The following is a 54,937-nucleotide window of genomic DNA, read 5'->3' as shown; positions in this document are numbered from 1 at the left end:
TCCGGCAAGAAGAATCTAAATGTAGTGGAAAAGTTATCCACAGCACCAATTTGGCCGCGTGAGGCCTGCGCTGTCTAACGCATTGATTACTAACGATAAAGACCGCATCTGGCGAGGTTGGTATCCTTCGAGATATTTTCTGCTCGCGCCAACTAACCCCAAGGCTTTGTTGGATATTTAGGTGATCTTAGTCCAATTGAGGCGATGATTCTGGAAGATTTTGGCTGAGCGACAAGAGTAGTTTGCCGACCATTGGCGCCTACAAAAGGCCGAGACGCTCTGCCCGCTCCAGCAGCATTCTGACTGAGGAAGGCTGCCAGCTGGTGCGACCGCGAGGGGTGCGCTCACGCATGGATTCCAGTCGGTCGCAGATTGCCTGCAAGGTGATCTCGGGGTCAGCACCTTTGATTGCGGCGACAATCGCAGGCAGGCGATCGTCGGTTTCGCGACGTCCAGCGCGTCCAAGCACTTCAGCAGGCAGGAATCCGTCCGCCACGTATGCCTTCACGGCACGGAGCAGTCGGCTTTGTGTCCAATGGCGATCTGGGGGCAGGGGGCCATTGATGATCCGCAGGACGTCCTCCCAAGCCATATCGGGGCGCAAACGGCGCACATTGGGCACCCAATCCTGCGCAGTTTCGTTCAAGCGCTCCATGTAGCCGTCCTGTCGCGCCTGCCGCACCTTGCGCAGCGCAGCGGGATCCTTGGCGCGCAGCCCAGGATTGCCACCAACGCGCCCTTTGGCGCGCGCAGAGGCAAGCCCGGCTTTGGTACGCTCACGTATTAGCGCGCGCTCGAACTCAGCCGCAGCGCCCAGAACCTGCAACGTGAACTTGCCCTGGGGCGAGGCAGTGTCGATCGGGTCCTGGAGCGAGCGGAAGAACGCCCCCTTGCCCTCCAGTCTTTCGATCACCTCAAGCAAGTGCGACAGAGACCGCGCAAGCCGGTCGATCCGCACGACGACCAGCGTGTCGCCCTTGCCAATCCGCTCCAGCACACGTGCAAGCACCGGCCGCGCCCGATTGCCACCTGAGGCGTGCTCTTCAAAGATCTCTGCGCAACCCGCAGATTGAAGGGCCTCGGACTGGGGCAGGGGGGTTTGATCCTCTGTGGATACGCGCGCATAGCCTATCAGGGGCATGGAAAAGAGCCGTTTGCAATTTAAGATATCGCTAATAAACGACCGTTTGTAAACGAATGCAAGTAAGTGCTCTCTCGTCGTGCTCGTCCAAAAACCCTTGGTTTCCTTGTGCTGAGCCCGATCTGAGAGGTTCCGCCGACAGCCGCGCACGCGTACCATATAAAGAGCGTGGGCAACTGCATCAAAATCACTTGGGTAATGTGCAAAAACACAGTATTTTGCACATATGAGACCACAGGCCTCTACTTTGAATGATGATTTTGACGACCCCCTCATCACAATCGAAGGGGAGGAAGAGGCTCGCGAGGATGATCTCTGGTTCCTGCCTGGGCCACTCGAAGAAGAGCCGGATGATTTGCCTCCCGGGCCGCGGGCAGAACCGCCCGACACTGCTGTCATCGAAGACTGGACAAGGGCAGAGGGGCTTCACGCTGCGCGGCTGGCCCGCGTGGCTGGACGCCTGGGGGCTCTGGATGACCGGCTGCTGCGAGGCCCGGAAGGTTGGCGGCATCGGCTCGCGTTGATCGAGGCGGCGGACCTCAGTTGGTTTGCAGGGGATCGGGTGAGTTTTGATCGTCTGGCGCTCTGGGTATCGATGCGGCTGTCAGGTGCACAGGATGACCCAAATGCGCTGGCACGCGCCCACTGGGCTGTTCGACGCCTGACAGGCGGTCCCGGACCGGAGGCCGATTTGGCCGCCTTCCTGGATCGCCGCGACCCCGAGAATATTGAAGACAGCGCTGAGCGTTTCGGGGATCGCGCAGGCGGATGGCTGGACGTCATGGCCGCTGCGGGCGACTTGCATCCAATCACGCGGGCTTGCATGGGTTTTCATCTCTGGGGCTTGGCGGGCCTCGGTGGGCACGACGACCTGATGGAAGCCGCCGTCACCGCGTCCAGGATCGCGGCCAGCGACGGAAGCGGCGCCATCTTCGCACCGCTCGCCATGGGCGGGGCAGGGGGGCTGCGTGTCTCGGGCTTGCCACCCGAACGCCTGGCCCACTGGCTGGATGGGATGAACAGCGCAATTCTAACGGCGACGCGAACACTTGACGATATCGAAGCGTGGACCGCGCGCGCAGAGACCATCATGGCGCAATTGTCTGGCCGCACGCCGGTCGCCTTGCGAAACACTTTCTCTCAATGGCCCTTGGTCTCCGCCCCAATGGCTGAGTCCATGACCGGAGCCAGCCGCGCCGCCGTTCAGCGCAATCTGGCGTGGATGGAGGCAAAGGGTTTGACCCGCGAAGTGACTGGGCAGGGGCGATATCGGATGTGGCGCATCGATACCGAGGGTATGCGCACAGGTCGCAATGCCTGACCCACAAGACCGCACCAGGCGGCCGACTAGGAGAACCGCGGCTTTCTGGACGCAGTTTTACAGATTTACAGATTGACAATCTTGGTGCTTTTGTCCACTTTCGGCCTTCATGCAAAGGCAGAACGGGTCGATGGCCGAACTGGAATCAACAATATTGGACGCAGCACTGCATGTCTTTTCGCGTTACGGCGTGAAGCGCACCAGCATGAGCGACCTGTGCGAACTAGCGAGCGTGTCGCGTCAGACGCTCTACAATCATTTTCGCAACAAGGACGATATCCTGCGCGGATTGATCAAACGATACACGGACCTTGCCCTTGCAGAGATCCACGCAGACTTGCAGGCGGCGAATTCATTGGGGGCCAGGCTTGACCTGATCTTCGACCGAATGGTGGTCCGTGGGTACGACACGATACAGACAATGCCGAATGCGCAGGATTTCATCGACGGGGTCAATGCCGTCAGCGAAGAGGCTCTGCAGCAGTCGGCCGAACGTTTTCGCGCGGTAATCTTCGACACGCTTGTACCGCATGCGCAGGTTTTTTCGAAAAGGGGTCTGGACGTGGCCGAGCTGTCGGACTTCGTGCAGCGTGCGGCCAAAACCGCCGGCATGACCGCACGGGATCGCGCAGACCTGATTCAGCAACTCGTAACGCTTCGGCAGCTTTGCACCACGGCTGCCTCGCAACCCGAGGCAGACCCTACAGAGAACAAGGAAGGCTAAGCATGGTCAAAGCTTATGAGATTGCCCATCGGGCGATGCGATTCACTTGCCGTTTTGGCGGTATGCTGGGCATTGCGTTGGGAGTGATCGTCACGGCGGCCCACGCGGACGACGCTCCTTTCGTGAAGCTTGCGCCAGTCACCGCGGGCGCGTCCCAATTAGAGCGCGTTTTCTTTGGCAAGGTTGTTGCACGGGCTACCGTTGATCTGGCGTTTCAAGTCAGTGGACAGATCGTCGAATTGTCGCTGGACGAGGGGGCGGCGGTCTCCAAGGGCAGCGCGTTGGCTCGGATGGATCTGGAGCCTTTTGAGCTGGCGCTGGAACAAGCGCAAGCGAACGAAGATCAGGCACGGCGCACTGTGGAACGGTTTGAAAAGCTGGCCGGGTCTTCGGTCGCGGAAACCAACCTTGAGGATGCGCGGACAACTATGACAATCGCCGATGTTGCTCTGCGTGACGCACAGCGGAACCTGGAACATGCCACGCTGGTTGCGCCCTTTGACGGTATTGTCGCCTCGCGTCTGGTGCCGAATTTCTCAACGGTAACCGCTGGCACGCCGATTGTGCGGCTGCACGATCTGTCCGAACTGCGGATCGAGATCGACGTACCCGAAACGCTATTTCAGCGCGCGGGCCAAGATCCCAACGTGGTGTTCACGGCCCAATTTCCGGCAAGCGATCGCAGCTTCCCGCTTGAGGTGCGTGAATACAATGCCGAGACGGCGGAGATCGGGCAGACCTACTCCATCACGCTTGGCATGCCCTTGCCCGAAGATCTGATCGTTCTTCCGGGGTCCTCCGTCGAAGTCACAGCGGTCTTGCAAACCGGCGGTCAAAGTCTTGAGGTGCCAACCTCAGCCGTCGTGATTGGGAATGACAATGAGACCTATGTCATGGTCTTTGGCCCGACCGGAGCCAGCAGGGGCACTGTGACCAGAACCCCAATCACAATAGAGCCGACCAATCGCGGCACTGCTCAAGTCGTTGAGGGTCTGAGCGACGGTCAAGAGATTGTCGTCAGCGGCGCGAGCGCGCTGGCCGATGGCACTGCCGTGCGCCGCTTTATTGGCTTCGGAGACTAACACCATGGATGTTGCGCGCGGATCCATCGACCGCCCGATCTACACTTGGATCATCATGTTGATCTGCCTGCTGGGTGGTATCTGGGGCTTTGCGAACCTCGGCCGACTGGAAGACCCTGCCTTTACTATCAAGACCGCTGTGGTTGTCACCCAGTATCCCGGCGCTTCTGCCGAAGAAGTGTCGCGTGAGGTAACTGAACCGCTGGAATCCGCGATTCAGAAGATGGGCGAGGTCAAGGACATTGAGTCCATGAACCAGCCTGGCCTGTCTTGGATCACTGTGAACATGCAGGATACCTATGACGGCTCCGAGTTACCCGAAATCTGGACCAAGCTGCGCAATCGCGTGGCCGAGGCGGCGTTGCCCAGCGGGGCGACGCCGCCCTTTGTGAACGATAGCTTTGGAGATGTGTACGGGCTCTACTATGCAGTCACAGCGCCGGGCTTCTCCGATGCAGAGGTGAATGATCTATCTTCCTTCCTCAGGCGGGAGTTGCTGCTGGTGGATGGCGTGTCAGATGTTGTGCTCTCAGGCGTGCCTAACGAAGTGATCTACATCGAGCCGCACCTTGCGCTTACTGCGACGCTGGGTATTCCGCCCGCCGCTGTTGCCGGCGCCGTGAACAGCGCCAACGAGATTGTTGACGGTGGCATGTTGTGGGGACCGGATGGGCGAACTCTGCTCCAACGGCCCGAAGGATCCGATAGCGTATCCGAAATCGCAGCCCTTTCTGTCGGCGCGGGTGGACAGGTCCTCAACCTTTTTGATTTTACCGATATCTTTCGTGGGCGCGAAGCCAACCCCAGTCTGATTACCCGTCATAACGGGCAGGAGGCCTTCACACTTGGCGTTGCGGGCCTTGCAACAGAGAATATCGTCGAAGTCGGGAAGCGGGTCGATGCCCAGCTGGACAAGTTGCGCGCGGAGTTGCCGCTCGGCATCTCGATCCAGTCGATCTATCGCCAACATGTTGTGGTCGAAGAGGCCTCGAACGCCTTTCTCGTCAACCTTGCCATGTCGGTTGGTATTGTGGTCGCGGTTCTGGCGGTTTTCATGGGGTGGCGCGCGGCCATCGTTGTGGGATCCACGCTGCTGCTGACCGTGGTGGGGACGCTGTTTTTCATGGCGCTTGGTGCGATTGAGATGGAGCGTATCTCGCTGGGTGCTTTGATCATCGCAATGGGGATGCTCGTCGACAACGCCATCGTGGTGGCGGAGGGCATGCAGATTTCAATGCGGCATGGCAAATCCTCGCGCGACGCCGCCACAGAGGCCGCAAGCAAGACGCAAATCCCGCTGCTGGGTGCGACCGTGATCGGCATCATGGCCTTTGCCGGAATTGGCCTGTCTCCAGATGCCACGGGGGAATTCTTGTTCTCGCTCTTTGCGGTGATCGCGATTTCGTTGCTGTTGTCCTGGGTGTTGGCCCTGACCGCGACCCCTCTTTTGGGGCATTACTTTTTCAAGAAAGGCGAAGAAGGGACGGCAGATGGGTATGATGGCGCGCTCTTCCGGGGCTATGCCGCCGTGCTGCGCGCCTCTTTGAAACTGCGTTGGCTGGTCATTCTTGCGCTGATCGGCGGCACCGTTGTTTGTTACGCGATGTTCGGCCAAATCAAGCAGCAGTTCTTTCCCGACAGCAATACGCCGCTCTATTTCGTGCATTACAAACTGCCGCAGGGCGCATCAATCCACCAGACCTCTGATGATCTCGCGGTTCTCGAAGACTGGTTGCGCGACCGCGACGCGGTTTCTGCCGTGACAGCCTTTGTCGGGCAAGGGGCGGCGCGGTTCATGCTGACCTACCAGGCTGAGGATCCGAACCCCAGCTACGGTCACCTGATCGTGCGCGTGGACTCGCTCGAAGTGATCGAGCAAGAGATGGACGCGTTGGAAGCCTTTGCAAATGCAAGTCTTCCGCAGGGTGAATTCCGGGTAAAACGGTTGGCCTTTGGCCCCGGCGGAGGTGCGCCAATCGAGGTGCGGTTTTCTGGCCGTGACCCTGATGTATTGCGCGCCTTGGCAGATCGGGCGATTGCCCGGATGCAGGCCGCTTCGGACAACATCATCAGCCCGCGGCAGGACTGGCGCGAACGTGAATTGGTGCTGCGCCCTGTTTACGCTGCGGAGCGCGCACAGAACGCGGGCGTGTCCCGGACTGACATCACAGAGACGCTACAATTCGCCACCGAAGGAAATAGCGCCGGGACCTTCCGCGAAGGAGATCGGCAAATCCCTATCGTGATCCGGGCACCGCAAGATGCGGCGATCGCGCTGACCGATCACATGATTTATTCAGAGAGCGGTGGCACCCTGGTGCCTATGGAACAAGTAATCGAAGGCTTCCGCTTCGTGCCGCAAGACACGCTGCTACAACGTCGAAATCGCGAAGAGGTGATCACCGTCGGGGCTGATATTCCGCGCGGCCTGACAGCGGCAGAGGTGCAAGCCGAGGTCCAAAAAACCATTGAAGAGATGGACATCCCCGAGGGCTATACCATGGAGTGGGGCGGAGAGCTTGAAAGCGCGTCCGAGGCCCAAGCCGCCCTTGGCGCGCAATTGCCATTCAGCGTCATTATCATGGTGTTGATTTCGGTGCTTTTGTTCAACGCGCTGCGCCAGCCAATCATCATCTGGCTTCTGGTGCCAATGGCGGTCAACGGCGTGAGCCTGGCTCTACTGGCGTCAGGTTTGCCGTTTACATTTACCGCGCTTCTGGGGCTATTGTCGCTGTCGGGGATGCTGATCAAGAACGGCATCGTGCTGGTTGAGGAGATCGATCTGATCCGAGCAGCCGATCCGGCTCTGTCTCTGGACGAGGCCATTGTCAGTGCCTCCACCTCGCGTCTGCGGCCGGTGTTTCTGGCCGCGGCGACGACAATTCTTGGGATGTTGCCACTGTTGTCGGATGCGTTTTTTCAGTCGATGGCGGCGACGATCATGGGCGGGCTTGCCTTTGCCTCGATCCTTACGCTGATCGCAGCACCCGTGCTGTACTACGTCTTTTTCAAGTGCGGCGCCGAGCGGGCCACTACGGTCATGAGCGCCGCATAACCGAGGCTGACCAAGCGGTCTGGGCTCTGTGTCACGAGAAAGGGACACAGGCTGGATGAGTTGCGAGGCGTGTCCGGAAGATTGGCAATGTTGTATAGTAATTACTTCGGTTCTCGCAGCGCCGGAGCTGGAAATATCCAGCTTCCGAAGGTCCAAACTTGGGGAGCAGCGCACGTAGATACGGACCTCTACATCAAAACGAGGGAAGTTCAGGGTAGCAGGTCACGCGATCTACGCATTGGTAACGATCGTTTCAGCAACAGGCACTAAGGCACCGGATTGCTGCACGACACGCCCAGCTAGCTCGCAACCCTGCTGAATGCTTGTGTGTAGACTGAGCCCCCTTAACAGGTGTCGCGTAGCCCTTAATTGGGTTCTGCCTCAATCTGTGTGGTGCAACTATCCTGAGCTTGGAGCTTTCAGGAGGGATAGTCGTGATTTCAAAAAAGCACTGGTCGCCCGGGAGCGACGTTTGGGTTCAAGGCGTTAAGCGGCGTGATTCCGGCGAGTGGCTTGTATCGGGCGTTTTGGCACCGAGAGGCATCTGCCCAGATTGTGGTTTGCATTCTCGGCGTCGTCACGGGTGGCGGCAAAGGCGACTGCAGGATTTACCCGCACATGGCGACAAGGTAACAGTCGCACTCTGGGTCTGCAGATGGCGATGTCCCGCTTCCACGTGCCCGCGACGGACGTTTTCAGACTACACCTCGTCAATTGCGCGCCCATTTGCACGTCGAACTTCGCGTGCTGATGACATTGTCGGTCACCTGGGGCATGCCACGGGTGGACGGCCTGCCGAGCGGCTCTTGCGCCGTTTAGGCGTCGGTGTCAGCGATGACACGGTTCTGCGGCACCTGTCGCGTAGCCCTTAATTGTGAGATGGGAAATCCAACGAAATCAACGGCTGAGTTTTGCCCTTAAATATGAGATTTTGCCTTTAATTCTGATATTTTTGCCCTTAAACCTGAGACAGGGTTCACAGACATTTGCGGCAAATATCGATGAATGATGATGGCGAAGACTCCGTTGCCGTTGGTGCTGAAGAGGCGCGCAGGGCCGCGGTGCTGCGCCCTCTTGTTCAGGCATATCTCAATGGGACTGGCAGCCTGGAACGTGGCATCAATGACGCCGTTTGGGAGCTTGGTGTCAGCAGGGCGACGGTCTGGCGCTGGATAAAGCGGCTGGTCGAAGGAGGTGGACGCACCAGTGCCCTGGCTCCGCGGAAACGGGGCCGTCCAGTCGGTACGGCCTTGATATCAAGCAAGGTCGAAGCGGTGATCGAAGAACATCTTCGCCGTTATTTCTTGCGCCGGGAACGTACGAGCCTGTCGCGCGTCGTGACAGAAATCCGCAGTGCGTGCTGGCAACAGGGCTTGCAGGCGCCGACACGGCGGACGGTTCAGCGTCGTCTGGATGCGATGGATGCCCGCGAAGTTGCAAAGGCACGAGAGGGGGCAAAGGCTGCCCGCCAGAAATTTGCGCCGGTCACAGGTGAGAACAAGGCCAGTCAGCCTCTGGAGATCGTGCAAATTGACCATACGCCCGCGGACATCATTCTTGTCGACAGTTTTGAGCGCCAACCAATTGGGCGGCCTTGGGTCACGCTGGCGATCGACATCGCAACGCGGTTGGTAACCGGATATTACACTTCTCTCGAGGCACCTTCGCGTCTTTCAGTGGCGCTTTGCCTGACACAGGCGGTGGCCCCCAAGGCGGAACTTCTGACGGAATTGGCGTGCGATATTCCTTGGCCCGCACAAGGCAAACCGCAGAGCATCCATGTTGACAATGGCCGCGATTTCCGGTCGCGGGCCTTTCGTTCGGCATGCGCGGAATGGGGGATCGATCTGGTCTATCGACCACCGGGAAGCCCTCACTTCGGAGGTCACATCGAACGGTTGATCGGCACCATGATGGGGGCCGTTCACCTGTTGCCGGGAACAACGCAATCCTCGATCGCGGCAAAGGGCGACTATGACGCCGAAAGCAAGGCCACGATGACGTTGAGCGAATTCGATCGCTGGTTTGCTCTGGAAATCTGCCGTTACAACAACAGCATTCATTCAAGTCTTGGCTGCACGCCCGTTGCCAAATGGGAGGCGCTCTCAGAGCAAATGACAGGCGACATCCCCTTCGAGATGGAAGCCTTTCAGGTGAGCTTCCTGCCGAGTGAACTGCGCAAGATCAGGCGTGACGGCATCCATCTGTTCCAGATAAGGTACTGGTCCGATGCCCTTGCAGGCCACATTGGGCGCGGGGATGGAAAGGTGGTCGTTCGCTACGATCCTCGCGATATCTCAATGATCTGGGTCGAACTGGACGATGGCCGGTATGTTGAGGCGCGGTACAGAAACCTGGAAATTCCGCCCGTCTCGCTCTGGGAATATCGCGAAGCGATGAGGAAGGCCCGTGCCCTTGGCAAGTCCGGGTCTAATGAGCTGGTGCTGGCTGAGCTGATCCGACAGCAACGCCAGATCGAAGCTGAAAGCCGGGGCCTGACGAAGGCCGAACGCAGAACCCGTGAAAGAAAAGGGACATTGAAGGGCACGAACTCGGCCGTCTCGACAACCGAAGGGCTGCGCCCGATCGATACGGGTGATACATCGCGCCCATTGTTCAAGGTGGAGAGATGGTGAATTGAGGGCAGGGACAACTGAAGAAGACGGCCGGATCGCCCTCATTCAATCGGATATCTGGATCGGCTTTCCTCGGGCGGAACAGGTGTTGGACCGTTTGCAGGGCATGATCGAAGCGCCACGACAAACCCGTATGCCTGGGCTTCTTGTGCATGGCGCCTCCGGGATCGGAAAGACGATGATTGCCCGAAACCTGTCGCGCAAGTACGCACCAGAATACGATCCGGCGTCGGGCATCACCCGCACACCGCTTCTGCTGTTGCAAGCGCCGCCCGCACCTGATGAACGGCGGTTTTACCTGCACATCCTGGCCGCCGTCGGCGCCCCGGCGACGGCTCTTAGCGCCCGCGCTCAAAATGTGGCTTCCCTCGAAGTCCGTGTCATCGCGCTCTTACGCGACCTTGGCCTGCGGATGATCATGATCGACGAGGTCCACAATCTCTTGGCCGGGACCCACCGCGAACAGCGCCGATTTCTCAATGTCCTGCGGTATCTCAGCAATGAACTCGAGGTGTCACTGGTCTGCCTTGGGGTCAGCGAGGCCGTCGATGCTATTCGCGGTGATATCCAGCTTGCCCGACGGCTGGACGAACATCATCTGCCAAACTGGCGCGACGATGCCGAGTTCTCGGACATGATCCAGACCCTTATTGCTGCCATGCCACTGGAAAAGAAGTCCAACCTGAAGGTCAAATCTCTCAAGCAGGTCTTGGCACTGACCGGTGGGGTGACCTCGCGCATCTTCGCTCTGGTCAAGGATCTTTCCATCGACGCCATTATCACAGGCGAGGAATGCATCACCGATGACGCAATCGCAAAATGGACGCCGGTTTGGTCGCGCCATGCGAACCCCCATCGGCGGCTCCAGAAGTCCCGGGTGTGAAGCCGCACCCGCTGCCCAAGACTGTCGCGCCGCTGCCAGACGAGTTGTTGTCAGGTTGGTTGTCTCGGCTGGCGGCGGCCAACTACTGTGATGATGCGGAACTACTGGCTCATCTCAGAATCGATACCGCGCATGGCACCGCCTTGGACTTCAACGTCGACGCGGCTGCGGCGGCGAAGATTGCCAACGCCGCACGGGTTAACCCAGATGTTGTTCGATCTTTGACCTTTCCGGCAATGACGCCACGAGAAGCCTCACTGACGGCTCAGATGCCATTCCAGCATTGCCTGCGATGCTCCAGAGAGGGTCTTTTGCTCAGGCATTGGAGGCGGGCCTGGGCATTTGACTGCCAAGTTTGCGGGACGAGACTTGTGCAGACCCTTGGCAAACTCCGTGAGGAACAAATATCTGGAAAACTGATATACCGAGCACGCCGCGGGGCAGAGATGCTTGAGTGCGCCGCGCGCTCGCGCGGCCCCAAGCAACTTCGGCGCGCAATGCGCGCAGTCACCTTTGCCATGTCACTCAAAACCTTCCGCGGGGATCCGTCGTTCGCTGTCCAGAACCCCAGATCGGAAGTTAGGCTGTTCTGCCTCGCCGCAATCGCCGCCGCTCGATCTCATCCCTTGGCTAAGGCAGCCATCGTCAGCAAAAGCATCGACGACTATGCAAGGGTTGCTCTCTTGCGCGCCTTCGAGAAGGAGCCTCGATTGCTTGCCGCGGTTGATCACATCGCGCAAAGGTGCGCGAGAAACAGGGGCCCCATGACAGCCGTATCTCACAATTAAGGGCAAAAATTGTCGCCAAACGCGTCGCGTCTCAGATTAAAGGGCAACGCGACAGTTCCATTGCCACATCCTCGAGCACCAGGCGGCCGGGATGATGGGCGTGATCCGCGTCGCATGAGCAGAGGAGCATGCAGATTGAAGTCGATTGAGATTGGATTTCGGCCAAACCGGCGCAAGGTACTCACCGCGGCACTCAGTATCGGCGTCGCTTCGATGTTGCCGAGGTTCGCACTCGCGGCGAGCGATGGTGATCCAGCGGCACTTGCCTTTGATGGTGATACCATCCTGCTGGCGAGAGGAGGGCTGTTCGTCAGTGATAATGGCGGCCGGACTTGGACCGCGGCAGAGACACCCGGAAAAGTGCTCTCGCTGGCGACCCATCGCGACCGGCCCGGACTTGTGGTTGCGGGGCTGGCCGAGGGCGGTGTCAGCATTTCCGAGGACGGGGGCGCTTCGTGGCGCGTCAGTGAAGCTGGGCTGCCTGACGGAGAGATCAATGCCGTTGCCATCGCCTCGCGGAACCCGGACATGATCTATGCCTCGCTTCGCGGCGACGGGTTGTGGAAGAGCGAAGCGGCCGGTGCAACCTGGTCGCTCGCCATGGACCGCCCCTGGCTCGACGACGCAGAGCGCGATCCTCTTGCTCTGGCTTCGATCGAGCTTGAGACCGGCATGGGCGGCATTTGGATCTATGCGGGCACCGAGGTTGGCCTAACACGGGTGCCCGATTGCTTTTGTCGCTGGCAGGACGTGCAGCCAGGCAACGCGATGGACGCATTGGTTGCGGGTGAAGCCCCACCGTCCGAAGCGCCATTGCCAGGCGGTGAACCGATCCTGTCGCTGGCCAGTTCCCCCTCGGCGCCGGAAGTGATGTATGCCGCGCTGCGTTCGGGCCTCTGGGCATCGCAGGACGGCGGAGTCATCTGGCAAAAGCGGGCCAGCATAGCTGCGACCGCCGTTGCGGTTCATCCCAGAGACGAGACCTACATCGCTGCACTGTTGGGCGGCATCTTGAAAATCAGCCGTGACGGCGGCGCAACCTGGATCGAAACAGGAGAACAATGATGGAGAAAATGATGCAGAGAAGAAACGCGCTTGGTCTGATTGGCAGCGGCATTGTCGGAATGGTGGGTCTGACCACATCGGCTTGGGCGCAAGCCACAGGCGATGTGGCGCCCGGTCTGGCGGGCAGCGAAAGGCAGATCACCATCTGGCGCGATCCGGGCTGCGGCTGTTGTGATGCCTATGGGGATTACCTCGAAGAACACGGCTTTACCGTTACGCGTGTGGATGACCGCGACTTCGACAAACGCTCGGTCGAAGTCGGTGTGCCCGCCCAGGGCATCGGCTGCCACTTGGCCGAGATCGACGGCTACTATGTCAGCGGTCTCGTCCCGGTCGACATCATTGATCGGCTGCTGGAAACCCGTCCAGCGATAACGGGTATCACCTTGCCGGGAATGCCCGCGAACGCGCCGGGCATGGCTGCGGTCAAGTCAGGCACGCTCAGGACCTACGCCTTTGGCCCAGAGGGAATTTCAATTTATGCCGATGAATAAAGGGCCGAAAGATCGATCGGCGAAGTGTACGGTCAGGCGGTCAGTGCACCTCGCTGCCCTAGGGTCCGCGCTCGCGACCACCGGCGTTGTGGTGCTGGCCCAATCGGAACCGGTGGACCCGCGTGTCGAGGGACTGACGTTTTTGGGAGAGCCCGTGCTTGCATCCGAGGTCACGGCAGGGCAACAGCTTTATGCGGACAACTGCGCCAGTTGCCATGGTGCCAACCTCGAGGGTCAGCCCGATTGGCGTCGTCGTCTTGACACGGGAAGAATGCCGGCCCCGCCGCATGATGACACAGGCCACACCTGGCACCATTCAGACCGCATGCTTTTTCAGATCACTAAAGGCGGGGTCGGGGCCGTCGTGCCGGGATACGAGAGCGACATGCCGGCCTTCGGAGAGGATCTGACAGACGCAGAGGTCGCGGCGATCCTCGTATACATCAAGAGCACCTGGCCTGAGCGACAACGTGAGTTCCAAGCCGAAGTTTCGGCCAATGACACGGGCGGGTGAAGATCGACAGGGTGTCAGGATAGTATCTTTCGACCAAAACCGATCCACCGGGGGACCCATTCGGAGTATCTGTCATATGCCGCGCCCAGACTGCTGCGCAGCAGGGCTTCTACGGACCTGACCTGGTTGTCCGTCGACCTGACCGCAAGGCAAGCGTGGGCTACTAGGGTCGCGTGCGAGCGTTCACGAAAATTTGCCCTTGAACCTCTAGCCACTAGAAGTTCTATCTAGTCACCGAGAATGTATATCGTTCTTGCCATTGATCGCCGGTGGGAACCGAAAGGGTACGACATGCTGACAAGACGACACTTTATTCAAACGACAACAGCGCTATTTTCTGTGACTGTTGCCAACCCTGTGTTTGCCGATAGCTGGCCCACCGAGGCGCAGAAGGCTGAATGGGACGCGCAAGTCAGCCCGCCCGGCTTCGATCCGGCCACGTCAAACCCTTGGGGACTACACCCACGTTTCTTGCCTCAGCGTGTGGACGCGAAGGACGGCCTCGTGCCGGGAGACATCCATGTCGATGCGGTCGCGCGGTATCTCTACCACATTGAGGAGGGTGGAACCGCGATGCGCTACGGCGTGGCGATCGCGCGGGGCAACCTCTACGAGCCAGGTGTTTATAACATCAAGCGCAAGGTCAGGTGGCCGCACTGGACGCCGACACAGAACATGATCGAGCGGGATCCCGAAAACGCAAGATGGGCCGACGGGATGGAACCCGGCCCTCAAAACGCCTTGGGATCGCGGGCGCTCTATCTCTATGTCGGAGATCGCGACACCTATCTTCGGATACACGGCACACCCTATCCGAGAAGCATCGGAGGGCGCGCGAGTTCGGGTTGCGTACGGATGGTTATGGCACACATCAACGAGCTTTATCCGAACGTCGAGATTGGATCGACAGCACATCTTTATTCGGCTGAGGACAGTGTTACCGCGAGAAGTTGAATGAGGTAATTAGCTTTGAGCGAAATGATGTGACGTGCGGGTCGTCGTCACGCTTCCCGCGCGACGCAGATCGGATTGCCGTTCGCCGTGCGCAGCGGCAGCAAGGCCGTTTCAACGGGGCCGCTGTGTTCGTACCAGTAGCACCCGTCTTCCGGCACCAAGCGCGCGGTTGCAACATCCTGATCCGGGGCAGCCATTGCAATCACAGCTTCGGGAACGTTGCCCGGCTGGTCTGCCGAGTCGCCCGATCCAGTCGGCTGGATTGCGCACCCGGCCGTAAGCGACAGCGCCACTGCAAACATTATTTTTTGCTTCAGCATCAAAACCCGCATCAAGCTTCCTTTCGTGTCTGTTTTTCTTTGCATCGGCTTTTCATGCCTCAAGGCGTGATGGAGCCGGTCGCCGCATCCTCTAGCAATAAAACAAACTGAAATACCACCGTATTTTGCTCTTGAAGCTCTAGCCACTGTAGGGGCTATGTCATGGTAAAGCACCCGAATCCAGAGGTCCATTCATGCCGTCCGACACCCATCGTCACGACCACGATCACGCCGAAGATGCCCAGACAACCGGCGGCAGCTGCTGCGGGGGCGCCGGAACGTGCGGCGACATCGTTCCGACGACGCCCGCGCCAACGGGCGGGCGCAGTTTTCAGGTGTCCGGCCTTGATTGCGCCGAGGAGGTCGCGATCCTGAACAAGGTGGTTGGCCCGAAGATCGGCGGGGCCGAGCATCTCGCGTTCGACGTGATCAATGGACGGATGACTATTCTCGACAGCGCCAAGAGTGTATCGGACGGCGAAATTGCAGAACTGGTCGCAAGCACCGGCATGACCGCCAAGCCCTGGGATGCCGAAAACGCGTCGGTCGACCAGGCGGCCCATCTTGCACGCCAGCGGCTGTATACGGCGCTCAGTGGCGGCTTCTGGGCCGCGGGATTTCTGTGGCACATCATCGAGACCGGCATGGGGGGGGCACTCGGCCTCTTCGCAGGGCACGGCGAAGCGCCGATGCCACGGGTCGAGGCAGGGCTATTCGCGGTTGCGATCCTGTTCGGTGTCTGGCTCGTGGCACCCAAGGCATGGTCGTCCGCACGGAGACTGTCGCCCGACATGAACCTGCTGATGGTGGTCGCGGTGGCCGGTGCCATAGGGCTTGGCGAATTCTTCGAGGCGGCGACGGTTGCGTTCTTTTTCTCGCTCTCGCTCTACCTCGAAAGCTGGAGCGTCGGGCGTGCGAGGAATGCGGTCTCGGCGCTCTTGGACCTTGCACCACCGACGGCGCGCGTGATCCGCGAAGACGGAAGCGAGGCCGACGTTCCGGCGGCCCAAGTCGCCGTAGGCTCAAGCTTCATAGTACGCGGTGGCGACCGTATCCCGCTCGATGGTGAGGTGACGGACGGCGCCGGCGCGGTCGATCAGGCGCCAATCACCGGAGAGAGTGCGCTGGTCCCAAAGGAACGAGGCGACGAAGTCTATGCCGGTACGATCAACGGCGAAGGCACACTGACGGTGCGCGCCACGAAGGCCGCCTCGGACACCGTGTTGGCCAAGATCATCCGCATGGTCGGTGACGCCCATGCCCGCCGCGCGCCCGTGGAGCAGTGGGTGGCGAAATTCGCCCGCATCTACACGCCTATCGTCATGGCTCTCGCCATTGCAATTGCCCTGCTGCCGCCGCTCATTTTCGGGGGGGCCTGGGATTATTGGTTCTACAATGCACTCGTTCTGCTGGTGATCGCCTGCCCGTGTGCTCTGGTCATCTCGACACCGGTCTCCATCGTCGCGGCGCTCACCGCTTCGGCGCGGGCGGGCGTACTCATCAAGGGTGGTGCCTATGTCGAGGCACCGGGTCGGACCACCGCGCTGGCCATGGACAAGACCGGCACAATCACAATGGGCGAGCCCGAAGTGGCGGCTGTGCATCCGCTGGGCGGGGCTTCGGCGCAAGATCTGATGACCCTCGCCGTTGGGCTGGAGGCACGTTCCTCGCATCCCTTGGCGCGCGCCATTCTCGCGCGGGCAGAAGCCGACGGCATCAAGGTATCCGCCGCGGAAGATACCCGAACCGTTCCGGGCAGGGGACTTGAAGGACGCACAGACGGCCGGTCGATCTGGCTGGGGTCGGACCGGTTTGCCGAGGAGAAGGGTTTCGGCGACGCCATTCCGAAGGATTTGCGCGACCGCATCGAAGGGGCTGGCAGCACCCTTGTTGCCGTGGGCGACGACACCGGTGTCACCGGCATCCTGGAATTGCGCGACCGTATCCGCCCGGATGCCAAAGGCATCGTGGCGCAGCTTCACGCGCAGGGTGTGAAGACCATCGTCATGCTGACCGGTGATAACGAGCGGACAGCGCGCGCTGTTGCAGCCGAGGTCGGCATCGACGAGGTCCGTGCCGAGCTTCTGCCCGAAGACAAGGTGACTGCCATCGAAGAACTGGTCGAAACGCATGACATGGTGGCCATGATCGGCGACGGGGTCAACGACGCCCCGGCCATGGCGCGCGCGCATTACGCCATCGCAATGGGTGCCGTTGGTTCGGACGCGGCAATCGAGACGGCGGATATAGCCCTGATGACCGACGATCTCGGCAAGGTGCCTTGGCTGATCGGTCATTCGCGCCGGACAATGTCGATTATCCATCAGAACATCGGTATTTCCTTGGCGACCAAGGGCGTTTTCGTCGTCGCTACCGCTTTCGGAGTGGCATCGATGTGGGGCGCTATTGCAGCCGATGTAGGAGTGTCATTGCTGGTGGTGGCCAACGCCCTGCGCCTGCTGAACAGCCAAGAGGCCAAGGCGCCGCCGTCCGGCGGTGAGCAGGTTGGCGAAGGCTTGGCCAAAGGGGCGCTGGCACATGGTCATTGAACTGGGAGAACCCGGAAAGGAGCCGAGACGAGACATGAGCGTGAAGGGCAGGATGATGTGTCCGGTTTGCGAGGTGCCCTTGAGCATGACCGACCGCCAGGGGATCGAGATCGACTTCTGTCCCGATTGCCGGGGTGTCTGGCTAGACCGGGGCGAACTGGACAAGATCATCGAGCGTTCGGCACCCGATGTGGCGCCTCAGCGGGTGCCTGAGCCGCGCGGCTACGACGATGATCGCGGCTACCGGCGCGGAAAGCACGGCGGCGGCGACGGCAAGCACGGCTATCGCCGCAAATCCTGGCTTCACGAGTTGTTCGATTAAGGCTTGCCGTGGCCTCCCTGCCGGTCGCCCTCAAGGCGCTGCGGTAGGCCCGCAAGGCATTCAGCGGTGAGCAGGTTGGTCCAGAGATGGCAAAGGCCGCGCTTGCCCACGGACATTGATCACGCAGCATTTGCAAGGTAACGTATTGTCCATATCAGACCTCACGAAAGAGGCATCGAGCAGTGAAAACCATCCGATTTCCCCGCCGCGCCGTCCTGTTGGGCGGGTTGGCAGCGTTTTTGTCTGGCTGTGCCAGCAAGTTCCGCAGCTATGGCGGACCCGAGGTGACCCGTGTTCGGCTTTACAAGGGGCAGCGTTTGCTTGTTCTGGACGGAGCCGATCGCGTATTGCAAACCTATCCGGTCGGGCTGGGTTTCGCTCCTGAGGGTCACAAGCAATTCGAGGGAGACGGCCGGACCCCTGAGGGCGCTTACGTAGTCGATAAGCGCAACCCCGAAAGTACGTATCATCTTTCGGTTGGCATCTCCTATCCGAATGAGGCCGACATCGCCTTTGCTGAAGCGCAGGGCCTTTCCCCCGGCGGCGACATCTTCATCCATGGTGGTCCACGCCCAGGCATCGACCCAACGGACGTCCGCGACTGGACAGCTGGCTGCATCGCGGTCACAGATCGGCAGATCGAGGACATCTATGCAATGGTGAAAGACGGAACACCGATCGACATCTACGCCTGATGGGAGGAGATGATCTTCCGTCAAATCAGGCAAATCGTCGGCACAGGGCCACGTTGATCGCTTCGATGGCGATCACGGCCAAAGTGACGCTCGCCGCCGTGGGCCAGCGCAAGCACCCGGTACGCTTAAGGACACTACAATATGTGTCCAGCCGTGGCAGTGGCGAAACAGGCGGGCCCTAGCGGGGAAGAATACGTCTGGTATCATGTCGAATTCAATCTATCCGAGGGCATAGACGATGGTCACGACGGTAATCATGACAACCATGAACATGGCGAATGCGCCAAGGGCGAGGGTACGGCCCATGTCCCGGTTCGGCTTCTCTACTTTCAGACGCAGTTCCTCCGCGGTTTCCGGAAACTCGAGCGCCGCCGCATTCGATTGGCGCATCAGGTCGTAGCGGGACGTCCAGCGCCGTTCCTCCGCCGCGTTCCAGCCGTTCAGCACCAGGATGATTGCCACGATGAGAACCATCGACGACGGGACCCAGATGACGTAGCCGCCGATTGTCTCGTCAGCCAGGGCGCGAAGTCGACCACCGCTCGCTGCGATGATTTCTGATCCATAGAGGGGCACCTCCTTGAGCGTTGTCAGGGAGCCCAGAAAGATGTTGGAAACGATCACCACGAACCCTGACATCAGTCGAGCACCGCGCCGCGCTCCTTCAGGCGGATCACGCGGATCGAACAGCATAGCAAAGTACCAAAGCCCCGCCAGCACCATAGACAGATGTGCCAGCGCTTCCATCGCCGCAATACGTTGTGTAAGGGCGTAGATCATCGGGATCTGCCAGACGAAAAGCGCGCCAATCAACAGGGAGGTGGCAGATGCAGGAAGCGCCAAGAATCGCGGGATGCGCGCACGCCCAATCGCGGCAAGGCGTCGGCGCCATTCCCTTTTCAATCCGGCTTGAAGGCCAAGCCAGGGCTGAGAAACCGCGATAAGAAGCGGTCCTACCAGTCGCAGAAGAAGATGCTCGACCTGATGTACAGAAAACAGACTGTGCCCCAACGGCGGGAGCGGCCCATTCGTCGCGACGAGGACGACCGCGAGGCCGACAAAGAAGACGGTTCGACGCCAGCCAGAAACCCTTCCGAGACAGCGAACGTGTATTTTGAGCCCACGCAAAAACAGCCATGCTGTAAGGCCGACAACAATGAGCGACACCGGTGACAGCTCATCGCCGAAAGGGTCGTAAAGAAAGAAGAGGTTCGTGATCATTCGCTCTGGCCCTCGCTCATCCGAGGACTGTCCGAGGTAGCCGGTGTGAGTCGCGAGATCCCGGAAGCGCCGCCACGGGCCAGTGACAGATCGGTCGACATGGCCAGGTATTCGCCTCGTATCCAGGAGGGAAAGAGATTGTCGTAGAATCGAGATAGCGGATGTCCCGACTGTCCGGTGGGCGAGATGTAGTATGATCCCGCTGCTTCCGATATCGACATGACCGCCTGAAAATTGCTTCCGGCACTCACAAGGAATGGACGGTCTTCTTCGACACCAAATGATGTCAAGAATAGCGTATACGGATCGCCTGAAATCGGCGCTTGAAGGGACAGCAGGTCGGTCAGCAACCCACGTGAACTGATTGGCGACCACTGCATGTCCAATCTATGCTCCTCCCCCCAGGTCCACGTCGAGGGATCGCGCCCATATCGATCGACCAGCCAGCCAAGGGCATCATCCAGGGCCACGCGAACCTGCTCCTCACATGTCTCGCGAGGTGAGGATAGGCGGATGTCGCACCAGATCGCGCTACCGCGACGATCGCTGAGTACCGCATAAAGAAAGTTTGGGTTCGGACGGGTCCAGAGTTGCTCCGCTGTCGGAAACTCGTCCTTCAAAATGCGCTGCTGCAAAGCCCGGACCCAGGTCCAGAACAGCAGAGGTTCCGGTGAATAGCGATCCATTTCGCCATTCCACGAGGCAAGCCTGTCCAGAAGCTCACGACGAAGGCTGTCCGCATCGGTGCCTTCGATGCTGTCTCTGGACTGCACGAACCAAAGCTCTTTCGCCATCAGGGGCAGGAGGGTTCGCGCCACGGAACTTACGGTGTCCCTTTGAACACCGATGGCGCCTTCCGTCGAGAAGATCGATTGCCGCGCTTCAAGCTCCGCCAGTCGAATGTCGCGAAAAGACGACGCCCGTACGGCCTCCGCTCTTGGCCATCGGGCAACGGTCTCTCGGTCAATGGTCAATACCTTCATGCCCTTCGGCAACATGTCTGCGGCAACTCCGATGGCATCGGTCGCATCGGCCGAACGCGCGAACAGCTCCAGCATCGTCAGGAAACCTGCCGCCCGCACGTGTGACGGCCCCCTTGGTGCCTCCTCGTCTGGCACGGGAAATGACCGGAAGGCCCAGGCGACGCGCGCATTGCGACCTACAATAACGAAAGGTACGCCCGGTATTGTGGCCCCTATGGCCGGCCCTGTCGAAAATTGAAGATCTGCGAGATACCATTCCGAGGGAAGCGACAGGGAACCGCTGATATCGGCGGCTAGAATTGGCGTTCCGGTCGCTGTTCGGTCGCCGTCGATCGCCCATGCATCAAGGCGCTGCTCCGGATCAGTCGCAAACAGTTCGGGCACTCTCAGGCGATCCGCCGGTATAATGGCACCTGATATACTCGGCATTCCTTCCCGTGCGCTTCCCGGTCGCAGGCCATTCAGGAAAGACCGGGCAATCCTCAGGCTATCGCCGGGTGTCCAGGCCGCGATCGACCGTTCGTCTGCGATCAGCAGCTCCGGAGAGCCTCGGCCACGCCCGCCTTCCGACACTAGCTCCAGCCACGCATTAACGCCGGCGGCATAGGATGCGAGCGCGTCTGAGACCGCTGGCTCAAGGTCCAAGATCTCATCCGATGGCCACGAAGCTTCCGCTTTTCGCCTTGCCCTTAACAGTTGACCGAGCCTGTCTTGGGCGTGAACGAAACCGATCGCGAAGTAAACATCCGCAGCGGAAGCTGCGGAGATGTGCGGGACTGCCGAAGAATCTCGCAGAATGTCGACCGGTCCGCCTAAGCCTGCGACCGTGAAGTCCTCGTCGTAATCGGGAACGGATGCGCTCAGCAGAAAATAGACCAACCCGGAACCAACCGATACCGTGATGCAGATTGCCAGAAACCCGTACAGCAATATGTTGAAAAGCCGTCTCATGTCGGTGCTGTTTCGAAACCCTTCTTAAAAAGGATGCGCAAGAGGACCACCGATATGAAATAGGTGAGAAGACCGAAGGCGATCGCCGAACTCGCCGCATACTGGAGGATATCCAGCCGGTTTCCTTTTCGGCGTCGCGCCAGATATCCACCCCAGATCGCACCCGCGACAATGCCCGCGATTACCAGCATGACTTTTTCTCCGTTCTTGTTCTCTTGTTGCACCGGTGTGTGCCGACCAGACCTGCAGCCAGTCCCACGGCCCAAGTAGTGAAGATGAGAGCCAGCAGCGCCCAGTCGCCGAAGCGCGCATAGAGCGTTGACGGATGAGCAGAGGGCAGAGCCGCATCTATGACACCGGTTTCTCCGTTGCCGAGCCGCGCGACGAGGTCACCGTTTGCGTCGATGATCGCGGAGATCCCTGTGTTTGCGGCCCGGACGATGGGAAGCCCTTCCTCGACAGCGCGCATGCGTGCGGAGGCGAGATGCTGCTCCGGTCCAATGCTGGTTCCGAACCAAGCATCGTTGGTCGCATTGAAAATCCAGTCCGGCCGGAACAGGTCGTCGACCACATGCCCTGGGAAGATGATCTCATAGCAGATCGCCACGGCGACCAGCGGCACACCCGGAAGCGCAAGCGTTCGCGGGCCCGGTCCGGGCGTAAAATCGCCCAGACCCGCCGTGAGCCGCTCGATGGGCAACCAGCCGCGGAATGGCACATATTCGCCGAAGGGTACGAGATGGTGTTTCGCGTATCCGGTCAGGATTTTGCCGGTATCGCCAAAAGCCTGGACCGTGTTGAAATATCGCATGCCATCATCGCTCGGTACACGGTCCGGCACTCCGGTGAGCAGCACGCTGCCGTCCGGTAACGCAGCGGCAATGCGGGCCCGCGCCTCCGTATCCTCATCGAGGAAACCCGGAAAGGCGGTTTCCGGCCAGAGAAGCACGTCGAAATCGCCGGGCCGGGTTGAAAGCTCAAGATAGCGCGCGAAGGTCGCCTCGCGGTTCTCGGGAGCCCATTTCTCCTCTTGTGGAATGTTGCCCTGGACGATGCGCAGGTCGACACCGGGTGGCTGTTGTGCATCCGACTGGAGGCGCAGCGTGCCGACAGCCCACATCGTCGCGATTCCGGCCAGCGCCATGAGCGAGATGGTCAATCGTTGCCGCCCGGACGCCATAGCAGCCGCGCCAGGGAGTACCGCGACGAACACGGTGAGAAAGCTTAGCCCATAGCTTCCGACCCAGGCGGCGGTCTGGCGAAGGGCGGCGTAGTCTACAAGTGCGTAACCGGCCAGGTTCCAGGGAAACCCTGTCAGAACGTGACCACGCAACCACTCGGCCACGGTCCAGGAGGTCGCGAACAGGAGGCAGGCCAAGAGACTGCCCATGGCTCCGCGCCGCGCGATTTCGGCAAAAAGCGCAGCGGCAATGGCTGGGAAAATCGCGAGACCTGCGGACAATCCCGCGACCGCCGGAATCGCCATCGTCCCAAACCGCTCGGCCTCGACGTAGAAACTTTCCGCGATCCACCAAATCCCGAAACCGAACTGGCCGAGACCAAACGCCCAGCCGACGAGGAAAGCGCGCCCGAAGGAGAGATCGCGAAGCCCGACAAACAACGCGGAATAGGCAACGGGAACGAGCAGGAGAATCGAAAGAGGCGGGAAAGTCAGAACGGTCATCGCCCCGGCGGCGAAACCAAGCGTCATCCGCGAAAGAAAACGGTGGCGCAGAGCGATGCGGTTCAGAATTTCCGGCTTCACGACTTGATCGAACGCCGCGCGCTGATCCATGGCGCGGCGAGCAAGAGCCCCACGCCACTGACGACAAATACATCGGCCAAGTTGAAGGCAGGCCAATGTGTTGTGCCAATGTAGAAATCGAGAAAGTCTGTTACAGCCCGATACCGCACACGATCGATGACATTGCCCAGGGCTCCGCCAATGATCGCACCGTAGGCAAGCGTTTCCACCGCATTGTCGGCGCGAAACAGCATAACCCCCAGCCAAACACAGATGGCAAGAGCGAGAGCGATGAGGCTCCACCACGGCGCGCCGCCCAACATCCCGAAAGTCACGCCGTCATTACGATAAAAGACGAGGATGAATCCCGGAAACACGGGAATTCCGGCGCTTAAAGTGACGGCATTCGCAACGACAATGGCTTTGGTGATCTGATCGATCGCGAACGCAGCAAGTGCTGCGAAGACGCCGATCATCGGAGATACCTTGTTTAGTGACATTGCCTCATCCCAACCAGACATCAAGGAACAGCATCAGAACGAGCCCGACTGCGAGACCGAGCGTCGCCCTGTTCTGATGGCCGCTGCGATGGGTTTCGGGGATGATTTCGTGGCTAATGACGTAGAGCATTGCGCCCGCGGCAAAGGCCAGACCCCATGGAAGCAGCGGTTCCGACAGTGTGATGATGCCGGCCCCGAGCAAACCGCCAATCGGCTCGACCATGCCCGTCAGCGCCGCGATGCCCCAGGCGCGCAGCTTCGGATATCCCTCGCCCAGCAGAGATACAGCGACGGCCAATCCTTCGGGCGCATTCTGAAGCCCGATGCCGATGGCGAGCGGCAGACCGCCCTCCATACCTCCGGATCCGAAGCCGACCCCCACGGCAAGGCCTTCAGGGAAGTTGTGGATCGTGATCGCAATGATGAACAACCAGACCCGCCGCAAAGACGCCGCTTCGGGCCCTTCGCGTCCCGTCTTGAAGTGCTCGTGCGGCAGCTTTTCGTTCATCAGGGCGACAGCCCCCATGCCCAGAAGAATCGAAACGCATACGATGGCCGCAGGCATCGCGCCGTTTTCGAACATCGGCTCCGCCGCATCCAATGCCGGGATGATCAGCGAAAAGAAAGAAGCGGCGAGCATCACACCGGCAGCGAAGCCGAGCGACAGATCGCGTGTGGCCCGAGACGGGATGCGCCCGAACAGCACGGGAACTGCTCCGACTGCTGTGAGCGATCCGGCGGCAAGACTTCCGAGAAAGCCGAGCATTATCGGAGACAAATTTTCCATGGGCGGGCCAGATTATCCTTCGGCGTAGCTCGAAAAGACTTCCGTCGACCCGTCCTTGCGGATGAGGAAGACATCATAGGCCTCGCGGTCGTCTTCTGGCCCCATGCCGGGCGAGCCATAGGGCATCCCCGGAACAGCGAGGCCGACGGCGTCCGGGCGCTCCTCGAGAAGGCGGCGGATGTCAGCGGCCGGTACATGGCCCTCGATCACGTAGCCGTCAATGAGCGCGGTGTGGCAGGAGACCATGCGCTGCGGCACGCCGTTGTCTAGCTTGAAGCGCACGAGAAGCCCGCCGAACATGTCCTGGCCGGTCGGCACAAACCCGTTCTCTTCGAGATGTTTCATCCACGAGAGGCAGCAGCCGCATCCGTTGGTCTTGCGGACGTCGATCGCCGTTGCCTCTGCGAGGGCCTGGGCCGCTGGGAACAGGGCGAGCGTGATGGCAAGAACTTGTGTCATGCGTTTCATGGGTCAGAGCCTTTCGGTTGTCGTTTTGGCAATCTCGCTGCCGAGGTTTTCATTCAGAAGCGCCCGCGCCTCGGCCAGACGCGAGAGCGCGGCGGTATCATCCGCATCGCTCTCGGCCGCTTCGGCGAGCCGGTCGTCAGAGAGGGGGTCAGTCGGGCGCCCATCCACGAGCACCTCATAGTGCAGGTTCGGACCTGTCGCCGTGCCAGTCGCGCCGACGCGGCCGATCACGTCTCCCGCCGCAACGCGTTGGCCTTGTGCCAAGTCTTCCGGCACGGCGCTCAGATGCGCGTAGCGCGTCATGGTGTCGGAGCCGTGCAAGATTTCGACCACGCGACCATATCCGCCGCGCCAGCCGATGAAATTGACCCGCCCCGGTGCCGTCGCTTGAACCGGTGTCCCACGTGCCGCTGCAAAATCGACGCCGGTGTGCATCCGGACGTTGCCAAAGACCGGATGCGTGCGGCGCCCGAACACCGAGCTGAGGCGCGCACCCTCGACCGGCTGTGCGAAGACGCGCAGCACCTCGCCATCGACGTAGATCGTCGCCTGACCGCTGCCGTCGTCAGGCCATACGATCTCGTAGAGCGAACCGCCGATGTCCAGTGCGGCGAAGGCGAGTTCGGGCTGTCCGATCCTGTCCTCGCCGACCCGCGCCTCACGCCAGAGAAGCCTTAGTGTTTCGCCGCCGGCCATCTCGCGGCGGAAATCCACGGTCCCTCCCAGCATCTGCGCAAGGTCCACGGAAAAACGGGCGGGTATGCCGGCTTCGTCGAGTGCCGCGAAGATCGAGCTGTCGATCACGGCTTCGCCGGCAAGGGTTACGATCTCCGGATCCGGAGCCACGACCTGTGTGGACAACTGCTCGCCGAAAACCACCTCGATCCGAACCCCGTCCTCGACGGCGAGTGAGACGGTGCGGGGGCTGCCGTCCATGGTCGAAGCGACAGTGACCGAGTGCCCCGGCCGCAGCCGTCGCAGATCGTATTCCGCACCAAGCGCGAGGGCAACTTCGGCTCTATCAGGTGCCGCAAGACCGGCCTCTGACAGCAAGAAATCGAGCGTTTCGCCCGGAGCAATGTCGCGCGACCACGTCGACAGGGGTGGCTCGATCGCTTGCACCGGCCTGTCGGCAAACGCGGCCTGCAGAAGGGGCAGCGGGCTGAGGTCGGGTGCATCGTCTGCCCATGCCGCCGCGGGCAGCGTCACGGGGATGTCAACGTTCTGGGGGGCTTCAGGACCTTGGGGCATCCAGCTACCTGCCTGGGCAAGTTCCGGCGGCACGGGTTCTTTCGACATGGAATCAGAGATGGCGATAGCCGCTCCCGAAACCGTCCCCGCAATTGCGACACAAGCCGCCAAAGTTCTGAGCCTCATGTCGCCCCCTCCATTTCTTCTTCCAGCGCGCGGCGGATCTTCGGCACCGCGAATTCTTTGGGCTCGTGATAGTCGATCATGGTGACGAATCGCCCAGAGGCTGCGAACAGGAAGACGCTCGCGGTGTGGTTCATCGTGTAATCGCCGCTCTCCGCCGGTACTCGCTCGTAGGTGGCGCGGAAGCCGTCCGCGACGCGCGCTATCTGCTCTTCCGGTCCCGTCCAGCCGCGGATCGCCGGATGGAAGTAGCCGACATATTCGGCCATCGTTTCGACAGTGTCGCGCTCGGGATCGACCGTGATGAAAACCACGTTCATCTCGTCGGCCTCGTCTCCCAGATCGTCGAGCCATCCCGAAATGTCAGAAAGCGTGGTCGGGCAGACATCGGGACAGTAGGTGAAGCCGAAGAACGCCATCGTCGGGCGACCGATCAGGGTTTCCGGCCCGACCGCGTTGCCCTCATGATCCGTCAGACGGAAGTCCATCTCGGTAAGGGTCACAGGCCGCTGCCCGACAGGTGCGGGTGCACCGGGTCCGTCGACCCGCCACCAACCGACGAAGAGCATCAGGGCGACCACCCCGACACCAGCCGCGCCGTACCCCAGGATCGCCCGTCGCTGCATCAGTCCTCTGGCCCCCGCGCGGCGATGCCGAGGATCGGAACCTCGACCGTCACTTCGCCTCCGTCGTCGAAAAGCAGTGTCAGCGGAAAAGTGTCCCCTTCCGTCATTGGTTCTTGCAGCCGCATCAGCATTGCGTGCAGGCCCCCCGGTTCGAGCGCGATGCTCTCGCCCGGGGCGATCACGATCTCCCCCGCCGGGCTCATGGAGCTCACACCTTCGGCATTGGTCTTCGTCTCGTGAATTTCGGGCATCATCGCGAGCGGTGTTGCAAGGCCGATCAGCGTCACCGGCTCGTCGCCGGTGTTGCTTATCGTCATGTATGCGGCCCCGGGGCGGTTCATCCCGATAGAGGCGCGGGACCACGCGTTCTCGACGACAACATCCTCGGGTCCGGCCAGCGCGGGCACTGAGAGCCCTCCTAGGGTCAAAAGCGCAGTCAATGTGCCGGTCAAAATATGCTTTTTCATCGTTTTGATCCTGTCTTTTCCATTCAGCTTTGCGCGGAAGCGACTTCGGCAGCCACCAGACGACGCAATTCTGCCTCCCCGAACGGATCGAGCGGCTTGCCGTTCACGAAGAATGTGGGCGTCTGGCGAACTCCCACGGTCTCGACGTCAGCACGATCCTGGTTCAGGATCGCCACGACATCGGGTGCCAGCACTTGCGTGCGCGCGGCCTCGGCATCGAGTCCGACCGTGGCGGCGATCTGAAGGATCAGGCCGGGCTCCGGGGCACCGTGCGACGCCCATCTCGGCTGTTCCCGCAGAACGGCCTCAAGCACCGGCTCGTAAACGTCCTGCATGCGCGCCGCCTCGAGCACACGGATGGCTTCCTCGGATGCCGCGCCGTGGAAGGGCGTGTAGCGGATCACGACGCGGACAGCATCCCCATGTTCGGCCATGATGTCCTTCACGATGGGATGAAAGGCGCGACAGGCCTCGCAGGCCGGATCGAAGAATTCGACGATCGTGACGGGCGCATCCGCAGGCCCGAGGATGGGCGAGTAGGGGCGGATCATCGCCTCCGCAAGTTCCGGAGCAACGGGCTCCGCTTCGGCCACTGGGCCGGGGCGGATTGCAAACCAGGTGGCTCCGCCGAAACCGGCGGCGCCGAGGGCAAGAACGGACAGGATCAGGCCGCGTCGATTCATGTTCGTGTGTCCTTCAATGAAAGGGCCGACAGCGCCCCGATCAGCGCGAAGGCGGCGAGCGCCATCAGCGGGATAGGGATGCCGACGACCAGTTGGTTGTCATCGGTGCAAGAGGGGCCGGTGGCCGTGCAGGGCTGGACGCGTTCGGGAACAAGACCGACGTACAGCCCCATGTGCCAGAGGGCGATTGCGCCGCCGCCAAGCGCCAATGCGATGCCGTAGCGCCCCACGCGGCCGTCCCGCCACCAAAGACCGAGCCCGAGGACAATGGCCAAGGGGAACATGAAGGCGCGCTGGAACCAGCACAGCACACAGGGCGTCTGCCCCAGCACCTCGCCGATGAAAAGCACGGCAAGCGAGGCGACGAGCGCGATGATCCACGCCAGCCCGAGGGCTGTTTCTCCGGACATACGGTTCATGTCGGTCAGATCCTCTCTTCCAGATCGGCGAGGATCTCTTCGGCGGAGGTGCCGTAGGGCCACGAGTCGGCGAAGCCCGCGTCGGGATCGAAGAGGAACAGATGCGACGTGTGGCCCATCGTGTAACCATCCGGCGCCGCAGCCTCTTCGACGCGTTCGAAGAAGATCGGAAAGGTCTCGGATGTGGCGGCGATCTGTTCCGGCGTGCCGGTCAGCCCGATGATGCCCGCATCGAACAGCGGGACGTATTCGGCGAGTGCTGCGGGCGTGTCTCGTTCAGGGTCGATTGTTATGAAAATCGGCTGGACCTTGGCGGCATCGTCGCCCAGACCGTCCATCACCGCCGCGACCTCGGATAGGGTCGTCGGGCAGACGTCGGGGCAGTTGGTAAAGCCGAAAAAAACCAGCATCCAGCGCCCCGCAAAGTCCTCCTCGGTTTGAACCATACCCTGGTGGTCCGTCAGTTCGAACTCAGCGAAAAAAGGCGGTTCGGCGTCGGTTCGGGCGCTATCGGCACGATAATCGGACCATAGCAAAAGCCATATGAAGGCAAGCGCTGCCACGCCTGCCAAAACCCAAAGAAACTTCTGTGCCGATGTAAGGGACAATCCTGTTCGCCTGATTTTGATTCTTATTGCCTGTGCGGATACATCCTCTAGCTGCTAGAGGTTCAAGCACGAAATCATGGTATAGCTTGAACTCACGCGTCTGTGAATCCGACACTTGTTTATTCCGACGGCAAAACCTACACAAACTGTATCTTTTTCATGGAGGCGAAAATGCTCACGATCGGTACTCTGTCAAAGAAGACTGGCACAAAAGTGCAGACCATCCGGTACTACGAACAGATCGGACTCATGCCCGAACCTGGCAGGACCGAAGGCGGACAGAGGCGCTACGACAATGCACAGCTTGATCGACTGTCCTTCATCCGCCACTCGCGGCAACTCGGTTTCTCGCTCGATGCGATCCGCGAGCTGCTCGACCTCAGCGACCATCCCAACCGGCCCTGTGATGAGGCTGATGCCATCGCGCGTCGCCAGCTCAAACAGGTGGAGCAGCGCATGGCCCGCCTGAAGGCGCTGCGCACGGAACTGAAACGCATGGTTCACGAATGCAGCGGCGGGCGGACGGGAGATTGCAAGGTGCTTGAGGTGTTGCGGGACCATTCGGAATGCTTGACCGAGCACGAGGAAATCGGGGCCTGAAGGAAGTCAGCCAACATTCCGGTTGGAACGCAGATTAGCCGCAGAAGTTAATGTGTCGTACAACACAAGCTGGAGCCACAAAATGGTCGCTAGACAAGATTCAATGGAGAGACGGACGCTTTGGATCGTTCTGGCGCTCAATATCGGTTTGGCCGTGGCCTTTTTCGCAACAGGCGCCTTCGGCGACTCAAGTGCCCTGATCGCCAACGGGCTCGATAACCTCTCCGACAGCTTCGTCTACGCGATCAGCCTTTTCGCTTTGTCCCGATCCGCCAAATGGAAACGCGGGGCGGCGAACGTTTCCGGCGGGCTGCTGATCCTGTTCGCTGCAGGCATCCTCTACGATGCGTGGCGCCGCTACATCGGTGGGTCAGATCCGCTCGGGACGATCATGATTGCAATGGCCCTGATCGCGGCGGCTATCAACGCAGTCTGCGTTTGGCTGCTCGCTAAGCTCAAAAATCCAAACGTCAATATCCGCGCGGCCAACACCTTCAGTTACAACGATTTCGCCGCGAACCTCGGGATCGTCGTGGCCGGTGGCCTCGTCGCTTGGCTAGGAACCAACTGGCCGGACCTTGTCGTCGGTGTGATCGTCGCCGGGATCGCGGCCTGGGGCGGTATCGACATCCTGCGCGACGCACACGGCGAACACCACAAAGCGGTTCACACGGACAAATAGTTGCGGGAGATTCTTTCTGAAAGAAAGGATTGAAGCTATAGTGACTATAGCAATTAGTCTTGTTCCAAGACGATTCGAGGAGCGACCCGTTGCAGATGACCGACCCCCTACTTGTACCCACAAAACTACTGGATTTTGATGCCGCGCCTCTTGCGCGTCTAATTGAGAACCGCAGCTGGCGCGGCTTATCCGAATACGATCGGATCGGAGCTGCCTATGATTTCGTTCGGAATGAAATCGCGTTCGGATACAATCGAGCTGACGACATCCCCGCATCCGAAGTGCTTTCCGACGGCTATGGGCAGTGCAATACCAAAGGCACGCTCTTGATGGCGCTGCTGCGTGGTGTCGGCATTCGTTGCCGGTTGCATGGGTTTACGATCCACAAAGGCTTGCAGCGCGGTGTTGTCCCTGAGCTGGTGTATCCGCTTGCTCCGCAGGAAATTCTCCACTCATGGGTCGAGATCGAATTTCAAGGTGCCTGGATCAACCTTGAAGGCTTCATCCTGGATGACGCTTTCCTCGATGTCCTGCAAACGTCATTCTCGGACACAGAAAGTCTCTGCGGTTATGGCGCGGGCACGGATTGCCTTGGCGCGCCTCCCGTCGCCTGGAACGGAGAAGATACCTACATTCAGAAAACCGGCATTGTGCAAGATTTTGGCGTGTACGATACGCCGGACGCCTTCTATTTGTCCCATGAGCAATCCTTTGGGTGGCTGCGTGGTGCCCTTTACCGTCATATCATCCGCCACTGGATGAATGCGCGCGTACGTGGTTTCCGCAGCGGCCGCCTCAAGACTGACCGACGCGCGACACACGCGCATGAGGAGCCTGCCAATGCCGCATGACCACGGGCACGCGCATATCGATCCGGATTCTGGCGATCGGCGGGTTGCCATCGCGATCTGGGCGAACGGGCTTCTTACCGTTGCGCAAATCGTCGGGGGCATATTGTCGGGCAGCCTGGCACTGATCGCCGATGCGCTGCACAACTTTTCCGATATGGCCTCGCTTGTCATTGCCTTCGCCGCACGCAAGATCGCGCGCCGCCCGGCCGATGAGCGCATGACCTTCGGCTATGGCCGGGTCGAAATCGTCGCGGCCCTGATCAACTACACCACCCTCATCGTGATCGGCTTCTATCTGATCTACGAAGGTGGCATGCGCATGATTGATCCACCCGAAGTCATGGGGTGGACCGTCGTCATTCTCGGTGGAATCGCGCTTGTGGTCGACACGCTGACCGCAATGCTGACCTATTCGATGCAGAAGGGGAGCGTGAACATCCGTGCGCTTTTTCTCCACAACCTTTCGGATGCGCTTGCTTCGGTCGCGGTTATCGTCGCTGGGTCGCTGATCATCCTTTACGACATGCGTTGGGTCGATCCTGCCATCACCATCGGCATCGCGACCTACATCCTGTATCTGTCTTTCACTGAAATAGGCGGCCCAATCCGAACCCTGATGCTCGGGAGCCCGCCGGACATCGACAACGAGGCCGTCGTCGAAGCGATGCGGAAAGTCGAAGGCGTCGCCGACGTCCACCACGTCCATCTCTGGCAAATGCAAGAGCACGAGGCTGCGCTCGACTGTCATGTCGTCGTGGCAGCCGAGGGATGGTCGAAGATCGAAGAGATCAAGAGCGCGATCAAGGAGCGGCTGAAGGAAGAATTCGGCATCAGCCATTCCAGCCTCGAATTCGAGCACGAGGATCGCGCTCATCAGAACGCCGATCTCTACGGTCACGGCAACGCAAGTGAAAAGGAGAAGACCAATGTTCAAGGAAACGCTGACCGAGCGTGATGATGTCATCGGGCTCGTCTGCGAAGGCAAGTTGACGGAGACAGAATTCAAGTAAATGCACGCGCTGCTTCATGAGCGTCTTGGAACAACCGATAATCCGGGTCTGGTTCTCGACCTTACAAGTTTCGAGGGCTACGAAGAGCCTTCGGCGATGCTAGAAGATCTGAAGGTCGACACCGCCCACGCGAACGATTTCGGTCGCATAGCGGTTGTCGGAGAACGCAGATGGATGGAATGGGGCGCACGGGTGGTCAACCTATTGACGGGCTCCGAGATGCAGTGGTTCGAATCCAGCGATACCGAGTCCGCAATTGCGTGGGCGCGTGACGGGTAGCCAGCGATTCTGCAAGAAAAGGACTCTGGCCTGGAAATTGACATCACATCAGATGCTTCACGATTAATGGAGGAACGGAACGATCTAAATGTAGTCAGCAACATTTGTCTGCTCGGATGAAACAATCCGATGCAGTTTGATGTCGACTTTAGGCTGCATAATAAGTCCCTACGCGCTGAATTCTTCGAAATTTAACATAAACTTCACTATCGGAACTTGACATCTGTAGCGGGGCTTTCATGGACTCCAAGTCCGAGCAAGCGAAGCTACCGGGATATCTCCCCTTCCAGCACCGCTCGTCCGTGCACCGCCAAGGTTGCTGAAAACCTCTGGCACCCAAACTTGCGGATCACATCGAGTACCCGCGCTTCGTAGGCAGCGTGTCCGATCAAGCGACACAAGTCGGACGCGTGGAACTGGCGGTTCGCAGTTGGTGCGGCTTGCATCTGTCTCAGCAATTCGCGCTCTTTGGGATCCGTTATTGGTCTCGCGGGCGGCTTGACCGCGGGACGAGTTGGAGTTCCCCACGAATTTCGCCATCGGCGCATGAAGCCAAGCAGGAAGCCGGCCGGCACCCTGCCGTTGCCTCGGGACCGGTTGAAGGCAAGGAAGCGATCCCAGATGACCTGGGTGTCGATGTTCCAGCAGGGCAACGTGGCCTTCGCTGCTTTGATGAGCTCCGCCCAACTTGTCTGAAAAACGTTCGAACTCGTGGTGATATCGATCAGCCCTGAGAAGATAGTTTTGTTTTTATTATCTCTAGATAGTGATGTGTCGCCTTCACCTGACACGAGATCATGGGTTTCACTCTCCTCGTCGAAAGCGGAAAACCGAAAGATCCAGGGCGCGAACTTGCCATTCGGCTTCGCCCGCTCGAGCTGCAACTCCGAAGCCTCAAGTTCGCTCAGAAGAACCGCAAGATACTGCCGTGAGACACCCATCTTCTCCGCCAGGGCCGAGAGGGTGAAGGCTGCCGTTCCGCGCGACAAACCGTTGTAGCCATCCTTCCAGGCGATGGCATCGAGGATGAGGGTGGCAAGCTTGTGCGCTGCAACAGAGAGATTTGTCTGCGTGATCCGTCGCAGGATCAGGCCGGTCGTAGGTTCCATGGTCGAGGTCTCCTTGGAGATCCGACGCCATGTCGTGAGACAACAACATTCTTGCCAGCAAAACAACTTTGCTGGTTGCAGGTGCTTTAGCGGTGCGCTAGGAAACTCTTGTTCACGGAGTTTTCTAGCACGGCGTCAGGCTTCACGGTCTGGCGTCGTCTCCTTTTCGGGGGTTTGCACAACCTTCCGTGCGGGGTTGTGAGGACGCGCACGGCGAAACCGCGCGCAGATTTTGTCAGTAGCGAACCTCTTCAGAGCCATATTTCCCGGCGTGATCACGCCAGTCGACGAAGACGGAACGGTAATAGTAGCTGCCACATCCATTCGGGATGCTCAGGCCGGATGCGGCTGGCACCTGGCCCACGGTGGATCTTGTCCATCGGTAGTCGCCCTGCACGCCGTAGGACCCCAATCGCGTCGAGTCGCTGCGATTGCAGTCGCCATCTCGGTTTTCGTGCTGGCGGTACTGGATGTGATACACGCGAATGCTGCGCACGAAATCAAAGGCGTCGCCTGAGATGTCGATGTCGGCTTGCTCATCTGCTTGGACGCGAACAAGGGGGATCGGAGTCGATTCCTGCGGTTCGGGCGGATCGCGGAACGTGATGTCATAAAGGCGTTCCATAGGCGACATTGGACTGGGATCGTTGAGCGACACACCCATTGGGCACCGCCAGATTTGTAAGGGCGGCTCGATCGGCCATGGCGTGATCCGCCGAATGAAGACCGCTCTGGCATGCGCGCAGGGCGCGGAGGCAGGCCAGCCGCCCGCAAGGCAGAGAAGGATCGCACAGTCGACCTGATAGGCCCGTGCCGGTGCCGACGAGGCCATTAGTCCGAATATGCCTATTGCCGTGGCTGTTGCCACGCCGTGGATCACGTGCTTCATGATGCCGACTCCATCTATAATGGTGCAGCGATACGAAACAACATCAATGATAGCAAGGAGATTTGATTGATGATTGTGTGCGATTGTTCGCTTGTCTAGCTTGATGGCTTCCAAGAACTGACGTCGGTTCTGGCTGCTTCGGCGTCTTGAAAGTGGCCAGAATTGCGGACCTCATTCATGTTAACTTTCACTCAAATATCTGTAACCAAATACAAATATGGAATTTTCAATGCGGCCACGAAAGCGGTCATGGAAGAACAGACCGCATGAGCCCGTCACACGGGGAGTTGCAGCGCTCACGGTCTCGGGAATGGCAGAACGGAAAACTGTCTCGCCTGGTTCCCCGGCGGGAAGCCGGGCGCAGAAGGACGGGATGGAGCAACGAGCCTATGTTGGGACCGAACATGAGCTTGAAGGTCTATGTCAGTATCTGATACGATTGAGTATGGATAGGAGAGTCTGATGCCAAACGTCCACCTGACCGAACCGATGCAGAAATATGTGCAGGCGCAGATTGATTCAGGCGCTTACGCCAATCTGAGCGAAGTCGTGCGCGCCGGCGTCAGGATGCTGATGGAGCGGGATGGAGCCCGGCAGTTCTATGCGCTCAAGGCCGACCTCGAGGAGGCCGCCATCCTGGCCGAAAATGGGGACTTCGCCGAGTTCGATGCCCATGCTTTCGAACCGGATGCGTTTGATCGCTGACCCGCATGACTATTCGACTTTCCGGTCGGGCCAGGGCCGACCTTGAAGAGATCCGTGCCTACACCGTCGAGACCTGGGGTAGGGATCAATGGCTCGTCTATTACCGCCAGTTGGTCACCGCTTTCGAGCGGATCACCGGGGATCCCGATCGGGGTCGGGACAGGAGTCTCTTTGTTCCGGGGATGCGATCCGTCAACTGCCAGCGTCACGTGATCTTCTACAAGCGGCTCGATGCGACGGATGGTGCGGCAGTCATCCTGCGCATCGTGCACCAGCGACGCAACATGCCCGCGCTCGTCTACTACGAGGATCTCGACGGCGGCTAAGCCATGCGTTTCCTCAATCCAATAGCTCGACCAACCTTCCATAGTCCTCACTGACCTCGCGCGCCTCCTGAAACGCGCGTTGGCGCTCGGCATCAAGGCAACGGAAGTATTCCTGGATTTCGGCGATGTAGCCCTCAAAATCAGAACGCAGCAGATCGGCGTAGGTACGCATGTCTTCTTGCGACTGAGGCAAGAACGGTCGTTCGGAAGGTACGCAGTGTGCTGCCGCGGCTATCGGCATGCTTCCAAGCAGGAACGCGAACAGCAACGGTCCGTTGCGCGCAATAAACAAGCGCAGGGCAAAACTCCTTTGCCGCCTTTAAGATTATCATTCTGTCGGCTATCACCGTTATCGGAGCAAGGCGAACTTCGTCAACACGTTATTATTGTCTTGCTATCATTAATGTTGTTTTGTATCGCTCACGGTGTTGCGACCCCGTGGGCCTGATACTGCACCCAGGCAGAACAAGGACCCAAGGGAAGGCCATGATAGAAGAAGCCCCGAATGTGGTTACAGAAGACGGACTGCGCGGCTTGCTCGCCGAGGGCTACCTCATTGAGGTGGTCTGCAAGGAGAGAGCAGAGAAGCGCCATAACAGTTGGTACGGCTCGTGGGTCATCCGCGCCGTCGCCACTGATGGGCGTGACGATAAGATGCTCGTCACCAGCCGAAGCGTCCTCAAGCTCCGCGACTTCAAAACCATCGTTGGCCTTGTCAGTTTCCTGGCCGACATGGGCTGTACGACCGCTAGCATCCCACTTGAAGAAGGTGGCCGCGAGCGCCACGCCGCGCCTCCGGTCAAAGGCAGCTGACCGCGCGACTGCGCTCGTCGTTGCTTTGGGTACAGGCGTTTGTTCCGCGCCCCCGGCCCTGGCCGACGGTTTCATCTTTTCGGTTGGCCCAGACGGCCAATTGATTTCCTCTTCTCAAGAGACAAACGGGCGCCTTTTTCTCTTCGCAGAACCTCGCGTTCCTGACCCAACGAGCGAGACAGCGATCCCGGCTCGATCCGCCGCCCGCGCCACCCCAGAAATCCTCCATGCGATCGAGACCACGGCGCTACGGTATGCCGGGCATGGTGCGCTGCGTCGCGCGGGGCTTTCCGTCACTGATTGGGCGCTCCTTTACCGAGCCAACATTGAAGTCGAGAGCGCATACAATCCGGCTGCACGTAGCCCTGTCGGGGCCATAGGCCTCGGGCAGCTTATGCCGGATACTGCCCGCGACCTCGGCGTGGACCCACATGACATTGCGCAGAACCTCGACGGATCAGCCCGCTACTTGCTGATGATGCTCGACCAGTTCGGTGAGGGCTCTCTGGCCCTTGCAGCGTACAACGCTGGCCCTGAGGCGGTCACACGCCACGGCGGCATCCCCCCTTTTCGAGAAACCCAAGGGCATGTGGCCCGTGTGACTGCCGTGTTTGAGCGGCTCAGAGGAGATCTTTCATGACATCGAGGAAACGTCAAAGCGTGCTCCGCACGCGGGCGATCACCGCGCTCGGCGCGATGGCCCTTATCGTGCTGGCGGGTCCAGCGCTTGCACAGAGCATCGACCTCTCGCCGGTACAGACCCTGCTTCAAGGAATTGTCGATGCGATCACCGGTCCCTTGGGGATCGTGATTGGCACGCTCGCACTGATCGGGGTGTTCCTTTCCTGGCTCTTTGGCATCCTCGACTTCCGTCAGGCGCTCTGGGTCGTGGTTGCAATCGCGGGCATCGCCGCAGCACCCACCATCGTCGCCGCCATCTGGACCACCTGAGCAATCCCGGAGTTCTTGGCCATGGCTGACCAGTCCCGCGTGTTCATCGGCCTTCTCAGGCCACCCAAGCTGATGGGCTTGCCGATCATGTACGCCATGGTCTGGCTCTTCGGCTCGACGCTTCTGTTCCTCTGGGTGCAGAGCTGGGTGGTGGCTGTTTTCGCGGGGCTGGCCTGGCCGGCGCTCTGGAAGGCCGCGGACTGGGATCCGAACTTCCTCGATGTCCTGGTGATCACCCTGCAGGAAACCCCGCCCACGACGAACCGCAAGCTGCACGGAGGCGACAGCTATGCCCCGTGATGGAATTGCCGATGAGGTTGAGAACGCCATCGATCCGCTGACCGCGCTACCCGCATGGGTCAAGGGCGAGAAGCGGCTCTCAATGATGCTGCCTTATGTGAGCCTCGTGAACGACCGAACGATCCGGACACGCGGCAACGAACTGATGCAGTGCATCCGCCTCGAAGGGGTGAACAGCACCACGAGCGAGGACGCCCACCTCGACCGGATCGGTGCGCTGCTGGCTGGCATCGTCGCGCAGGTCGGGACCGAGTTCTCCTTCTACCTGCACAAGGTCTCGAAAGCGGTCGACGTGACCCTGCCGCCCATTCCGGGTGAGGGGTTTTCTGCCGCCGTCGACAAACGATGGCACGCGCATCTCGGCCGCGCGGGCTTGCGCGACAAGACGCTGACCCTGACGGTGCTGAAGCGACCTGAGACCGGCAGCCGCTTGCCGTTAGGACTTGGGGCGTCTCGCTCGCGACATGCGGCCGACACCACCCGCCGCTTGCGCAAGCTCGACGAGGTGGTGGGGTTTCTGCTGTCCTCCTTCGACGAGTTGAAGCCCCGCTTGATGGCCGCCAGCAGCGGCAAGCTTCTGGGCTTCCTCGGTTCACTCAACACAGGCGAGGAGCACCCGCTCTTCCCCCGGTCGCGCCTCGGTGTGATCGCCGAGGACGTCGCAAATACCCGCGTCACCTTCCGCGGCACGACCATCGCACTCTCGGACGGTGCCGTCGGCGACAAGCTCGGGGCGATCTTTGCGGTGAAGAACTACCCCGCCAAGACCGATAGCCTGATGCTCGACGAGTTGAACTTGCCCGTCGACATGGTGGTCACGCACTCTTTTGTGCCGATCAACGCCAACATCATGGCGGGCCGGATCAAGCGGCAGCTGCGGCTAATGCAGGCCGCCAATGACGGAGCCGTCAGTCTCGCCCAGGAACTGGAACTCGCGCAGGACGATCTGGAATCCAAACGCCTGATCTTCGGCGAGCACCACATGACCGTGGCCGTCTATGCCCGCACCCAGACGGCGCTTGACGATATCGCGGCCGAAATCCGCAACATCTCCGCCACTTCCGGGATCAACCTGATCTCGGAAGCCTTCGGGGCGCGGGCGCATTTCATGGCGCAGCATCCCGGGAACACAGGGGCGCGCAGCCGCAAGGCCGCAATCACGAACCACAACTTCGCCGATCTCGCTACCTTCCACCGCACCCCGCTCGGAAAGACAGGGCGGGAAGTCCCCTGGGGCGTGCCGATCACGCTCTTTCCGACACCCGAGCGCAGTGGTTTTCGCTTCAACTTCCACGAACAGGGCGCGCCGGATCGCGAGCCCACGGGAGGCCACACGCTGATCCTCGGCCGTCCCGGCTCCGGCAAATCCGTCCTGGCGGCTTTCCTGATGACCATGGCACGGCGGGCAGGTGCGCGAGTCTTCGTATTCGACTATCGCGCGGGCATGGAGATGGCCGTCCGCGCGCTCGGCGGCAGCTATTCGACCGTGCGGGCGGGGCGCCCCACGGGCCTCAATCCGCTCCAGACCGAGATCGACGTGCGGGGCCAGGCATGGCTTGCTGATTGGCTCGCGAGCCTCTTGGAGCGGCGCGATCGACCGCTAACCCCGGTTCAGACCAACCGATTGCAGGAAGTCGTGCGCCAGAACGCGAGCGCAGGACATGCTACCTTGCGAAACTGGTCGGATTTCGCCTCGCTGCTGGTCTCGACCGATGACGAGGGCGATCTCTTCGAGCGTATGCAGGAATGGACGGCCGAGGGTCGCTACGGCTGGATCTTCGGGGCCAATGCCGAGGACAGTTTCAGCATCGATGGAGACGTCGCGGGCTTTGACCTCACCGGCATCCTCGATTCCGAGAGCGAGCGGGAACGCATGGCGGTCCTGTCCTACCTCTTCCGCCGGGTCGAGCGGGTGATCGAGGACCGCAAGCCCACCATCATCGTCATCGACGAGGCATGGAAAGCCCTCGACAACGCCTACTTCGCGGAGCGACTCAGCAACTGGCTGGTGACCGCCCGCAAGCAGAACGCCGTCGTCGTGATGATGACGCAATATGCCAGCCAGCTCGAGCGCACGCGCACCGGCAAGACCATCGTGGAAGCGGTGCCGACGCAGGTGCTCTTGCCCAACATTCGTGCTTCCGCCGCTGACTACTCGATGCTCGGCCTGACCGAGAAAGAGCTCGACGTGCTTCTAGGCGTCGGCTCGGCCTCGCGGCTCGCGCTTGTACGCGACGACCGTGGTTCCGTCGTGATCGATGCCGATCTCAGCGCGCTCGGCCCGCTCGTGACCATCCTTGGCGGAATGGAGAAGGGCGAAGCGCTTGTCGGCGCCGATTATCGCGAACGTCCTGATTTCTGGAGAGTGACATGACCCGTATCATCATTCGCAGCGTCGTGCTGCTCGGGCTCGGCCTGACCCTGACAGCCTGTGCGCAGCATAACCCCCCGCAAGCCAACTGCTTCAATTTTCGCGAGGCTCCTGCGCAGGCAGGAACCGCCACCGCCACGATCTCGACCATGGGGGCGGAGGTCACGCGCCGCGACACGGCCTGCGATTTCGTCCTCTTGGGGGCGGGCGGCTGAGCCAATGCGGACCTGGCTTCCTCTCTCGATGATCGGCTTTGCACTGGCAGGTCCCACGGCGGGGCCAGCGGTCGCCCAAGGCGTACCGACCTTCGATCTGCGCCTCTTCGCAGAGCGGCAGGCCATCCTTGAGCAGACCGATCGGGACCTGGCACTGCAGCAGGTCCGGCTAAGCCGAGAGGAGGAACTGGCCGAAATCGAGCGCCAGCAACTCGCCTCCCTCGAAGGGCTGATGGATGCCATGTCGCTTGGCGCTGGAGACGTGGCCGGAACCGTGGCGGGGCTCGAGGCGGGGCAGGGGGCGGTCGACGACGTCGAAAGCGCGGCCGCCAGTCTTTATGCGCCCGAGGACACCAATCCAGCGGCAGCGCGGATGTTCGGCGATGCCAGGGAGGGGATCGAGGAGCTGATCATCCGCGCAGCACGCGACACCCATAGTCTGTCCGGGGTCGCCCGTGCGGGCCTTTCGCTTGTGCAATGGCGCTGTCTCTTGCAGGCGCTGATCTGGCAGGAAAGCCGTTTCCAGATCGGGGCACGCTCACCCGTGGGGGCCTTCGGACTTACCCAGATCATGCCCGGTACCGCGGGCGATCTCGGGATCTACCCGGCCTATTACGACGATCCCTATCTGCAGGTCACCGGCGGTGCGCGATACCTCGCACAAATGCTGAACATGTTCGATGGCAACATTATCCATGCGCTCGCCGCCTATAACGCCGGGCCGGGCAATGTGCAGGATTATGGCGGTGTGCCACCCTTCGCGGAAACCCAGCATTATGTCGCGGTGATCCCGCAGCAGTACAACAGCTACCTCGCGGCCGTAGGCGGCATCGATGCGCTCGGCACCATCGACCCTGTGCTCCTCGCCAACGCGAGTTTCAGCCTCTCGGCCCACGGCGCAGGGGTCTATGGCGACTATTCGCTGGTCTCGGTCCGTGCCGCCGCGCTGCGGGTTCAGGACATCATCACCCGCATTGGTGAGACCGAGGATCTCCACGAGGCCATCGCGCTCAACACCTATGCCCGGGCCGAACTGGCCCGGCTGGTCGCAATCCGGACCCGGATCAAGGCCGCCCGAACCGAGCCACTCAGCGCCGAGCAGATCGCCTTGGCGGCGGCCCAGGCTGCCGAGCGGCAATTCATGGATTTCAGTCAGGAGGATTTGCGTTGAACCTGCGCCTGCCCCGTTCCCTTTTCGCCGGTAGCATCGCTCTCGCGCTTGCCCTCAATGTCACCGGACCTGTCGCGGCACAGGGTGTGCCCACGGTGGACACTCAGAACATTGCCCAGGAAATCCGCCAGCTTCAGCAGATGTTGCAGGATTTCGGGATCCAGACCGATCTTCTGGACAATGCGTTGGAGCAACTGGACATGCTGCAAAGCCAGCTCGATCAGCTGAACGAGATGTATGCCTCGCTCACCGGGCCGCGCAGCATCCTCGGGCTTGCCATGGGCGGGGACCTCGACACCTTGCTTGAGGCCAACTTCGAAGACATCCCCGGCCTGATCCGAGGCATCCAGGCGGGCGATTGGAGCGCGCTCATCGGGCCCAATGCCGGGCCCATGCGCACGCAGATGGAACAGGCGCTGGCAAGTGCCGGGTTCGACGAGGATTCTCTCCGCGAAATCGCCACCAGCGGCAATCCGGGCGCCGAAGGCGTGGCCACGCGGGCAACCACAGGTGCTGTGATGTCGGCGGCGGCGCAGAACAGCCACGCAGAGGCGGAACAGTCTCTCGAACGGGTGGAACGTCTGGTCGAGATGATCCCGGACATGGAAGATCTCAAAGCCTCGATGGATCATAACACACGCGTCACGGCGGAACTCGCCATCGCCATGACGCGGATGTGGGAGCTGGAAGCGATCCAAACCCTAGGCGCTGGTAATGCAGGCGTGGTTGACGCCGCCACCGTTGCTGAAGAACGCCGCTACATGGACTTCACCTTGCCGGATCTTGAGCCGTGAGTGGGGCAGGGGTGATGACTGCGCGCGAGCTCGTGGAAGAGGAACTTGTTTACGGTGCCCTGCGCCGGGAACAGCTTTGGCGGATGATCGGCATTTCCGGGGCAGGCTTTGGCGTATTCGGCTGTTTGACGGCTGCGGCTGTCGCGCTGATGGTCGAGACGCCGCCTCCCGTGGTTGTGCCCTACGATCCCGCGACCGGGATGGCGCTCCCCAATGCCACGGTTGAAACCGTTTCGCTTGCCGAACGACCTGCCGTGATCGAAGCACAAATCTATCGCTACATTCTCGACCGCGAGACTTACAACCAGCTCGACAACGATCTTCGTGTCCGCCGCGTCCTGGCACAGTCTTCCGGGTCGGCCGAGGCCGGCATGCGCGCGATGTGGACATCGGGTCAGGAGAGCTATCCGCCGACGCGATACGGGGCTGCGGCCGAGATGGCCGTTGAGATCGCATCGATCACTCTGATTGGCGAGAACCGCGCCCAGGTGCGGCTCAGAAAGCGCCTGACAAGCCCGCAAGGGGTACAGGATGGATCGTTCACCGCCACGTTGATGTTCGAATTCCGGCCGGAGCGGACCCGCGCGATCGACGATGTCTGGCAAAACCCTTTCGGTTTCACCGTTACCCAATATGCCATCCGATCGGACCGTTCCGAATGACTCGCACTCCAATCTCTGCGCTGCTGGCCGCCAGTATTCTCGCGTTCGCGGGAACGACTGCTTTGGCCGAAACTACGCCCCGCCCAGGTTCTCATGACAATCGCGTGCGCGTCGCGACCTGGACTGAAGGCCAGGTTTACCGTGTCGTCACGACTCTGACCCGCGTCACCACAGTCGAATTCGGTGAGGGTGAAACCATCCGCTCGATCATCGCCGGCGATACGGTCGGGTTTCAATTCGACGGTGTCCCGGGTGGCCGTGCCTTCGCCATCAAGCCGACAGCATCTGGCGTCGCCACCAACATCACCGTCTACACCAACCGCCGCTCCTACTACTTCCATGTCGTCGAAGCCCGGGAAACGCCGCATTATGTCGTGCAGTTCCGCTATCCTGAAAACCGAGTGCAACCCACCAGGGCGGTTGCGGCCGATGCGCCGAACGCGAACTATGCGGTCAGTGCCCGAGAAGAGTTCACGCCGACGGCCATCTGGGATGATGGTACCTTCACGTATTTCCGGTTCGCACGGAATGCGCCGGTGCCCGCCATCTTCCGATATTCGAACGGCAGGGAACGCGCGGTGAACAGCCAGGCCTTGAGTGACGGCGTCATCCGCGTGTCCGGCGTCAACCGACAATGGGTCCTTCGCCTTGGCGAAGAGGTGATTTGCGTCCAGGACGCAGGACAGGCCACATCATGACCGCAGGTACGGAAGACCTCGCCGCGCGCCTCGCGGCTCTCGAAGGCTCGACAGGCAAAGCGAAGGCCAACAAGCGGCCTGCGCCGCTTGCCGCGATCCTTGGGGTCGTCGGCATCGCGGCAGCAGGCGGTCTGGCGTGGGCCGCCCTGCAGCCGTCGGCAGAAGCGCCAATGGCGACCGCCGCGCCGGAGGAGTTCCAGAGCAGCGGCCCCGGATTCGGAGATCTGGCGCCGATTTCTGCCCCGGAGCCCAGCCAAGCCCCGCCTGCGGACACAGGTCCGAGCGAGTCGGAACTCGCGCTGATGGAAAGTCTTGCGACATTGAGAGCGGAACTCGAGGAACTGCGCGCAAGACCGGCCGAGGCCGCGGATAGCGGGGCGGAGCAGGCGATTGCGGACCTGACGGCGCAAATTGCCACCTTACAGGAAGCATCCGCCGAGGCTCAGCGTGCCCTCGAGCGGCAGCTGACCGAGCGGGACCGCGAATTGGATCAGCTCCGCATGGACTTGGAACTTGCACGGCTTGCACCACCAGAGCCGACCTCATTGGGACCAAGTGAAGAAGAATTGCGGCTGGCCGAACTCGAAAGGCGGCGCGCAGCCGAAGCTGAGGCCCGCGCAGAGCGTATCGCGTCTCCTATGATCGCGTTCTCCGGGATGGGCGCGGGTGCGGATAGGGAGAACACGCTGGAAGCCGCACGTTTGAATGCAGATGAAGCCTTTGTTCGTTCGGGCGCACAACCTGCGCAGGTGACACGTGCCGAAGTGATCGCGAACCCATCGAACACGGTTGTTCAGGGCACCATGATTCAGGCTGTGACAGAGACGGCCCTCGACAGCACACTGCCCGGCGCGATCCGCGCCATCGTCTCGGAAGACGTCCATTCTTTCGATGGAACGCGTATCCTGATCCCGCGCGGCGCGCGGCTGATCGGGCGCTACCGCTCCGATGTCGCACTCGCCCAATCGCGCGTCATGGTGGCATGGGACCGGATCATCTTGCCCGATAATCAGACCGTGCAGATCAGCGCCTTCGGTGGAGACGAACTCGGCCGTACTGGCACCACCGGGTTTGTCGACACCCGTTTCGCGCAACGCTTCGGCTCCGCCGCGCTGATCTCCTTGATCGGCGCCCTGCCTGCGGCTGCAGCGGGTCAAATCGACAGCGAGGCGGCGGCCGATGTTGCGAGCGATGTCAGCACGGATCTGCGCGATAGCACGCAAAGCGTGATGCAGGACTATCTGGCGATCCGGCCAGTGATACATGTCGATCAGGGTACACGGATCACGGTCATGGTTGATCGTGACCTCGAGATTTTCTGACATGGCTGCAAGTTATCTGGAAGCGTCGCTCGACCGTTTCGGCCCCGAGGTCCTGCGCGACGACACGATCGAGATCTGCATCAATCCCGACGGACAAGTCTGGGGCGAATTCCAGGGCGATCACTTCATGCGAGGTCTCGGCAGCCCGCTGAGCCAGACCGAGATCAAGGACCTCGGCAACCAGATCGCCTCCGCCGCCTCGACCACGCTCAGCACGAAGAAGCCCATTGTCTCGGTCTCGATCCTATATCGAGATCGCCCGATCCGCGCGCAGGTGATCCAGCCGCCGGCAGTCGAGGGCGGGTTCTCCATCTCACTTCGGCTCTTCTCCTCCCTGCCTCTGGAGGCCATCAAGCTTGGCTTCCTTTATGGCAAGGAGCGCAGCCTCGAAGGCCTGCGCCGTGAACGGAATGCCGCGCTGCGCGATGTGGTGGCCTCCGGCGATATCGACGCCGCCCTGCGGTTCTGCGTCGAGAACAAGCTCAACATGATCGTCTCGGGCGGCACCTCGACCGGCAAGACGGTCGCGGCGCGCAAGATCCTTTCGCTGATTCCGCCCGAAGAGCGGATCATCACCATCGAGGAGGCGGCCGAGCTGCGCCCCGAGCAGCCCAATGCCGTGACGTTGATCGCGGACCGGGACACGGATGCCCGCAGTGCCGATGTGCTCTTGGCCTCAACGCTTCGCATGCGACCCGACCGGATTGTCCTAGGCGAAGTCCGCGGTCGCGAGGCGATGACGTTTCTCGAGGCAATCAACACCGGCCACGGTGGATCGCTGACTACGCTGCATGCCGAGACCCCACAACTTGCTGTTCGCCGCCTCGCCATCGCCGCCCTGAAAACCGATGTGCCAATGACCTACGCCGACATGATCGATTATATTGAGGGCTCGATCGACGTGATCATTCAGGCAGGCCGCCATGAAGGCGCGCGCGGAATCACCGAGTTCTTCCTCCCAGGTCAAACCAGAGATTTGAACCTCGACATGGTCGACGGCAGAGGCAACAAGAGCCCCTCCGTTGCCGCTGAGTAAAAAAGGAACCCCCCAGATGCGAAAACCAATTCTCACACTCATGCTTGCCGCCTTGGCGGGCCCCCTTGTGGCGCAGACTTCGCCTCAGGTCTCAAACGATCTCACGGTCGATATGTCGCCTCAAAAGTACCGGATTTGCAACGATCGTCCGGCGCGCCCGACCTGGATGGACGAAATCAATCCGCGGGAAGCCTACAAGGTGCTGACGTTGATGCGTCTCTACGAGTTGCGGTCATGGGAGACGATCAACGAAAGTGGCGATTGCGGCTGTGATGTGCGCTTCCCGTCTTGGGATGCCGCTTCGAGCGAGTACGAGGAACAGTTCGCGAGCAACACCCAAGCGGAGCATACTCAAGCCCAATTGGCCCTCCGCAACGAACAGAACCAGATCGCCCGCGCCGTCCAGGATATCTGCGAAGCGCAAGGCAACTGGTAATGAGCATCGTCAGCTGGATGGTTGGAACCGCCGACGGCTTCCTGGCCGATGCGGCCGAGTCCCAGTTCGGGGCCGTGGCAAGCAATACCGGCACGATCGTCCTGCTGATGGTCACGCTTTCGCTGATCGGCGTCTGCATCAACATGGCATTCCAGTTCCGCAGCATCGATGGGGCAAGTTTCTTCTGGTACCTGATCAAGCTGATGCTGATAGGGGTCTTCGCTTTCAACTGGGCCAACTTCAACGCTGTCGCAAATGCAGTCATTGGTGGGCTCGACTATGTGGCGGGCGCACTGATTTCATCAGTCGGGGGCGGCGGGGCGGGCGCTACCTATTTCGCAGCCGAATTCGACCGACTGATTACAGAGTTCAGCCAATACCTTAACGCTATCGGCAACAACCTCAACTGGATGACCGGAGCGATCCTCGGCGGCATTGGTCTGGTGCTCCTCAGCCTTCTCGGCTTCATGACCGGCATCGTCCTCATATTCGCCAAGATGATGCTGACACTCATGCTTGGCCTCGCTCCGATCATGATCGCACTGTCGCTCTTTGACGCGACCAAAGATTTCTTCCACAGATGGGTCTCGACGACAGTCAGCTATGCCTTCTACCCCATCGTAATCGCAGCAATGTTCTCTACCGTCGTCGGCATGGCGAATTCGCTGCTCGCCCAGCTCGGTGATCCGAACTCGGCAACCAACATCGGATCGCTCGTGCCGTTCTTCGTCATGGTTTTCCTGGCCAAGGGGTTTGTGGCAGCAACACCCCTGATCGTTCGCGGCATCTCGGGAAACCTAATGGTTGCGGCGGCACCAGCGATCGTCAGCGGGTCCGCCGGGGTGCTACGAGGGCTGGCTAACACATCTGGTGTCCAGGGCAGGGCGCGGATCGGGGCGCTCACGACAGGTGAGGCAATTGGACGTGGGACTGTGCAGGCTCCTGCCGCGGTAAAGAGCGCTGCGGCGAAGGCGAGTGCGCAGGTGGTCAGGATGGCGGAGAGGGCAAAGCGATTGGGAAGATAGGCATAGAGTGAAATGATCCTTCAAGCTCATAGCCGGAAGGTCGTAGGTTAAAACCCTCCTCCCGTAAAAAATCTTTCTTTTATCAGCAGCTTATGCGCCACCCGCCGAGGCGGCGCTTGCGTTTGCAAGTCCCGTGGAAGCTAGGTGGTCCGAAGTTCATCCTAATTCTGCAAAACCTGCGACGTCAGCAATCCAGAAGCACCACTATAGGCACGACGAACAAACATCACTTCAGAACGGCAGCCCGTCATCGCCGTCGGATGCCAAAACGTCGTTGTGCCGCACAGAGGTTTCGACCACGGCGCCGCATCGCACTTCCAGAAGCAAGTCTCTTTCGTAGGTACTTCCATAGCCCATGTGGATATACTCGACCAACTCGCCTTGCGGGATACGCAATTGACCTGAGTACCATTGAGCGAAAATCTTGTCGGGGAAAGCGGGAAAGATCATTGCCGTTGTCGCCTTGGTTCCGTCTTCGAGCCATGCCTCAAGGCCGGTCAGATACAGCCGGTCATCCACGATTTCCCAACTGCCGATATACCGGCGCCAAAGGGCCGTGCTGGAGCGTCGGAAACACGGTCTGATACCGCCCTTCGAAAAATAGTCTTCCAGAGGTTCGGTGCACATCGCGAGCTCCTCGCCTTGGTAGATGATCTTCTCTGGGAATTGGGCGGTCACTTGCGTCTCCTTTTCAGGGTACTTGTAATAGCATCTGTGTTAATCGAATGCCTCTTGGGATCTGAATCTTGCTTCCCGCTTGCACGAGATCAGTCTTAGGTCATGTTGACAAATGGCGAATCCAGAGACGGATCGACGTGATGTCAATGAAGCCGAGGAAGCTTTCCGCGGTTTTGTCGTAGCGGGTCGCGACACGCCTGGCGTTTTTGAGTTTGTTGAAGCAGCGTTCGACCAGATTACGCAGGCGATACAGGGAGCGATCGACACCAATCCGCTTCTTGCGAGACTTGCGCATCGGTATCACGGGCAGGACGTTGCGCCCCTCCATGCCGTCTCTGATCTTGTCTGCATCGTAGCCGCGATCCGCGAGCAGCACACTCGGGCGGGGCAGATTATCCGCCATCACCAGATCGAAGCCGAGATAGTCTGACGTCTGGCCTGGCGTAATCTCTGTCCTCATGGGAAGCCCGTGTGCATTGACGAGGAGGTGGATCTTGGTCGTAAAGCCACCTCGAGAACGGCCGAAACCCTGTCGCGGAGTCCCCCTTTAGCGCCCGCTGCCTGATGGTGGGCGCGGATCACGGTGCTGTCGATCATCTGCAGGGCACTTGGCACGGATCCGCTCTGGTTCAGGGCCTCCATGATGTCCTCCCAGAGCCCTGCCAACGTCCAGCGCCGGAATTGCCGATAGACGCTCGACCATTTGCCGAACTCCCCGGGAAGATCGCGCCATGGTGCCCCGGTTCGGGCAATCCAGAAAATTCCATCAAGAACGAGGCGGTGGTTGGTGGGTTTGCGCCCGTTCGGGGCGCGGACAGCGAAGATGAAGCGCTCAAAGAACGCCCATTCCTCGTCCGACATAAGGGCTCGTGCCAAACTGGCCTCCATCGCAGATGCCAGCTTGAATCATGATCAAAGCCCGATGTGAATCCCTTTTGTCAACACGTCCTAGCCAAGATCGGCATCCCACCCACCACGTTTTACCGGTGGTATGATCGCTTCGTCGAACATGGGCCCGAGGGGTTGGAGGACAGGCCATCTTCCCCTTCCCGGGTCTGGAACCGCATCCCCGATGCGGTTCGGGATCGGATCGTGGCGCTGGCGCTTGAGGAGCCCGAGCTGTCGCCGCGCGAACTGGCGGTCCGGTTCACTGACACAGAAAAGTATTTTGTCTCAGAGGCTTCTGTCTACCGGCTGCTCAAATCGCACGACCTCATCACCAGCCCGGCCTACATCGTCATCAAGGCGGCCGATGAGTTCAAAGACAAGACTGCGGCGCCAAACCAGATGTGGCAGACTGACTTCACCTATCTGAAAGTCGTCGGCTGGGGCTGGTTCTACCTGTCCACGATCCTCGACGACTACTCCCGTTATGTCATCGGCTGGAAGCTATGCGGCAACATGCGGGCCGTGGATGTCACCGACACGCTCGACATCGCTTTGGCAGCGTCAGGCTGCGACAGCGCCAAGGTTCTGCACAACCCCAGCTGACGTCTACTTTGGTCGCGGTGAAACCATCTTGGCTGAAAGGAGGCGCATCAAACAGCAGACCATCCAAAACCGCCGCTTGAACCACCAGCGTCAAGTGGCATAGTCTGAAACCGATGAGCCCAAGCCATCCGCTACAAAATCAGCGCGGCTGTTCCAAATCATTCGACGACGGACAACGGCTAAGACCATGTTTGGAGGTGCCAGATGACCCCGCGCGCGACCATCATCGGCCTGTTCGGCTCGTCCTTTCCGGTCTGGATCTTTGCGGCGCTGGCCGGGGTCGGTGTGGCGCTGATCCTGCGCGAGATCCTCGTGCTGACTGGCCTGTCGCGGCATCTGCCAGCCGCCGCCGTCTTCTATCCCGCCGTGGCCCTCTTGGCCGGTATCGGCATGAATTACCTCTGGATCGGGAGCTATGGATGAGCGCCGCGCAGGACGAGCCCAAGCCGCAGGTCACCGCTCCGGTGCCGGAGGCAAATGCCACAGCTGATAGCAAGGGTGTTGCCGGCACTGCACTTCCGGACCCCGTGGAGCACCCGCCCGAGGTCAGTGCCGGTCCTGCCGTATCGACGGATCAGGATGATGGCCGGGCTTCGCCGTCTCAATCGGCGGAGGTCACGCCGTCACGGTCGGAGACGCCTTCGCCAGTTCCGCGCCCCTGGGTCGGCGCTATCCTTCGCCTTGTGGTCCTCGTGACGGCTCTCGCCGCCGCCGCTGCCGCCGTCTGGGCATGGCGGCAATCGGCCAGCCACCCCTCGACCGATGCCGCTGAGATCAGTGCCCCGGTCACCGGCATTTCCGCCATCGTGCCCGGTCTGGTGATCGAGGTCGCCGTCAGCGAAAGCGCCAGGGTCGCCGCAGGTGATCTGCTGTTCCGCATCGACCCCGAGCCCTATCAACTGGAACTCGATCAGGCGCGCGCGGCATTGGCCGCGGCAGAGTCCGAGCTGCGGCAGGGCGAGGGCAATCTGGCGCTGCAACAATCCAACGCCGATGTCGCCAACAGCCAGATCGAGCGCGCCACCGCCAATCTGGAACTGGCGCAGCAGACCTTGAACCGGCTCGAACCCTTGCTGGCGCAGGGCTATGTCACTGCGCAAGAGGTCGATGCCGCGCGGACCGCCTTGCGCGATGCCACGGTCACCTTGGCGCAGTCGCAAAGCCATGCGCAGGGGACAGACGCCTTTGTCGGCACGCTGGACACCCGCCGCGCACAGGTCGATGTCGCCCGCGCCTCGGTTGCTTTGGCCGAGCGCAACCTGCGCAGTACCGAGGTGCGTGCCCCGACCGACGGTGTGCTGGCGGGGATGACGCTCACGGCGGGCGAATTCGTGGTCTCGGGCGTCACGCTGTTCTCGCTGATCGACGACAGCCATTGGCGGGTAAGCGCCTTGTTCCGCGAAACCGACCTGCCGAACATCCGCATCGGCGACCGGGCGCGGGTGTTCCTGCTGGCCGCGCCGGATCTGATGATCGAGGGCGTGGTCGGTGGCATCGGCTGGGGCGTGCGGTCCTCGGAAGAGGCGCAGCTTTTGGGCCTGCCCTTGGTCGCCAGCAAGCTGGACTGGGTGCGCGCCGCCCGCCGCTTTCCGGTCGAGATCGAGCTGGAGCATCCGCCGGAAGGGCTGGTGCGGCTGGGCGCTTCGGTCTCGGTCCGCATCATCGGGCCAGAGGAAGGCGCCGTCGGGGAAAGCGGCACCGGCCAATGAGCGTTGCCACCGCCATTGCCCCTGCCATCACCACCCCGCCCGAGACATTCGCAGAACGCATCGCGCGCGAGGATCGGGCGGATCGGCTGCGCGGGGCATTGACCCTGACCGGGCTGGTGATGGTGACGGTGTTTCTCGCCATGGCGATGCGGGTGCCCGAGGCGGCGCTCTCCTGCTATATCCTGTTCTTCGCCCACCGCGACAACGCAGGTGACAGCATCATGACCGCTGTCCGGCTGAGCGCCGCCGCGACTTTGGCGATCCTCCTGGCGATCCCCCTCTTGAATGCGGTGATGGGCGATCCTATGCTGCGGCTGGCCGCCATCGCCGGCTTTGCCTTTCTCGGCATGTTCCTGTCGCAGGCCAGCCGGCTTGGTCCCCTGGCGGCGACGGCGGGATTTGTCTTTGCCTTCATGCTGACGCTGGTCGATCTGATCCCGGTGCCAGAACTCATGTCGCAGGCGATGCGCTGGATGTGGGTGGTGCTGGTCCTGCCACTGGGGCTGATGGCGGTCTGGGCAGCTTTGGCCGGTGTCCGGCCCGAAGTGCTGTTGCGCCGCCAGATCGCACGGCGAGAGGCCGCCAGTGACGTGCCCCATACGCCCGAGGCGCAGAGGCTTCTGGACGAGGGGCTGGCGCGCAGCGACGAGTGGTTGAAGTTCGCCCGCATCCTTGGCGCGGCACGGGGGCCGATGCCGAGGCTCTCGCCCGCGCCGATGACGACAGCTACTTCCGGCTGGCTCTGGCCGAGGCGGGTGCCGTTCCCCGCGCATCCTCCGGGTCGTCAGCGCCCGAGAAGGCGCCGCTCTTCCGGGCAGATGCCTTCAGCGATCCGCGCCACCTGCGCTTCGCACTGAAGTGCCTTGTCGCCGTCCTGATCACCTATGGCTTTTACGCGGCCTTCAACCTCTTTTCGATCCATACGGCGATGATCACTGTGTTCTATGTGGCCCTCGGCTCGCGCGGCGAGACGCATCACCGGCTGGCCCTGCGGCTGATCGGTTGCCTGATCGGCGCGGTCGCCGGAATTCTGGTGATGACGCTTTTGATGCCGTGGATGACCGATATCGGCCATTTGCTGATCGTCACCGGCGCCGTCACCTTCGTCGCAGCCTGGATCGCCTTGGGCGGCGAGCGGGTGTCCTATGCCGGATGGCAGATGGCGCTTTGCTTCTATCTGGTAGTGCTGGCCGGGTTCTCACCCCCGGCGAGTATCGACGCGAGCCTGAGCCGGATCATCGGCATCCTGTTCGGCAGCGCGGTTGTCTGGTTTGTCTTCACCGCACTTTGGCCGGTCCATGCGCGCGATGATGCGCAGGCGGCTTTGGCGGAATTGTCTGCGGCCCTCGCATCAAACCCGCCCGCCACCAATGGCCGTGAAGTGGCGCGGCTGCGCGAACCTCTGGCCCGCGCGCGGCGACTGGCCGGGCTGGCCGTCCTTGAGCGGCAACCGGGGCTGGCGCAGGAACTTGCCGAGGCCACGGCTCAGCTGTACTTTTATCTCAGACAGAGCCACGCGAAAGAGGACGATCATGTCCAAGCCGCATAATGCCCTTCTGGCCTGCGGGCTGGTCATGCTGACAGCCTGCGCGCCGCCGGATACCGCGTCGCTGGCCCCGGCCTCGCCTGATGCGCCGCCGCCGGGGCAGAGCGGGTTCCTGCTAGCCCCGGACAGCCGGGTCATGGCCGATGCCGCGCCGCGCCCAAGCGCGCAGCCCGGCCAGACCTATGCCTTGGCGACATTGATCGATATGGCGCAGCGCAACAATCCCGAGACCCGCGCCGCATGGGAGCGGACGCGGCAGGCCGCCGCCGCGGTCGGGCTGGTCGAGGCGAGCTATCTGCCGCAGATCTCGGCGCAGATCCTCACCGGCTGGCAGCGTGCCGAAGGGGCGGGGATCGAGGACGGGCTGGGGCTTTTGCCGCAGGGCAATGTCACCGGCGATATCGGAGTGACCACGGCATCGGTCTCGGTCCGCTGGCTTTTGTTCGACTTTGGCCGCCGCGATGCTGCCCGCGCCGGGGCCGAAGAGCTGTCCTTTGCCGCCAATGTCGCCTTCACCGGCGTGCATCAACTTCTGATCCACAATGTCACGCAGGCCTATTACGACCTGCAGGCGGCGCAGGCGCGCGAGGGCATCCAGCGCGCCCGTCTGAGCGCCGCGCACGAGATCGCCGCCATGGCGCAGGCGCGGCGCGCGCAGGAGCTGGCGACCGTCACCGAAGAGGCGCAGGCCGGGCAACTGGTCTCGCAGGCGCGCTTTGACCTGACCCGCGCCGAGGCGGAAACCGCCGCCGCCAACGTCCGGCTGGCCACCCTGACCGGACTGTCGCCCGCGACACGCATCGGCATCAATCCGAGCGACACGCTGGCCCTGCCCGCGCGGCCCCCGGCCGAGCTGAACCGCTTCCTTGCCGATACGCTCTCGCGCCGCCCCGATCTGCAGGCCGCCTTTGCCCGCGCCCGCGCCAGCGAGGCGAATGTGGCCTTGGTCGAGGCTTCGTTCCGGCCGCAGATCGTCGCCAGCGCCGCGCTCGGCCATCGCTGGACCTCGGGCCAACTGAGCGATGACCGGGTGCCGGTCGGGCTGGACCATGCCAGCGACCGCGATTTCGGCGGGGTCTTTGTCGGCGTGAACATCCCGATCTGGGACGGCAATGCCCGCGCCATGCGGCTTAAGGCGGCGCAGGCCGACCACAATGCCGCTCTGGCGCAGGCCGAATACCTGCGCAGCAGCGCAGAGGGTGAAATCATAGCCGCCTATGAGGCGCTGAAGGCGGCTTTGGCCGCCAATCAGGCGGCGGGTGATCTGGTCCGCACCTCGCGTGTGACCTATGACTCCGCACGCTCGATGGCCGATCAGGGGTTGCTGACAGTGCGCGAGGTCGATACGGCGCTGCGCCTGCTCTATGATGCGCAGATCGCCGAGGTCGAGGCGCGTCATGCCATCCGATCATCGGCCGCGATGCTGGCCTTTGCCAGCGGCCAGATCGCGGGAGGTTGAGGCGGCCTAGCTGTCTGCGACCATATCGGCAGGGCGCCAACCCGGCGGTTTGTCAGGGTCGGCGAGGTCCAACACCAAGTTCAGGTGATTGCGGTCAGGCTCTTGCCGCAGCTCGAGCGGGTCGGGGGCAAGGGCTGCAAGAGATTCGGCCTGCGTCTGGCAAGGCGCGGTTTCAGCCACACCACGGCTGATGAACAGCTTGGCCCTTTGACATGGCTTACATAGAGCTGCGATCAAAGCGTGGCGTCGTTATGCTTCATCATGAGCTGCTGCCGGTTTCGTGGACATCGGGTTAAGCTAGCATAGCGCGGGCTTCGAACTCCATGGGGCTGATGTAGCCTAGGTCATGTTGACAAATGGCGAATCCAGAGACGGATCGACGTGATGTCAATGAAGCCGAGGAAGCTTTCCGCGGTTTTGTCGTAGCGGGTCGCG

The 54,937-nt window shown here is 61.0% G+C and carries 60 protein-coding genes and 4 pseudogenes; 43 read left to right on the top strand and 21 right to left on the bottom strand.

Translation table 11 applies throughout. The features are described from left to right. Window positions 1–259 precede the first annotated feature (259 nt). A complete protein-coding gene (locus tag B9A11_RS17305; protein ID WP_058249036.1) occupies window positions 260–1,141 on the bottom strand; it encodes a recombinase family protein in 882 nt (293 codons plus the stop codon). Window positions 1,142–1,367: 226 nt separating this feature from the next. On the opposite strand from B9A11_RS17305, the pseudogene B9A11_RS17300 reads away from it, so the two are divergent. From B9A11_RS17300 to B9A11_RS17245, 13 genes and pseudogenes are all read left to right on the top strand, one after another. Beyond that, window positions 1,368–2,429: pseudogene (locus B9A11_RS17300) on the top strand (hypothetical protein); the annotation flags it as partial. Window positions 2,430–2,592: 163 nt separating this feature from the next. Beyond that, entirely contained in the window at window positions 2,593–3,186 is a 594-nt protein-coding gene (locus B9A11_RS17295; RefSeq protein ID WP_058249034.1) for a TetR/AcrR family transcriptional regulator, read from the top strand. A gap of 2 nt (window positions 3,187–3,188) precedes the next feature. Continuing rightward, entirely contained in the window at window positions 3,189–4,268 is a 1,080-nt protein-coding gene (locus B9A11_RS17290) for an efflux RND transporter periplasmic adaptor subunit (protein ID WP_095591008.1), read from the top strand. Window positions 4,269–4,272: 4 nt separating this feature from the next. Then, window positions 4,273–7,323: an efflux RND transporter permease subunit gene (locus B9A11_RS17285; RefSeq protein ID WP_058249033.1), complete on the top strand. Its 3,051-nt coding sequence runs from the start codon at window positions 4,273–4,275 to the stop codon at window positions 7,321–7,323. 434 nt (window positions 7,324–7,757) lie between these two features. Further along, window positions 7,758–8,195, top strand: a complete 438-nt coding sequence (locus tag B9A11_RS17280) for a transposase family protein (protein WP_159452515.1) — start codon at window positions 7,758–7,760, stop codon at window positions 8,193–8,195. A 129-nt stretch (window positions 8,196–8,324) separates the two neighbouring features. After that, window positions 8,325–9,959, top strand: coding sequence for a Mu transposase C-terminal domain-containing protein (locus B9A11_RS17275; protein ID WP_083499939.1), 1,635 nt, complete (start codon window positions 8,325–8,327; stop codon window positions 9,957–9,959). A gap of 1 nt (window position 9,960) precedes the next feature. Then, complete coding sequence (locus B9A11_RS17270) at window positions 9,961–10,842, top strand: TniB family NTP-binding protein (protein ID WP_038147410.1); 882 nt, start codon at window positions 9,961–9,963, stop codon at window positions 10,840–10,842. Further along, window positions 10,839–11,630 carry a TniQ family protein gene (locus B9A11_RS17265; RefSeq protein ID WP_040610016.1) on the top strand — a complete coding sequence of 264 codons (792 nt, stop codon included), beginning with the start codon at window positions 10,839–10,841 and terminating at the stop codon, window positions 11,628–11,630. Before B9A11_RS17270 ends, B9A11_RS17265 begins: the two co-directional genes overlap by 4 nt. Before the next feature lie 55 nt (window positions 11,631–11,685). After that, window positions 11,686–11,748, top strand: a pseudogene (locus B9A11_RS22625) (multicopper oxidase domain-containing protein); the annotation flags it as partial. Window positions 11,749–11,765: 17 nt separating this feature from the next. After that, entirely contained in the window at window positions 11,766–12,695 is a 930-nt protein-coding gene (locus B9A11_RS17260) for a WD40/YVTN/BNR-like repeat-containing protein (protein WP_234988886.1), read from the top strand. After that, window positions 12,695–13,189, top strand: a complete 495-nt coding sequence (locus B9A11_RS17255) for a DUF411 domain-containing protein (RefSeq protein WP_058249032.1) — start codon at window positions 12,695–12,697, stop codon at window positions 13,187–13,189. Before B9A11_RS17260 ends, B9A11_RS17255 begins: the two co-directional genes overlap by 1 nt. Then, window positions 13,182–13,703: a c-type cytochrome gene (locus tag B9A11_RS17250; protein ID WP_143595921.1), complete on the top strand. Its 522-nt coding sequence runs from the start codon at window positions 13,182–13,184 to the stop codon at window positions 13,701–13,703. Before B9A11_RS17255 ends, B9A11_RS17250 begins: the two co-directional genes overlap by 8 nt. Window positions 13,704–13,994: 291 nt before the next feature. After that, complete coding sequence (locus B9A11_RS17245; RefSeq protein WP_058249030.1) at window positions 13,995–14,657, top strand: L,D-transpeptidase; 663 nt, start codon at window positions 13,995–13,997, stop codon at window positions 14,655–14,657. Between the two features lie 47 nt (window positions 14,658–14,704). On the opposite strand, the gene B9A11_RS17240 is transcribed toward B9A11_RS17245, so the two are convergent. Beyond that, window positions 14,705–14,989 carry a hypothetical protein gene (locus B9A11_RS17240; protein WP_058249029.1) on the bottom strand — a complete coding sequence of 95 codons (285 nt, stop codon included), beginning with the start codon at window positions 14,987–14,989 and terminating at the stop codon, window positions 14,705–14,707. 182 nt (window positions 14,990–15,171) lie between these two features. Between B9A11_RS17240 and B9A11_RS17235 the strand changes: the two genes are divergently transcribed. From B9A11_RS17235 to B9A11_RS17225, 3 genes are all read left to right on the top strand, one after another. Beyond that, window positions 15,172–17,526, top strand: coding sequence for a heavy metal translocating P-type ATPase (locus B9A11_RS17235; protein ID WP_058249028.1), 2,355 nt, complete (start codon window positions 15,172–15,174; stop codon window positions 17,524–17,526). Between the two features lie 34 nt (window positions 17,527–17,560). After that, a complete protein-coding gene (locus B9A11_RS17230; RefSeq protein ID WP_009503851.1) occupies window positions 17,561–17,848 on the top strand; it encodes a TFIIB-type zinc ribbon-containing protein in 288 nt (95 codons plus the stop codon). A 182-nt stretch (window positions 17,849–18,030) separates the two neighbouring features. Continuing rightward, a complete protein-coding gene (locus tag B9A11_RS17225) occupies window positions 18,031–18,543 on the top strand; it encodes a L,D-transpeptidase family protein (protein WP_040618649.1) in 513 nt (170 codons plus the stop codon). Between the two features lie 219 nt (window positions 18,544–18,762). On the opposite strand, the gene B9A11_RS17220 is transcribed toward B9A11_RS17225, so the two are convergent. The 13 genes from B9A11_RS17220 to B9A11_RS17160 are packed head-to-tail and all read right to left on the bottom strand — an operon-like array spanning window position 18,763 to window position 29,338. Continuing rightward, window positions 18,763–19,764 carry a cytochrome c oxidase assembly protein gene (locus B9A11_RS17220; protein ID WP_058249027.1) on the bottom strand — a complete coding sequence of 334 codons (1,002 nt, stop codon included), beginning with the start codon at window positions 19,762–19,764 and terminating at the stop codon, window positions 18,763–18,765. Then, the gene (locus B9A11_RS17215) at window positions 19,761–21,698 is read right to left on the bottom strand and encodes a penicillin acylase family protein (RefSeq protein ID WP_058249026.1); all 1,938 of its coding nucleotides are present in this window, start codon (window positions 21,696–21,698) and stop codon (window positions 19,761–19,763) included. The genes B9A11_RS17220 and B9A11_RS17215 overlap by 4 nt, the downstream gene beginning before the upstream one ends. Further along, entirely contained in the window at window positions 21,695–21,889 is a 195-nt protein-coding gene (locus tag B9A11_RS17210) for a hypothetical protein (protein WP_058249025.1), read from the bottom strand. Before B9A11_RS17210 ends, B9A11_RS17215 begins: the two co-directional genes overlap by 4 nt. Further along, window positions 21,880–23,493, bottom strand: coding sequence for an apolipoprotein N-acyltransferase (gene lnt, locus B9A11_RS17205; RefSeq protein ID WP_058249024.1), 1,614 nt, complete (start codon window positions 23,491–23,493; stop codon window positions 21,880–21,882). The genes B9A11_RS17210 and lnt overlap by 10 nt, the downstream gene beginning before the upstream one ends. Then, the gene (gene lspA, locus B9A11_RS17200) at window positions 23,460–23,918 is read right to left on the bottom strand and encodes a signal peptidase II (RefSeq protein ID WP_058249023.1); all 459 of its coding nucleotides are present in this window, start codon (window positions 23,916–23,918) and stop codon (window positions 23,460–23,462) included. Before lspA ends, lnt begins: the two co-directional genes overlap by 34 nt. A 28-nt stretch (window positions 23,919–23,946) precedes the next feature. Then, window positions 23,947–24,729: a ZIP family metal transporter gene (locus tag B9A11_RS17195; RefSeq protein ID WP_038008344.1), complete on the bottom strand. Its 783-nt coding sequence runs from the start codon at window positions 24,727–24,729 to the stop codon at window positions 23,947–23,949. Between the two features lie 12 nt (window positions 24,730–24,741). Beyond that, window positions 24,742–25,197, bottom strand: a complete 456-nt coding sequence (locus B9A11_RS17190; protein WP_018001717.1) for a DUF411 domain-containing protein — start codon at window positions 25,195–25,197, stop codon at window positions 24,742–24,744. Between the two features lie 3 nt (window positions 25,198–25,200). After that, on the bottom strand, window positions 25,201–26,574 hold the full coding sequence (locus B9A11_RS17185) for a M23 family metallopeptidase (protein ID WP_058249022.1): 1,374 nt from the start codon (window positions 26,572–26,574) through the stop codon (window positions 25,201–25,203). Continuing rightward, complete coding sequence (locus B9A11_RS17180) at window positions 26,571–27,197, bottom strand: SCO family protein (protein WP_058249021.1); 627 nt, start codon at window positions 27,195–27,197, stop codon at window positions 26,571–26,573. The genes B9A11_RS17185 and B9A11_RS17180 overlap by 4 nt, the downstream gene beginning before the upstream one ends. Next, window positions 27,197–27,664, bottom strand: coding sequence for a copper chaperone PCu(A)C (locus B9A11_RS17175; protein ID WP_058249020.1), 468 nt, complete (start codon window positions 27,662–27,664; stop codon window positions 27,197–27,199). The genes B9A11_RS17180 and B9A11_RS17175 overlap by 1 nt, the downstream gene beginning before the upstream one ends. Before the next feature lie 23 nt (window positions 27,665–27,687). Beyond that, a complete protein-coding gene (locus B9A11_RS17170) occupies window positions 27,688–28,347 on the bottom strand; it encodes a DsbA family protein (protein ID WP_058249019.1) in 660 nt (219 codons plus the stop codon). Beyond that, complete coding sequence (locus tag B9A11_RS17165; protein ID WP_043772523.1) at window positions 28,344–28,766, bottom strand: disulfide bond formation protein B; 423 nt, start codon at window positions 28,764–28,766, stop codon at window positions 28,344–28,346. Before B9A11_RS17165 ends, B9A11_RS17170 begins: the two co-directional genes overlap by 4 nt. A 5-nt stretch (window positions 28,767–28,771) precedes the next feature. Then, entirely contained in the window at window positions 28,772–29,338 is a 567-nt protein-coding gene (locus tag B9A11_RS17160; protein WP_058249018.1) for an SCO family protein, read from the bottom strand. A gap of 207 nt (window positions 29,339–29,545) precedes the next feature. On the opposite strand from B9A11_RS17160, the gene B9A11_RS17155 reads away from it, so the two are divergent. The 5 genes from B9A11_RS17155 (at window position 29,546) to B9A11_RS17135 (ending at window position 32,796) form a co-directional block, all read left to right on the top strand. Next, window positions 29,546–29,974: a MerR family transcriptional regulator gene (locus tag B9A11_RS17155; RefSeq protein WP_013959865.1), complete on the top strand. Its 429-nt coding sequence runs from the start codon at window positions 29,546–29,548 to the stop codon at window positions 29,972–29,974. A gap of 103 nt (window positions 29,975–30,077) precedes the next feature. Continuing rightward, the gene (locus B9A11_RS17150) at window positions 30,078–30,656 is read left to right on the top strand and encodes a cation efflux transmembrane domain-containing protein (RefSeq protein WP_009573601.1); all 579 of its coding nucleotides are present in this window, start codon (window positions 30,078–30,080) and stop codon (window positions 30,654–30,656) included. Window positions 30,657–30,751: 95 nt separating this feature from the next. After that, a complete protein-coding gene (locus tag B9A11_RS17145; protein ID WP_009573602.1) occupies window positions 30,752–31,507 on the top strand; it encodes a transglutaminase-like domain-containing protein in 756 nt (251 codons plus the stop codon). Next, window positions 31,497–32,462 (top strand): cation diffusion facilitator family transporter, encoded by a 966-nt coding sequence (locus B9A11_RS17140; protein ID WP_010138164.1) that lies wholly within the window; start codon window positions 31,497–31,499, stop codon window positions 32,460–32,462. The genes B9A11_RS17145 and B9A11_RS17140 overlap by 11 nt, the downstream gene beginning before the upstream one ends. A gap of 55 nt (window positions 32,463–32,517) precedes the next feature. Beyond that, window positions 32,518–32,796, top strand: a complete 279-nt coding sequence (locus B9A11_RS17135) for a SpoIIAA family protein (RefSeq protein WP_234988885.1) — start codon at window positions 32,518–32,520, stop codon at window positions 32,794–32,796. Between the two features lie 266 nt (window positions 32,797–33,062). On the opposite strand, the gene B9A11_RS17130 is transcribed toward B9A11_RS17135, so the two are convergent. Both B9A11_RS17130 and B9A11_RS17125 read right to left on the bottom strand, forming a co-directional pair. Then, window positions 33,063–33,905, bottom strand: a complete 843-nt coding sequence (locus B9A11_RS17130; RefSeq protein WP_008336115.1) for a hypothetical protein — start codon at window positions 33,903–33,905, stop codon at window positions 33,063–33,065. A gap of 235 nt (window positions 33,906–34,140) precedes the next feature. Continuing rightward, window positions 34,141–34,794 carry a hypothetical protein gene (locus B9A11_RS17125; protein WP_234988884.1) on the bottom strand — a complete coding sequence of 218 codons (654 nt, stop codon included), beginning with the start codon at window positions 34,792–34,794 and terminating at the stop codon, window positions 34,141–34,143. A 462-nt stretch (window positions 34,795–35,256) separates the two neighbouring features. On the opposite strand from B9A11_RS17125, the gene B9A11_RS17120 reads away from it, so the two are divergent. Then, complete coding sequence (locus B9A11_RS17120; protein WP_058249017.1) at window positions 35,257–35,499, top strand: type II toxin-antitoxin system ParD family antitoxin; 243 nt, start codon at window positions 35,257–35,259, stop codon at window positions 35,497–35,499. 5 nt (window positions 35,500–35,504) lie between these two features. Then, entirely contained in the window at window positions 35,505–35,825 is a 321-nt protein-coding gene (locus tag B9A11_RS17115; protein WP_058249016.1) for a type II toxin-antitoxin system RelE/ParE family toxin, read from the top strand. Window positions 35,826–35,838: 13 nt separating this feature from the next. On the opposite strand, the gene B9A11_RS17110 is transcribed toward B9A11_RS17115, so the two are convergent. After that, window positions 35,839–35,997, bottom strand: coding sequence for a hypothetical protein (locus tag B9A11_RS17110; RefSeq protein ID WP_370736547.1), 159 nt, complete (start codon window positions 35,995–35,997; stop codon window positions 35,839–35,841). A 314-nt stretch (window positions 35,998–36,311) separates the two neighbouring features. Between B9A11_RS17110 and B9A11_RS17105 the strand changes: the two genes are divergently transcribed. From B9A11_RS17105 to B9A11_RS17040, 14 genes are read left to right on the top strand one after another with little or no spacing between them, the layout of a single operon-like run. After that, window positions 36,312–36,638, top strand: a complete 327-nt coding sequence (locus B9A11_RS17105; RefSeq protein ID WP_010138156.1) for a hypothetical protein — start codon at window positions 36,312–36,314, stop codon at window positions 36,636–36,638. After that, window positions 36,595–37,278, top strand: coding sequence for a lytic transglycosylase domain-containing protein (locus B9A11_RS17100; RefSeq protein WP_058249015.1), 684 nt, complete (start codon window positions 36,595–36,597; stop codon window positions 37,276–37,278). The genes B9A11_RS17105 and B9A11_RS17100 overlap by 44 nt, the downstream gene beginning before the upstream one ends. Next, entirely contained in the window at window positions 37,275–37,589 is a 315-nt protein-coding gene (locus B9A11_RS17095) for a TrbC/VirB2 family protein (protein ID WP_058249014.1), read from the top strand. The genes B9A11_RS17100 and B9A11_RS17095 overlap by 4 nt, the downstream gene beginning before the upstream one ends. A gap of 21 nt (window positions 37,590–37,610) precedes the next feature. Further along, window positions 37,611–37,889: a VirB3 family type IV secretion system protein gene (locus tag B9A11_RS17090; RefSeq protein WP_009574151.1), complete on the top strand. Its 279-nt coding sequence runs from the start codon at window positions 37,611–37,613 to the stop codon at window positions 37,887–37,889. Then, window positions 37,879–40,263, top strand: a complete 2,385-nt coding sequence (locus B9A11_RS17085; protein WP_058249013.1) for a VirB4 family type IV secretion/conjugal transfer ATPase — start codon at window positions 37,879–37,881, stop codon at window positions 40,261–40,263. The genes B9A11_RS17090 and B9A11_RS17085 overlap by 11 nt, the downstream gene beginning before the upstream one ends. Next, window positions 40,260–40,475, top strand: coding sequence for a hypothetical protein (locus tag B9A11_RS17080; RefSeq protein WP_058249012.1), 216 nt, complete (start codon window positions 40,260–40,262; stop codon window positions 40,473–40,475). The genes B9A11_RS17085 and B9A11_RS17080 overlap by 4 nt, the downstream gene beginning before the upstream one ends. A gap of 4 nt (window positions 40,476–40,479) precedes the next feature. Continuing rightward, window positions 40,480–41,646, top strand: coding sequence for a lytic transglycosylase domain-containing protein (locus B9A11_RS17075; RefSeq protein WP_058249011.1), 1,167 nt, complete (start codon window positions 40,480–40,482; stop codon window positions 41,644–41,646). Further along, the gene (locus tag B9A11_RS17070) at window positions 41,643–42,440 is read left to right on the top strand and encodes a type IV secretion system protein (RefSeq protein WP_028095516.1); all 798 of its coding nucleotides are present in this window, start codon (window positions 41,643–41,645) and stop codon (window positions 42,438–42,440) included. Before B9A11_RS17075 ends, B9A11_RS17070 begins: the two co-directional genes overlap by 4 nt. Before the next feature lie 14 nt (window positions 42,441–42,454). Beyond that, window positions 42,455–43,102, top strand: a complete 648-nt coding sequence (locus B9A11_RS17065) for a VirB8 family type IV secretion system protein (protein ID WP_058249010.1) — start codon at window positions 42,455–42,457, stop codon at window positions 43,100–43,102. Continuing rightward, window positions 43,099–43,800, top strand: a complete 702-nt coding sequence (locus B9A11_RS17060; protein WP_009574160.1) for a TrbG/VirB9 family P-type conjugative transfer protein — start codon at window positions 43,099–43,101, stop codon at window positions 43,798–43,800. The genes B9A11_RS17065 and B9A11_RS17060 overlap by 4 nt, the downstream gene beginning before the upstream one ends. Next, a complete protein-coding gene (locus B9A11_RS17055) occupies window positions 43,797–45,122 on the top strand; it encodes a TraB/TrbI/VirB10 family type IV secretion system protein (protein ID WP_058249009.1) in 1,326 nt (441 codons plus the stop codon). The genes B9A11_RS17060 and B9A11_RS17055 overlap by 4 nt, the downstream gene beginning before the upstream one ends. 1 nt (window position 45,123) lies before the next feature. Next, window positions 45,124–46,158, top strand: a complete 1,035-nt coding sequence (locus B9A11_RS17050) for an ATPase, T2SS/T4P/T4SS family (RefSeq protein ID WP_058249008.1) — start codon at window positions 45,124–45,126, stop codon at window positions 46,156–46,158. A 16-nt stretch (window positions 46,159–46,174) separates the two neighbouring features. Further along, a complete protein-coding gene (locus B9A11_RS17045) occupies window positions 46,175–46,594 on the top strand; it encodes a hypothetical protein (RefSeq protein ID WP_058249007.1) in 420 nt (139 codons plus the stop codon). Further along, complete coding sequence (locus B9A11_RS17040) at window positions 46,594–47,619, top strand: TrbL/VirB6 family protein (RefSeq protein ID WP_058249006.1); 1,026 nt, start codon at window positions 46,594–46,596, stop codon at window positions 47,617–47,619. The genes B9A11_RS17045 and B9A11_RS17040 overlap by 1 nt, the downstream gene beginning before the upstream one ends. 231 nt (window positions 47,620–47,850) lie before the next feature. Here B9A11_RS17040 and B9A11_RS17035 read toward each other — a convergent pair whose 3' ends face one another. Both B9A11_RS17035 and B9A11_RS17030 read right to left on the bottom strand, forming a co-directional pair. Further along, entirely contained in the window at window positions 47,851–48,297 is a 447-nt protein-coding gene (locus tag B9A11_RS17035; RefSeq protein WP_058249005.1) for a hypothetical protein, read from the bottom strand. A gap of 100 nt (window positions 48,298–48,397) precedes the next feature. Further along, window positions 48,398–49,185, bottom strand: a protein-coding gene (locus B9A11_RS17030; RefSeq protein ID WP_128491010.1) for an IS5 family transposase whose coding sequence is annotated in 2 segments (ribosomal slippage) — window positions 48,398–48,846 and window positions 48,846–49,185 — 789 coding nt in all. Because the reading frame shifts where the segments join, the coding sequence is not laid out codon by codon here. Window positions 49,186–49,251: 66 nt separating this feature from the next. Between B9A11_RS17030 and B9A11_RS17025 the strand changes: the two are divergent. From B9A11_RS17025 to B9A11_RS17005, 6 genes and pseudogenes are all read left to right on the top strand, one after another. Then, window positions 49,252–49,782: pseudogene (locus tag B9A11_RS17025) on the top strand (helix-turn-helix domain-containing protein); the annotation flags it as partial. Window positions 49,783–49,992: 210 nt separating this feature from the next. Further along, a complete protein-coding gene (locus B9A11_RS21205; RefSeq protein ID WP_058249588.1) occupies window positions 49,993–50,211 on the top strand; it encodes a hypothetical protein in 219 nt (72 codons plus the stop codon). Next, the gene (locus tag B9A11_RS17020; RefSeq protein WP_058249587.1) at window positions 50,208–51,497 is read left to right on the top strand and encodes an HlyD family efflux transporter periplasmic adaptor subunit; all 1,290 of its coding nucleotides are present in this window, start codon (window positions 50,208–50,210) and stop codon (window positions 51,495–51,497) included. The genes B9A11_RS21205 and B9A11_RS17020 overlap by 4 nt, the downstream gene beginning before the upstream one ends. Then, the gene (locus B9A11_RS22620) at window positions 51,494–52,354 is read left to right on the top strand and encodes a hypothetical protein (protein WP_058249586.1); all 861 of its coding nucleotides are present in this window, start codon (window positions 51,494–51,496) and stop codon (window positions 52,352–52,354) included. The genes B9A11_RS17020 and B9A11_RS22620 overlap by 4 nt, the downstream gene beginning before the upstream one ends. Beyond that, on the top strand, window positions 52,240–53,046 hold the full coding sequence (locus tag B9A11_RS17010; protein ID WP_370736554.1) for an FUSC family protein: 807 nt from the start codon (window positions 52,240–52,242) through the stop codon (window positions 53,044–53,046). Before B9A11_RS22620 ends, B9A11_RS17010 begins: the two co-directional genes overlap by 115 nt. After that, a complete protein-coding gene (locus B9A11_RS17005; RefSeq protein ID WP_058249584.1) occupies window positions 53,030–54,502 on the top strand; it encodes a TolC family protein in 1,473 nt (490 codons plus the stop codon). The genes B9A11_RS17010 and B9A11_RS17005 overlap by 17 nt, the downstream gene beginning before the upstream one ends. 344 nt (window positions 54,503–54,846) lie before the next feature. Here the strand turns inward: B9A11_RS17005 and B9A11_RS21200 are convergent. Beyond that, window positions 54,847–54,937: pseudogene (locus B9A11_RS21200) on the bottom strand (IS5/IS1182 family transposase); the annotation flags it as partial.

The sequence above is a fragment of the Tropicibacter naphthalenivorans genome, assembly GCF_900176475.1.
Classification (GTDB): Bacteria; Pseudomonadota; Alphaproteobacteria; order Rhodobacterales; family Rhodobacteraceae; genus Tropicibacter; species Tropicibacter naphthalenivorans.
This window is presented reverse-complemented; position numbering and strand designations above follow the sequence as displayed.

Excerpts from the sequence above, each read along its gene's own strand:
- B9A11_RS17305 (WP_058249036.1), bottom strand. The coding sequence starts at position 1,141 with ATGCCCCTGATAGGCTATGCGCGCGTATCCACAGAGGATCAAACCCCC.
- B9A11_RS17295 (WP_058249034.1), top strand. The coding sequence starts at position 2,593 with ATGGCCGAACTGGAATCAACAATATTGGACGCAGCACTGCATGTCTTT.
- B9A11_RS17290 (WP_095591008.1), top strand. The coding sequence starts at position 3,189 with ATGGTCAAAGCTTATGAGATTGCCCATCGGGCGATGCGATTCACTTGC.
- B9A11_RS17285 (WP_058249033.1), top strand. The coding sequence starts at position 4,273 with ATGGATGTTGCGCGCGGATCCATCGACCGCCCGATCTACACTTGGATC.
- B9A11_RS17275 (WP_083499939.1), top strand. The coding sequence starts at position 8,325 with ATGAATGATGATGGCGAAGACTCCGTTGCCGTTGGTGCTGAAGAGGCG.
- B9A11_RS17255 (WP_058249032.1), top strand. The coding sequence starts at position 12,695 with ATGGAGAAAATGATGCAGAGAAGAAACGCGCTTGGTCTGATTGGCAGC.
- B9A11_RS17250 (WP_143595921.1), top strand. The coding sequence starts at position 13,182 with ATGAATAAAGGGCCGAAAGATCGATCGGCGAAGTGTACGGTCAGGCGG.
- B9A11_RS17245 (WP_058249030.1), top strand. The coding sequence starts at position 13,995 with ATGCTGACAAGACGACACTTTATTCAAACGACAACAGCGCTATTTTCT.
- B9A11_RS17240 (WP_058249029.1), bottom strand. The coding sequence starts at position 14,989 with ATGCGGGTTTTGATGCTGAAGCAAAAAATAATGTTTGCAGTGGCGCTG.
- B9A11_RS17235 (WP_058249028.1), top strand. The coding sequence starts at position 15,172 with ATGCCGTCCGACACCCATCGTCACGACCACGATCACGCCGAAGATGCC.
- B9A11_RS17230 (WP_009503851.1), top strand. The coding sequence starts at position 17,561 with ATGAGCGTGAAGGGCAGGATGATGTGTCCGGTTTGCGAGGTGCCCTTG.
- B9A11_RS17220 (WP_058249027.1), bottom strand. The coding sequence starts at position 19,764 with ATGATCACGAACCTCTTCTTTCTTTACGACCCTTTCGGCGATGAGCTG.
- B9A11_RS17215 (WP_058249026.1), bottom strand. The coding sequence starts at position 21,698 with ATGAGACGGCTTTTCAACATATTGCTGTACGGGTTTCTGGCAATCTGC.
- B9A11_RS17210 (WP_058249025.1), bottom strand. The coding sequence starts at position 21,889 with ATGCTGGTAATCGCGGGCATTGTCGCGGGTGCGATCTGGGGTGGATAT.
- lnt (WP_058249024.1), bottom strand. The coding sequence starts at position 23,493 with ATGGATCAGCGCGCGGCGTTCGATCAAGTCGTGAAGCCGGAAATTCTG.
- lspA (WP_058249023.1), bottom strand. The coding sequence starts at position 23,918 with ATGATCGGCGTCTTCGCAGCACTTGCTGCGTTCGCGATCGATCAGATC.
- B9A11_RS17195 (WP_038008344.1), bottom strand. The coding sequence starts at position 24,729 with ATGGAAAATTTGTCTCCGATAATGCTCGGCTTTCTCGGAAGTCTTGCC.
- B9A11_RS17190 (WP_018001717.1), bottom strand. The coding sequence starts at position 25,197 with ATGAAACGCATGACACAAGTTCTTGCCATCACGCTCGCCCTGTTCCCA.
- B9A11_RS17185 (WP_058249022.1), bottom strand. The coding sequence starts at position 26,574 with ATGAGGCTCAGAACTTTGGCGGCTTGTGTCGCAATTGCGGGGACGGTT.
- B9A11_RS17180 (WP_058249021.1), bottom strand. The coding sequence starts at position 27,197 with ATGCAGCGACGGGCGATCCTGGGGTACGGCGCGGCTGGTGTCGGGGTG.
- B9A11_RS17175 (WP_058249020.1), bottom strand. The coding sequence starts at position 27,664 with ATGAAAAAGCATATTTTGACCGGCACATTGACTGCGCTTTTGACCCTA.
- B9A11_RS17170 (WP_058249019.1), bottom strand. The coding sequence starts at position 28,347 with ATGAATCGACGCGGCCTGATCCTGTCCGTTCTTGCCCTCGGCGCCGCC.
- B9A11_RS17165 (WP_043772523.1), bottom strand. The coding sequence starts at position 28,766 with ATGAACCGTATGTCCGGAGAAACAGCCCTCGGGCTGGCGTGGATCATC.
- B9A11_RS17155 (WP_013959865.1), top strand. The coding sequence starts at position 29,546 with ATGCTCACGATCGGTACTCTGTCAAAGAAGACTGGCACAAAAGTGCAG.
- B9A11_RS17150 (WP_009573601.1), top strand. The coding sequence starts at position 30,078 with ATGGAGAGACGGACGCTTTGGATCGTTCTGGCGCTCAATATCGGTTTG.
- B9A11_RS17145 (WP_009573602.1), top strand. The coding sequence starts at position 30,752 with ATGACCGACCCCCTACTTGTACCCACAAAACTACTGGATTTTGATGCC.
- B9A11_RS17140 (WP_010138164.1), top strand. The coding sequence starts at position 31,497 with ATGCCGCATGACCACGGGCACGCGCATATCGATCCGGATTCTGGCGAT.
- B9A11_RS17135 (WP_234988885.1), top strand. The coding sequence starts at position 32,518 with ATGCACGCGCTGCTTCATGAGCGTCTTGGAACAACCGATAATCCGGGT.
- B9A11_RS17130 (WP_008336115.1), bottom strand. The coding sequence starts at position 33,905 with ATGGAACCTACGACCGGCCTGATCCTGCGACGGATCACGCAGACAAAT.
- B9A11_RS17125 (WP_234988884.1), bottom strand. The coding sequence starts at position 34,794 with ATGAAGCACGTGATCCACGGCGTGGCAACAGCCACGGCAATAGGCATA.
- B9A11_RS17120 (WP_058249017.1), top strand. The coding sequence starts at position 35,257 with ATGCCAAACGTCCACCTGACCGAACCGATGCAGAAATATGTGCAGGCG.
- B9A11_RS17115 (WP_058249016.1), top strand. The coding sequence starts at position 35,505 with ATGACTATTCGACTTTCCGGTCGGGCCAGGGCCGACCTTGAAGAGATC.
- B9A11_RS17110 (WP_370736547.1), bottom strand. The coding sequence starts at position 35,997 with ATGCGTACCTACGCCGATCTGCTGCGTTCTGATTTTGAGGGCTACATC.
- B9A11_RS17105 (WP_010138156.1), top strand. The coding sequence starts at position 36,312 with ATGATAGAAGAAGCCCCGAATGTGGTTACAGAAGACGGACTGCGCGGC.
- B9A11_RS17095 (WP_058249014.1), top strand. The coding sequence starts at position 37,275 with ATGACATCGAGGAAACGTCAAAGCGTGCTCCGCACGCGGGCGATCACC.
- B9A11_RS17090 (WP_009574151.1), top strand. The coding sequence starts at position 37,611 with ATGGCTGACCAGTCCCGCGTGTTCATCGGCCTTCTCAGGCCACCCAAG.
- B9A11_RS17085 (WP_058249013.1), top strand. The coding sequence starts at position 37,879 with ATGCCCCGTGATGGAATTGCCGATGAGGTTGAGAACGCCATCGATCCG.
- B9A11_RS17080 (WP_058249012.1), top strand. The coding sequence starts at position 40,260 with ATGACCCGTATCATCATTCGCAGCGTCGTGCTGCTCGGGCTCGGCCTG.
- B9A11_RS17075 (WP_058249011.1), top strand. The coding sequence starts at position 40,480 with ATGCGGACCTGGCTTCCTCTCTCGATGATCGGCTTTGCACTGGCAGGT.
- B9A11_RS17065 (WP_058249010.1), top strand. The coding sequence starts at position 42,455 with ATGACTGCGCGCGAGCTCGTGGAAGAGGAACTTGTTTACGGTGCCCTG.
- B9A11_RS17060 (WP_009574160.1), top strand. The coding sequence starts at position 43,099 with ATGACTCGCACTCCAATCTCTGCGCTGCTGGCCGCCAGTATTCTCGCG.
- B9A11_RS17055 (WP_058249009.1), top strand. The coding sequence starts at position 43,797 with ATGACCGCAGGTACGGAAGACCTCGCCGCGCGCCTCGCGGCTCTCGAA.
- B9A11_RS17050 (WP_058249008.1), top strand. The coding sequence starts at position 45,124 with ATGGCTGCAAGTTATCTGGAAGCGTCGCTCGACCGTTTCGGCCCCGAG.
- B9A11_RS17045 (WP_058249007.1), top strand. The coding sequence starts at position 46,175 with ATGCGAAAACCAATTCTCACACTCATGCTTGCCGCCTTGGCGGGCCCC.
- B9A11_RS17040 (WP_058249006.1), top strand. The coding sequence starts at position 46,594 with ATGAGCATCGTCAGCTGGATGGTTGGAACCGCCGACGGCTTCCTGGCC.
- B9A11_RS21205 (WP_058249588.1), top strand. The coding sequence starts at position 49,993 with ATGACCCCGCGCGCGACCATCATCGGCCTGTTCGGCTCGTCCTTTCCG.
- B9A11_RS17020 (WP_058249587.1), top strand. The coding sequence starts at position 50,208 with ATGAGCGCCGCGCAGGACGAGCCCAAGCCGCAGGTCACCGCTCCGGTG.
- B9A11_RS22620 (WP_058249586.1), top strand. The coding sequence starts at position 51,494 with ATGAGCGTTGCCACCGCCATTGCCCCTGCCATCACCACCCCGCCCGAG.
- B9A11_RS17005 (WP_058249584.1), top strand. The coding sequence starts at position 53,030 with ATGTCCAAGCCGCATAATGCCCTTCTGGCCTGCGGGCTGGTCATGCTG.